Origin of the sequence: Cellulomonas sp. PhB143 (assembly GCF_003752595.1) — a bacterium.
Classification (GTDB): Bacteria; Actinomycetota; Actinomycetes; order Actinomycetales; family Cellulomonadaceae; genus Paraoerskovia.
This window is the reverse complement of sequence record NZ_RKIJ01000001.1, coordinates 1-57,671: the sequence shown is the minus strand read 5'-3', so window position 1 is coordinate 57,671 and position 57,671 is coordinate 1. Positions and strand designations below refer to the sequence as shown.

At 72.2% G+C, this 57,671-nt stretch carries 46 protein-coding genes (1 of these 46 running past the window's edge); 16 read left to right on the top strand and 30 right to left on the bottom strand.

Going from position 1 to position 57,671, the window contains the following annotated elements; genetic code table 11:
• A protein-coding gene (locus EDF32_RS00235) for a ScyD/ScyE family protein (protein ID WP_123306535.1) crosses the window boundary here: on the bottom strand, positions 1-907 show its 5' portion. Its footprint begins 440 nt before the window's first position; the window shows 907 of its 1,347 coding nt (coding positions 1-907); its start codon is at positions 905-907; the stop codon falls past the left edge of the window.
• Between the two features lie 220 nt (positions 908-1,127).
• Between EDF32_RS00235 and EDF32_RS00230 the strand changes: the two genes are divergently transcribed.
• Both EDF32_RS00230 and EDF32_RS00225 read left to right on the top strand, forming a co-directional pair.
• A complete protein-coding gene (locus EDF32_RS00230; protein WP_233565580.1) occupies positions 1,128-2,480 on the top strand; it encodes an NAD(P)/FAD-dependent oxidoreductase in 1,353 nt (450 codons plus the stop codon).
• Between the two features lie 181 nt (positions 2,481-2,661).
• Positions 2,662-3,195, top strand: a complete 534-nt coding sequence (locus tag EDF32_RS00225) for an Hsp20/alpha crystallin family protein (RefSeq protein WP_123306534.1) — start codon at positions 2,662-2,664, stop codon at positions 3,193-3,195.
• A 272-nt stretch (positions 3,196-3,467) separates the two neighbouring features.
• Here the strand turns inward: EDF32_RS00225 and EDF32_RS00220 are convergent, their stop codons facing one another.
• Positions 3,468-4,277: an ABC transporter permease gene (locus tag EDF32_RS00220; protein ID WP_123306533.1), complete on the bottom strand. Its 810-nt coding sequence runs from the start codon at positions 4,275-4,277 to the stop codon at positions 3,468-3,470.
• Positions 4,274-5,239 (bottom strand): ATP-binding cassette domain-containing protein, encoded by a 966-nt coding sequence (locus tag EDF32_RS00215; protein ID WP_123306577.1) that lies wholly within the window; start codon positions 5,237-5,239, stop codon positions 4,274-4,276. The genes EDF32_RS00220 and EDF32_RS00215 overlap by 4 nt, the downstream gene beginning before the upstream one ends.
• Positions 5,240-5,463: 224 nt before the next feature.
• On the opposite strand from EDF32_RS00215, the gene EDF32_RS00210 reads away from it, so the two are divergent.
• Positions 5,464-6,159, top strand: a complete 696-nt coding sequence (locus EDF32_RS00210; protein ID WP_123306532.1) for an NAD(P)-binding oxidoreductase — start codon at positions 5,464-5,466, stop codon at positions 6,157-6,159.
• A gap of 111 nt (positions 6,160-6,270) precedes the next feature.
• On the opposite strand, the gene EDF32_RS00205 is transcribed toward EDF32_RS00210, so the two are convergent.
• The 3 genes from EDF32_RS00205 to EDF32_RS00195 form a co-directional block, all read right to left on the bottom strand.
• Complete coding sequence (locus tag EDF32_RS00205; RefSeq protein WP_123306531.1) at positions 6,271-9,714, bottom strand: GH92 family glycosyl hydrolase; 3,444 nt, start codon at positions 9,712-9,714, stop codon at positions 6,271-6,273.
• A gap of 137 nt (positions 9,715-9,851) precedes the next feature.
• Positions 9,852-11,735 carry a glycoside hydrolase family 2 protein gene (locus tag EDF32_RS00200; RefSeq protein WP_123306530.1) on the bottom strand — a complete coding sequence of 628 codons (1,884 nt, stop codon included), beginning with the start codon at positions 11,733-11,735 and terminating at the stop codon, positions 9,852-9,854.
• Positions 11,736-11,807: 72 nt separating this feature from the next.
• Positions 11,808-12,929 (bottom strand): LacI family DNA-binding transcriptional regulator, encoded by a 1,122-nt coding sequence (locus EDF32_RS00195; protein WP_233565579.1) that lies wholly within the window; start codon positions 12,927-12,929, stop codon positions 11,808-11,810.
• Between the two features lie 126 nt (positions 12,930-13,055).
• On the opposite strand from EDF32_RS00195, the gene EDF32_RS00190 reads away from it, so the two are divergent.
• Genes EDF32_RS00190 through EDF32_RS00180 form a run of 3 tightly spaced genes read left to right on the top strand, consistent with a single transcriptional unit; the run spans position 13,056 to position 16,378 of the window.
• Positions 13,056-14,477 carry an extracellular solute-binding protein gene (locus tag EDF32_RS00190; protein WP_233565577.1) on the top strand — a complete coding sequence of 474 codons (1,422 nt, stop codon included), beginning with the start codon at positions 13,056-13,058 and terminating at the stop codon, positions 14,475-14,477.
• Positions 14,478-14,493: 16 nt separating this feature from the next.
• Positions 14,494-15,465: a carbohydrate ABC transporter permease gene (locus EDF32_RS00185; protein WP_123306528.1), complete on the top strand. Its 972-nt coding sequence runs from the start codon at positions 14,494-14,496 to the stop codon at positions 15,463-15,465.
• Between the two features lies 1 nt (position 15,466).
• Complete coding sequence (locus EDF32_RS00180) at positions 15,467-16,378, top strand: carbohydrate ABC transporter permease (protein ID WP_123306527.1); 912 nt, start codon at positions 15,467-15,469, stop codon at positions 16,376-16,378.
• Between the two features lie 141 nt (positions 16,379-16,519).
• Here the strand turns inward: EDF32_RS00180 and EDF32_RS00175 are convergent, their stop codons facing one another.
• From EDF32_RS00175 to EDF32_RS15000, 4 genes are all read right to left on the bottom strand, one after another.
• Entirely contained in the window at positions 16,520-17,359 is an 840-nt protein-coding gene (locus EDF32_RS00175; RefSeq protein ID WP_123306526.1) for a class I SAM-dependent methyltransferase, read from the bottom strand.
• 187 nt (positions 17,360-17,546) lie between these two features.
• Complete coding sequence (locus EDF32_RS00170) at positions 17,547-18,395, bottom strand: LPXTG cell wall anchor domain-containing protein (protein WP_148061537.1); 849 nt, start codon at positions 18,393-18,395, stop codon at positions 17,547-17,549.
• 200 nt (positions 18,396-18,595) lie between these two features.
• Complete coding sequence (locus EDF32_RS00165) at positions 18,596-21,172, bottom strand: hypothetical protein (protein ID WP_148061536.1); 2,577 nt, start codon at positions 21,170-21,172, stop codon at positions 18,596-18,598.
• Between the two features lie 180 nt (positions 21,173-21,352).
• Positions 21,353-22,639 (bottom strand): DUF1524 domain-containing protein, encoded by a 1,287-nt coding sequence (locus EDF32_RS15000; RefSeq protein ID WP_305037909.1) that lies wholly within the window; start codon positions 22,637-22,639, stop codon positions 21,353-21,355.
• Between the two features lie 116 nt (positions 22,640-22,755).
• Here EDF32_RS15000 and EDF32_RS00155 point away from each other — a divergent pair, with 116 nt between their 5' ends.
• Together EDF32_RS00155 and EDF32_RS00150 are read left to right on the top strand one after the other, a co-directional pair.
• Positions 22,756-23,016 (top strand): toxin-antitoxin system protein, encoded by a 261-nt coding sequence (locus EDF32_RS00155; RefSeq protein WP_123306523.1) that lies wholly within the window; start codon positions 22,756-22,758, stop codon positions 23,014-23,016.
• Positions 23,013-23,387, top strand: a complete 375-nt coding sequence (locus EDF32_RS00150; protein ID WP_123306522.1) for a type II toxin-antitoxin system PemK/MazF family toxin — start codon at positions 23,013-23,015, stop codon at positions 23,385-23,387. The genes EDF32_RS00155 and EDF32_RS00150 overlap by 4 nt, the downstream gene beginning before the upstream one ends.
• A 13-nt stretch (positions 23,388-23,400) precedes the next feature.
• On the opposite strand, the gene EDF32_RS00145 is transcribed toward EDF32_RS00150, so the two are convergent.
• Positions 23,401-24,375: a helix-turn-helix domain-containing protein gene (locus tag EDF32_RS00145; RefSeq protein WP_123306521.1), complete on the bottom strand. Its 975-nt coding sequence runs from the start codon at positions 24,373-24,375 to the stop codon at positions 23,401-23,403.
• Positions 24,376-24,526: 151 nt separating this feature from the next.
• Between EDF32_RS00145 and EDF32_RS00140 the strand changes: the two genes are divergently transcribed.
• On the top strand, positions 24,527-28,669 hold the full coding sequence (locus EDF32_RS00140; RefSeq protein WP_123306520.1) for a S53 family peptidase: 4,143 nt from the start codon (positions 24,527-24,529) through the stop codon (positions 28,667-28,669).
• A gap of 142 nt (positions 28,670-28,811) precedes the next feature.
• Here the strand turns inward: EDF32_RS00140 and manD are convergent, their stop codons facing one another.
• From manD to EDF32_RS00085, 11 genes are all read right to left on the bottom strand, one after another.
• A complete protein-coding gene (gene manD, locus EDF32_RS00135) occupies positions 28,812-30,050 on the bottom strand; it encodes a D-mannonate dehydratase ManD (protein WP_123306519.1) in 1,239 nt (412 codons plus the stop codon).
• A gap of 16 nt (positions 30,051-30,066) precedes the next feature.
• Positions 30,067-32,580 carry a glycoside hydrolase family 2 protein gene (locus tag EDF32_RS00130; protein WP_123306518.1) on the bottom strand — a complete coding sequence of 838 codons (2,514 nt, stop codon included), beginning with the start codon at positions 32,578-32,580 and terminating at the stop codon, positions 30,067-30,069.
• Positions 32,577-33,614, bottom strand: a complete 1,038-nt coding sequence (locus EDF32_RS00125; RefSeq protein WP_123306517.1) for a LacI family DNA-binding transcriptional regulator — start codon at positions 33,612-33,614, stop codon at positions 32,577-32,579. Before EDF32_RS00125 ends, EDF32_RS00130 begins: the two co-directional genes overlap by 4 nt.
• 50 nt (positions 33,615-33,664) lie before the next feature.
• On the bottom strand, positions 33,665-36,139 hold the full coding sequence (locus tag EDF32_RS00120; protein ID WP_123306516.1) for a glycoside hydrolase family 2 protein: 2,475 nt from the start codon (positions 36,137-36,139) through the stop codon (positions 33,665-33,667).
• Between the two features lie 40 nt (positions 36,140-36,179).
• Positions 36,180-37,523 carry a glycoside hydrolase family 28 protein gene (locus EDF32_RS00115; protein WP_123306515.1) on the bottom strand — a complete coding sequence of 448 codons (1,344 nt, stop codon included), beginning with the start codon at positions 37,521-37,523 and terminating at the stop codon, positions 36,180-36,182.
• A 68-nt stretch (positions 37,524-37,591) separates the two neighbouring features.
• Positions 37,592-38,491, bottom strand: coding sequence for a carbohydrate ABC transporter permease (locus EDF32_RS00110; RefSeq protein ID WP_123306514.1), 900 nt, complete (start codon positions 38,489-38,491; stop codon positions 37,592-37,594).
• Between the two features lie 11 nt (positions 38,492-38,502).
• Positions 38,503-39,447 carry a carbohydrate ABC transporter permease gene (locus EDF32_RS00105; protein ID WP_123306513.1) on the bottom strand — a complete coding sequence of 315 codons (945 nt, stop codon included), beginning with the start codon at positions 39,445-39,447 and terminating at the stop codon, positions 38,503-38,505.
• 53 nt (positions 39,448-39,500) lie between these two features.
• A complete protein-coding gene (locus tag EDF32_RS00100) occupies positions 39,501-40,787 on the bottom strand; it encodes an ABC transporter substrate-binding protein (protein ID WP_199734771.1) in 1,287 nt (428 codons plus the stop codon).
• A gap of 132 nt (positions 40,788-40,919) precedes the next feature.
• On the bottom strand, positions 40,920-41,879 hold the full coding sequence (locus tag EDF32_RS00095) for a glycosyl hydrolase (protein WP_158614028.1): 960 nt from the start codon (positions 41,877-41,879) through the stop codon (positions 40,920-40,922).
• Between the two features lie 66 nt (positions 41,880-41,945).
• Entirely contained in the window at positions 41,946-42,734 is a 789-nt protein-coding gene (locus EDF32_RS00090; RefSeq protein WP_123306510.1) for an SDR family oxidoreductase, read from the bottom strand.
• Between the two features lie 10 nt (positions 42,735-42,744).
• Entirely contained in the window at positions 42,745-43,545 is an 801-nt protein-coding gene (locus EDF32_RS00085) for an alpha/beta hydrolase (protein ID WP_123306509.1), read from the bottom strand.
• A gap of 169 nt (positions 43,546-43,714) precedes the next feature.
• Between EDF32_RS00085 and EDF32_RS00080 the strand changes: the two genes are divergently transcribed.
• Together EDF32_RS00080 and EDF32_RS00075 are read left to right on the top strand one after the other, a co-directional pair.
• The gene (locus tag EDF32_RS00080) at positions 43,715-44,668 is read left to right on the top strand and encodes a LysR family transcriptional regulator (RefSeq protein ID WP_233565576.1); all 954 of its coding nucleotides are present in this window, start codon (positions 43,715-43,717) and stop codon (positions 44,666-44,668) included.
• 72 nt (positions 44,669-44,740) lie between these two features.
• On the top strand, positions 44,741-45,676 hold the full coding sequence (locus EDF32_RS00075) for a ribonuclease Z (protein WP_123306507.1): 936 nt from the start codon (positions 44,741-44,743) through the stop codon (positions 45,674-45,676).
• Between the two features lie 31 nt (positions 45,677-45,707).
• Here the strand turns inward: EDF32_RS00075 and EDF32_RS00070 are convergent, their stop codons facing one another.
• Positions 45,708-47,018, bottom strand: a complete 1,311-nt coding sequence (locus EDF32_RS00070; RefSeq protein ID WP_123306506.1) for a PHB depolymerase family esterase — start codon at positions 47,016-47,018, stop codon at positions 45,708-45,710.
• A gap of 136 nt (positions 47,019-47,154) precedes the next feature.
• Between EDF32_RS00070 and EDF32_RS00065 the strand changes: the two genes are divergently transcribed.
• Positions 47,155-48,048, top strand: a complete 894-nt coding sequence (locus tag EDF32_RS00065; RefSeq protein ID WP_158614027.1) for an HNH endonuclease — start codon at positions 47,155-47,157, stop codon at positions 48,046-48,048.
• A gap of 55 nt (positions 48,049-48,103) precedes the next feature.
• Here the strand turns inward: EDF32_RS00065 and EDF32_RS00060 are convergent, their stop codons facing one another.
• From EDF32_RS00060 to EDF32_RS00040, 5 genes are all read right to left on the bottom strand, one after another.
• Positions 48,104-48,652, bottom strand: a complete 549-nt coding sequence (locus EDF32_RS00060; protein WP_123306504.1) for a hypothetical protein — start codon at positions 48,650-48,652, stop codon at positions 48,104-48,106.
• A gap of 47 nt (positions 48,653-48,699) precedes the next feature.
• Positions 48,700-50,349 (bottom strand): nuclease-related domain-containing DEAD/DEAH box helicase, encoded by a 1,650-nt coding sequence (locus EDF32_RS00055; RefSeq protein WP_123306503.1) that lies wholly within the window; start codon positions 50,347-50,349, stop codon positions 48,700-48,702.
• A 62-nt stretch (positions 50,350-50,411) separates the two neighbouring features.
• Positions 50,412-50,984, bottom strand: a complete 573-nt coding sequence (locus tag EDF32_RS00050; RefSeq protein WP_199734768.1) for a hypothetical protein — start codon at positions 50,982-50,984, stop codon at positions 50,412-50,414.
• Positions 50,985-51,028: 44 nt separating this feature from the next.
• Positions 51,029-52,693: a peroxidase family protein gene (locus EDF32_RS00045; RefSeq protein ID WP_123306502.1), complete on the bottom strand. Its 1,665-nt coding sequence runs from the start codon at positions 52,691-52,693 to the stop codon at positions 51,029-51,031.
• A 102-nt stretch (positions 52,694-52,795) separates the two neighbouring features.
• On the bottom strand, positions 52,796-53,335 hold the full coding sequence (locus EDF32_RS00040; protein ID WP_123306501.1) for an O-acetyl-ADP-ribose deacetylase: 540 nt from the start codon (positions 53,333-53,335) through the stop codon (positions 52,796-52,798).
• Between the two features lie 35 nt (positions 53,336-53,370).
• On the opposite strand from EDF32_RS00040, the gene EDF32_RS00035 reads away from it, so the two are divergent.
• A complete protein-coding gene (locus EDF32_RS00035) occupies positions 53,371-53,955 on the top strand; it encodes an NUDIX hydrolase (protein WP_233565575.1) in 585 nt (194 codons plus the stop codon).
• Positions 53,956-53,959: 4 nt separating this feature from the next.
• Here the strand turns inward: EDF32_RS00035 and EDF32_RS00030 are convergent, their stop codons facing one another.
• On the bottom strand, positions 53,960-54,199 hold the full coding sequence (locus EDF32_RS00030; RefSeq protein ID WP_123306500.1) for a DUF2316 family protein: 240 nt from the start codon (positions 54,197-54,199) through the stop codon (positions 53,960-53,962).
• Positions 54,200-54,414: 215 nt separating this feature from the next.
• Here EDF32_RS00030 and EDF32_RS00025 point away from each other — a divergent pair, with 215 nt between their 5' ends.
• The 3 genes from EDF32_RS00025 to EDF32_RS00015 are packed head-to-tail and all read left to right on the top strand — an operon-like array spanning position 54,415 to position 56,369.
• Entirely contained in the window at positions 54,415-55,062 is a 648-nt protein-coding gene (locus EDF32_RS00025; protein WP_123306499.1) for a DUF6318 family protein, read from the top strand.
• Between the two features lie 3 nt (positions 55,063-55,065).
• A complete protein-coding gene (locus EDF32_RS14425; protein WP_148061535.1) occupies positions 55,066-55,929 on the top strand; it encodes a hypothetical protein in 864 nt (287 codons plus the stop codon).
• 47 nt (positions 55,930-55,976) lie between these two features.
• Positions 55,977-56,369, top strand: a complete 393-nt coding sequence (locus EDF32_RS00015; RefSeq protein ID WP_123306497.1) for a VOC family protein — start codon at positions 55,977-55,979, stop codon at positions 56,367-56,369.
• Positions 56,370-56,410: 41 nt separating this feature from the next.
• On the opposite strand, the gene EDF32_RS00010 is transcribed toward EDF32_RS00015, so the two are convergent.
• Entirely contained in the window at positions 56,411-57,355 is a 945-nt protein-coding gene (locus EDF32_RS00010) for a hypothetical protein (RefSeq protein WP_123306496.1), read from the bottom strand.
• Between the last annotated feature and the right edge of the window lie 316 nt (positions 57,356-57,671).

Here is a 57,671-nt window from a genome sequence, read left to right as displayed (position 1 = left end):
GCGCCGTCGCGGACGAGAGGGCGTAGCGCTGCGGCGGCAGCACCGCGAGCGGGGTGACCCTCCCCCGGCCGTCGACGTTCCACAGGACGTTCGCGCCGGCGTCGGCCACGATGGTGCGTCCCGGCAGGACGAGGGACGCGAACGGGTGGGAGTACACCTCCCCCGGCGCGACGAGCGGCCCGAGGCCCGCGGCCTCGAACTGCGCGGCGCACTGCGGCGAGGCGTCCAGGAAGCCGTAGGTGGTGCTCCCGTCCGGGTTGGTGCGGATCTCCGCGGCGCCCAGGTCGGCGACCTGGCTGACCTTGCCCCGCAGGTCCACCTGCTGGAGCGTGGCGCTCCACGGCGGAGCGTCGTCGCCCGCGCCCTCGTCGGTGCCCGGGTCCTGGGCGTCCTCGGCGTCGGCCGGCGGGCCCCCCTCGGCGGCCGCGTAGGACTCCGCGAACACGACCCTCCCGAGCCCGACGGACACGGCGCCGACCTCGCCGCTCATGCCCTCGACCTGCGGCGAGGAGTAGAGCGTCGTGGGCGCCTTCCCGGAGCGGACCTTGAGCAGGCTCGCGGCGAAGTTGTCGGCGACATAGACGCCGTCGAGCCCGACCGCCAGGCTCAGGGGTCCGACCAGGCCGGTCGCGAGCGTCGTCGGCGTGCCGGCCGACGGCGTGCGCGACGGGTGCCCGAACGACCAGCCGTGGGTCCAGGTGCGCGGCGCGTGCCGCGCCCACGAGGAGCGGCCCGGGCTGCCGGGTCCGTCGTCCCAGCCGGACGCGCGCTGGGTGTGCGACAGCTGGGGGGCGGCGGCAGAGTGTGCCGCCGGGGGCGCGGCGGCAGAAGGCGCTGCGGTGGCAGGCGCGGCGACGGCGAGCGACGCGGCGGCGACGACCACGGAGAGCGACAGGCGTCTGTGCATGGTTCACCTCGGGATCTGACCCGTGAGAGGGCACGGTGCCCGCCGCCGTGGGGGCGGCACACCGAGGGAGGGTCGACGGGGTAGGTTCGTGACACAGATCACAGTTTTTCTCCGACGTGACGCACCGGACAGCCCGCCGGACGCCCCTCGCGGGCGCGAGGCCGGCACCGCTCACCTAGCGTGAGCAGGGGCGCACGGCCCCGTCGAGGAGGAGGTATCGGTGAGCGAGCAGGCAGAACCCGGGCTCTCGGAGCCCTTCGCGCAGGAGGATGCAGCAGCGCGGTCCGGCTCCGTCCCGGAGGTGCCCGACGGCGTCCCGCACGTCGTCGTCGTGGGCGGCGGGTTCGCGGGGGTGGCGTGCGTCCGCGCGCTGGCCGACGCGCCCGTGCGGGTCACGCTCGTCGACCGCCGGATCTACAACACCTTCAACCCGCTGCTCTACCAGGTCGCGTCCGGCGGGCTGAACCCGGGCGACGTCACGTACTTCCTGCGCAGCCTGCACCACCGCCAGCCCAACGTCCGCGTGGTGCACGAGCACCTCGTCGGCGTGGACGCGCAGGCGCGGACCATCACGCTGCTCAACGACGAGGTGGTGCACTACGACCACCTCGTGCTCGCCAACGGCGTCACCACGAACTACTTCGACACGCCGGGGGCCAAGGAGCACGCGTTCGCGATGTACTCGCGCTCGCAGGCGCTGAAGATCCGCGACACCCTGTTCGTCCGCCTCGAGGTGGCCGCCTCGACGCCGCGGACGGACGACGGGCTCCGGGTGGTCGTCGTCGGCGGCGGCCCGACGGGGGTCGAGGTCGCGGGGGCGCTCGCGGAGCTGCGCGACCAGGGCCTGCGCCCCGCCTACCCGGAGGTGGACGGCGACGCGTTCTCGGTGACGCTCGTCCAGCGCGGCGACGAGGTGCTCAAGTCGTTCCTGCCCCGCCTGCGCCGCTACGGCGCCGCACAGCTGCGCCGGCGGGACGTCGACCTGCGCCTGGGCGCGGGCGTCGCCGCCGTGCACCCCGACGCCGTCGAGCTCACCGACGGGACGCGCATCCCCTCCGACCTGACCGTGTGGGCGACGGGCGTCCACCCGCACCCCGAGGTCGAGCGCTGGGGCCTGCCGCTGGGCCACGGCGGCCGCATCCGCGTCGACCGCGAGCATCGGGTCGAGGGGGTGGCCGACGTCTACGCGGTGGGCGACGTCTCGATCTCGCCCGACGACCTCCCGCAGCTCGCCCAGCCGGCCATCCAGGCGGGCGGGCATGTCGGCAAGAACATCGCCGCGCTCGTCGCCGGAGGGCGGACGACGCCGCTGCACTACCTCGACAAGGGCACGATGGCGATCATCGGGCGGCGCGCGGCGATCGCCCAGCTCTTCGGGAAGGTGCCCGTGACCAGCGGCATCGCCTGGCTGCTGTGGCTGTTCGTGCACATCATGGGGCTCATGGGCGGGCGCAACCGGCTGACCACGCTCGCGGGGCTCGTCACGCGGTACGGGTTCCCGTTCCACCGGCGCCCGGTGCCGATCGTCGGCGACGTGCCGACGGTGCGCCCGCCGAAGCCCGGCAAGGACTGACCCTCCCCGCCGAGAAGTCGAATTCGGCCCCTGATTCTTCGAATCCAGGGGCCGAATTCGACTTCTCGGCGGGGTCCTCCTGGGCGGGTGGGGCCGTTCTCCCAGGGCGAAGCCGGATCGGAAATTGAGTCGGGTCGGCTCATGTTGTGTCAGACATCAGCACACCACGATGGAGGACACCATGAGCACCACACTCGTCCGTACCCCGTTCGGCGACATCGACCGCCTCGTCCGCGACCTGTGGACGCCCCGCGGCGCCGCCACCTCCGCCCCGCGCGGCCCCGCCTCCCCCGCCGCCGACCTGTACCGCGACGGCGAGGACGTCGTCGTCCGCCTGGACCTGCCCGGGATCGACCCGGCGCGGGACGTGACCGTCGAGGTCGAGGGGCGCCGGCTCGTCGTCCGCGGCGAGCGCAGGGACCTCCTCGCCGAGAAGGCCGCGGGCGCCGAGGGCGACGCACCGGAAGGCACCCCGCACGAGGACGCCGCTCAGGAGGACGAGCAGACCGAGGACCGGTCCGCAAAGGGCTCCGGCCGGCAGGCCCGCGTCCGCGAGGTCCGCTACGGCGCGTTCCGGCGCGTCGTCACCCTGCCGCGCCCGGTCGACGGCGACGCCGTCCGCGCGACCTACGACGCCGGCGTCCTGACGCTGACCGTCGCGGGCGCCTACGCGGGCACGACACCGCAGCGCATCGAGGTCACGACGGCCGCCTGACGCAGGACCTCCTCCCGCCGAGACGGGGGGGGGGGGGCCCGGGGGGGGGGGGGCCGGGGGGGGGGGGGGGGGGGGGGGGGGCGGGGGGGGGGGGGGGGGGGGCCCGCCCGGGCCCTTCCTGCGCGCGCGCGGGGGGGGGGGGGGGGGCGGCCGCCCCCCCCCCCCCCCCCCCCCCCCCCCCCCCCCCCCCCCCCCCCCCCCCCCCCGCCCCCCCGGGCCCCCCCCCCCCGGGGCCCCCCCCCCACGTCTCGGCGGAAGGGCGGGGCAGGTCGTCAGCCGCGACGCGTGCGGCCCCGCAGCGCCCGGAAGGCGACGAAGAAGCTCACCGCACCGAGCCCCACGATCGCGGCGGTGCCCTGCAGCAGGGCGGTGGCGTCCCACCCGGTCATGATGAGCGAGCGCAGGGCCGCCAGCAGGTACGTCACGGGGTTGTAGTCGGCGATCGTCGCCAACCACCCGGTCAGGGCCTCCTGCGGCAGGAACGTCGTCGTGAGGAACGCGAACGGGAAGAAGAGCAGGAAGCTCGAGTTCACCGCCGCAGGGTTACCGGTGCGCAGCGCGATCGCGTACGGGAACCCGGTGAACGCGAGCCCCCAGGCACCGGCCATCAGCAGGAACACCAGCACGCCCGCGATCCCCGTCTCGAACGTCACCCCGAGCAGGAACCCCAGGACCAGCACCGGCACGGACAGCGCGATCACGAGCGCGAGGTCCGCGACCATGAGCCCCAGCAGGAGCGCCGTCCGGTGCACGGGCGAGACGAGCAGCCGGTCGAAGTAGCCGTCGGCGATGTCCGTGACGAGCGCGCTCGCCCGCGAGACCCCCGTGACCGCGAAGACGATGGCGACCGGGATCTGGAACGCCTTGAAGTCCTCGACCCCCGTCGCACCGGCGACGTCGCCGAGCGCGCCGACGTTCACGACGAAGAAGAAGACCGGGATCACCAGCGCCGGGACGATCGCCTCCGGCTCGCGCGGGATCTGCCGCAGCGCGCGCAGCGCCACCGAGCCGAGGTCGCGCCAGAACCCGGCCGGCCGGCCGACGATCCCCGCACCCCGCCGTCCCACGGCCTGTGTGCTCATGACGCCTCCTCCTCGACCTGGATCCGGCGCCCGGTGACGTCGAAGAACACGTCGTCCAGGGTGGGGCGCCGCAACGACAGCTCCTGGACCTCGACGCCGGCCCCCGCGAGGGCCACGGCGATCGGGCTGAGCGACCGCGCGCCGTCCTGGACCGACACCGACAGGCGAGAGCCCTCGACGGCGACGTCGCCCGCGCCGTCGACCCCCGCGAGGGTCGGGCGCGCCCGCTCCACGTCGCCGTCGCGCACCTCGACGACCACCAGGTCGGTCCCGATCGAGCGCTTGAGCTCCGCCGGCGGCCCCTCGGCCACGATCGCGCCGTCGGCGATGATGCCCACCCGGTCGGCAAGCTCGTCCGCCTCCTCGAGGTACTGCGTCGTCAGGAACACCGTCATGCCGAGCTCGGTGTTCAGGCGCCGGACCTCCGCCCACACGTCCGCGCGGCTCATCGGGTCGAGGCCGGTCGTCGGCTCGTCGAGGAAGAGCACCTCGGGGTTGTGCACGAGCGCCATCGCGAGGTCGAGCCGCCGCCGCATGCCGCCCGAGTAGGTGCCCACCCGGCGGTCCAGCGCCGGGCCGATGTCGATCAACCGACGCAGGTCGGCCAGCCGCCGGTCCGTCTCGCGCCGCGTGAGCCCGTAGAACCGGCCCTGGAGGCGCAGCAGCTCCACGCCGGTCTGCTTGTCGTCGAGCGCCGACTCCTGGAGGGCGACGCCGATCCGCAGCCGCACCGCCGTCGGATCCGAGTCGACGTCGTGCCCCGCGACCGTCGCCCGGCCCGACGACGGGGCGAGCAGCGTGCACAGCACGCGCGTCAGCGTCGACTTGCCCGCGCCGTTCGGGCCCAGGAACCCGTAGACCTCTCCCGCGCGCACCTCGAGGTCCACGTCGTCGAGCGCGAGGTTGTCCCCGAACCGCTTGGTGATGCCCTCTGCCCGGATCGCCGGTCCGTCCGTCGCCACCTGCCCACCTCCGCCCTGCCCGGCCGCCTCGCCACCGGGCGCGTCGCCGTGCACCGGGTTCCAGTGTGACGAGCGCCACCGACAACCGCCCCGGTTTCGCTCCGGGCGCACGGCGTGGGCGCCCTGCGGCTGGCGTCGGGGCCTCCAGCGCGGCAGCGTGGAGAGCAGGCGGGGCGCCCGGCAGGCCCGGACGCCCGGCACACCCACGACGCAAGGAGCGCAGCATGGCGAAGATCGCGATCATCGGAGCGCACGGCAAGGTCGGGAGCCTCGTGGTTCCCGTGCTGACGGCGCGCGGGCACGAGGTGAGCGGCGTCGTCCGCTCGCAGGACCAGTTCCAGGACCTGACGGACGCGGGCGCCACGCCCGTGCTGCTGGACGTCGCGACGGCGAGCGAGGACGAGCTCGCCGAGGCGTTCGCAGGGCACGACGTCGTCGTCTGGTCGGCGGGGGCCGGCGGGAAGGGCGGCGCGGAGGCGACCTACGCCGTCGACCGCGACGCCGCGATCCGCTCGATCGACGCCGCGCGGCGCGCGGGCGCGCACCGGTACGTGATGGTCTCGTTCATCAGCGCCGTCCACGACCACGGTGTGCCGGAGGACAGCTCGTTCTTCGCCTACGCCGACGCGAAGGTCACGGCCGACGACCACCTGCGCGCCAGCGACCTCGCGTGGACGATCCTCGGCCCGGGCACGCTGACCGACGAGCCGTCCGGCGGCGGGATAACGATCCTGCGCGACGACGCCCCCGTGCCGGAGGAGTCCGCGACGTCACGGGAGAACGTGGCGCGCGTGATCGCGGAGGTCGTCGGCCGCCCGCGCACCGCGGGGCACTTCCTGCGGTTCACGGACGGGCGCACGGTCGTCGAGGAGGCCGTCCACGAGGCGGAGGGCGAGGACGCGGGGATGCGCCCGCAGTAACGTGACCGCGGCGGCTCGCCCCGCCGCCGCATCTGTCCGCCGAGATGTCGAATTCCGCCCCTCGATTCGACAAATCAGGGGCGGAATTCGACATCTCGGCGGGAGGGCGGGTCAGCCCCGGGCGAGCAGCTCCAGCTGGGCGAGACCCAGCGCACCGTCCCGCGCAGCGCCGTCCCCCGTTGCGCCGTCCCCCGTTGCGCCGCCCCCCGTTGCGCCCGCGGCCGCCTCCGTGACGACCAGCCGATAGCGCGCGAACGCCTGCGGCCCGGCCACTGCGAACGGCCGGGTCTGCCGCGCCCAGCGGAACTGCTCGCCGGAGCGGACGTCGAGCGTCGTCCACGCCGACCCGTCGTCGGACCCCTCGAGCCGCCACGACGCGGGCGCCGCGAGCCCGCTCGCCGACGTCAGCGTGTACATCACGACGACCGGCCGGAGCCCGTCCCCCACCCAGGTGATCGTCGGCGTGCGGGACGCGAGCACCACGGCGGTCGACGACGTGTCGTCGACCAGGCACCCCGCGTCCGGGCGGCCACCGCCGTCGTCCACGACGACCGTCCCGCGCCGGGTGACGTCGGTCGCGGGCGCCGGCGGCTCGTCGCCCGAGGTCAGGGAGGGCAGGGCGTCGCCGGCCCCCGTCCCCCAGGACGACGGCGTCGGGCCCATGACGAGCTCGAGCGTGGCACCGCCCGTGAGCTGCGCGTGGGAGAGCGACGTCGAGCTCCAGGCCTGCCCGTCCACGGCGAGCGACTGCACGTAGACGTTCTCCACGGAGCTGTCGCGGGCGCGGATCACGAGGTCGCCGGCGGGCAGGTGCACGGTGGCCCGGGCGAACAGCGGCGAGCCCACCGCGTAGCGGTCGGCTCCGACCTGCAGCGGGTAGAGGCCGAGCGCGGCGAACAGCCACCACGCCGACATCTCGCCGTTGTCCTCGTCGCCCGGGTAGCCCTGGCCGATCTCGCTGCCCACGAACAGCCGGCGCGTCACCTCGCGGACCGCCGCCTGCGTCTTCGCCGGGGCGCCCACGGCGTCGTACAGCCACGGGATGTGGTGCGACGGCTGGTTGCTGACGCCCCACATGCCCATGCGGACGTCGCGCGCCTCGGTCATCTCGTGGATCACGTCGCCGTACGTGCCCGGCAGGGTGCCGGTCTCGGGGCGGGAGAAGAACTCGTCGAGCTTGGCCTCGAGCCCCGCCCGGCCCCCGTAGAGGTTCGCCAGGCCCTGCGGGTCGTGCGGCACGTGGAACGCGAAGTTCCACCCGTTCGTCTCGGTGAACCCGCCGCCCCAGACGTCCGGGTCGAAGTCCTCGGGGGCGCCGTCGAACATCCCGTCCGCGCGCCGCGGCCGGAAGAACCCGACGGCGGGGTCGAAGAGCGCGCCATAGCGGGTCGCGCGGTCGAGGAGGTACGCCGCCTCGTCGCGCAGCGCGGCGCGGCGCGCGTCCGGCGTGGCCGGGTCCTCGGCGAGCGCCGCCGCCATGGTCCCGATCCCGAAGTCGTTGACGTACCCCTCCAGCCCCCAGGACACCGACTCCTCCGTGGAGGACGGCGTGTATCCCAGGAAGATCGACGGGTCGAGGCCCTTGCGGCCGACGGCGTCGTGCGGCGGGACGACCGTCGCGTTCTTCAGCGCGGCGTCGTAGGCATCGAGGGCGACGCCGGTGGGCAGCGCGCCCTTGACGTACGCGTCGGCGAAGGCGACGTCTGAGCTGGTGCCCGTCATGAGGTCGGCGTAGCCCGGCGAGGACCAGCGCGAGACCCAGCCACCCTCGCGGTACTGCTGGACGAACCCGTCCGCCAGCTCGGCCGCGAGCTCCGGGTACAGCAGGGAGTACGCCGGCCAGGCGGTGCGGTAGGTGTCCCAGAACCCGTGGTTGACGTACATGCACCCGTCCACGACTTGTACACCCGTCGCGTCCGACGCCTCGCCCTCGGGCGCGGCGACCGGGCTCGCGTGGCGCCAGCGCGGCTCGTCGACGGTGCCGGTGTTCTCGTGCTGGGAGTTCGGGTAGAGGTTGAGCCGGTAGAGGTTCGAGTACAGCGTGACGAGCTGGTCCTCCGTGGCGCCCTCGACCTCGACGACGCCGAGGCGCGCGTCCCACGCCTCGCGCGCCGCGCCCTGGACGTCCTCGAAGGAGCGCCCCGTCAGCTCGAGGTCGAGGTTCGCCCGCGCCTGGTCCAGGCCGAGGAACGACGTCGCGACGCGCAGCTCGACGGCACCGCCGCCTGGCACGGCGAACGTCGCGTACCGGGCGGCGTTGCGGTCGCCCGCGGCGGTCCCGGCGCGGACCGGGGCGCGGTCGAAGACTCCCGCGACGAACATCCGCGTGCTCCCGACGGACAGCGGGCTCCCTCCCTCGACCCAGCCGGTGACCTCGCCGGTCCCCGGGTCGACCCGCAACTCCCCCGGCCCGGCGACGGTGTCGATCAGGACGTGCCCGACGTCGTCGGGGTAGCCGAACCGCAGCACCGCACCGTGGTCCGTGGGCGTCGCCGCGAGGGTGGCGCCGCCCGCGAGCGTGACGGCGTAGAGGTCGGGGCGCGCCGTCTCGTCGGCGTGGTCGAAGGCGAGGCCACGGTCGGCCAGCGTGGCCGACGGCGCGCCCGCGGCGGGCCCGGTGGCGAGGTGGAAGACCAGCTGGTTGCGGTCGCCCATCCACGGGCTGGGCTCGTGCGAGATGCCGAACCCCTCCAGGACGGGCAGGTTCGCCGCGCCGTTGCCGCGGTGGTACTCGTAGTGCCAGCGCTGGGAGCCGCCGTCGGTCATCGGCGTCCAGAAGTTGAAGCCGTTCGGCATCGCGGTCGCCGGGACGTTGTTGCCCCGTGAGTACCGGCCCGTGGACATCGTGCCGCGGCGGGTGTCCACGTGGTCCACCGGGCGCGGGCTGTCGATGGTCGCGGGCCCCGCGACGATCGCGACGTCGTCGACCCACCCCGCGAACCGCGTCCCGGCCGCGCCGTGGGGGTTGTCGTAGGCGAGCAGCACCGCGACCACCGTGCGGCCCGCGGCGACCGCGCCCACGTCGACCCGCACCGAGTTCCAGTGGTCGGCGTACAGGATCTTGCCCTCGCCCTGGGCGCGGGCCGAGCAGCCGGTGCCGTGCGCGTCCGTCGCGGGCAGCCCGGACAGGCGGGTGCCGTCGCTGAACGCGAGGTCGACCGCGACGTACGTCGAGGGGTAGGCCAGGTCGCCGAGGAGCTCGGGGTGGACCACGTAGCTCAGACGGGTGCGTGGCCCGACCTCGACGTCGAGGCCGTCGTAGAGCACGTTCATGGCGCGCGCGGGTCCGTCGCCGACGTGCGCGCCGGCGTAGCGCAGCGCGTGCAGGCCCGAGAACCCGACGCCCGGCTTGCTGGCCAGGTCGGTCACCGGCCCGGGCCCGACGGCGGTGACCATGGGCTCCGGGCCGGCGTCCGGTCCGCCGCCGGTGACGTTCTCCTGCCGGGGCGCGCCGTCGAGCAGCGCGGGGGTCGACTCCCGCGGTGCGGGGTCGACCGGCTCGAACGAGCTACGGAAGCTCGTGGCGGTCGGCAAGGCTCTGGCGGTCGGTGCCATGGTCGTCGGACCTCTCTGTCTCGCGCGTGCGTCCGCCGAGACGTCGAATTCCGCCCCTCGATTCGAAGAATCAGGGGCCGAATTCGACGTCTCGGCGGCCGGGGGTCGGGCTCCGGGGTGCTCAGCCGTTCAGGTGCTCAGCCGTTCAGCGGGGCGGACTCGCCCTTCTCGAACGCCGCCGGGCGCGCCTGGACGGCCCGCACCCGGTCGACGTCGAGCTTCTCGCTCCGGTCGAAGCGGTAGACGCCGTTCTCCTCCTGGAACACGTCCGTGAGCTGCGTGTAGCAGTAGCCGAACATCAGCGGGTCCTCGAGGAGGGCGTTCGTCAGCCCCGCGAAGCGCGCGTGGAACTCCTCCTCGTCCGCGACGCGCTGCCCGTAGCCCCAGGACTCGGCGGTGTTCTCCCCCGACGACGCGGCAGCGGCCGCCTCCGGGTTCCACCAGATGCCGCCGTACTCGCTGCAGAAGTAGGGCTGCCCGCGGTACGGCACGGAGATGGGACCGCGCTCGTTGTCGTTCGCGAACGGCTCGTCCTTCGTCAGCCCGGACATGTCCCGCGCGAACGCCTCCGGGTCCTGCTCGTAGTGGTGCGAGTCCCACACGTCGCTCTCGAGCACGCGGTGGGAGTACCCGCTCGCGTCGAGGACCGGGCGCGAGGGGTCGGCAAGCTTGGTCGCGAGGAACATCCCGCGGGTGACGTCGTCGAGCACCGCGATCCGGTCGTGCAGGTCCTGGTGCGTCTCGTTCAGCGGGCACCAGCCGATGATCGACGGGTGGCTGTGGTCGCGCTCGAGCGCCTCGAGCCACTCGGTGACGAACGACGTCGTCGGCCGCTGGTGGTCGCGCGAGGTGCCGAACCCGCCCGAGCCCCAGTCGCCGAACTCGCCCCAGACGAGGTAGCCCAGCCGGTCGGCGTGGAAGAGGAAGCGCTCCTCGAAGACCTTCTGGTGCAGCCGGGCGCCGTTGAAGCCGGCGGCGAGCGAGAGGTCGATGTCGCGCACCAGCGCGGCGTCGGACGGCGCGGTCATCAGCGACTCGGGCCAGTAGCCCTGGTCGAGCACGAGGCGCTGGAAGACGGGCACGCCGTTGATCCGGATGGCCTTGCCCTCGATGGCGACCGACCGCAGTCCCGCGTAGGAGCGCACCAGGTCGACGACGCCGCCCGCGGCGTCGCGGAGCACGACGTCGACCCCGTAGAGGTTCGGCTCGCCCGGGCCCCACAGGCGCACGCGGTCGGCCGGGACCACGACGCGCAGCGACGGCGCGAGGTCGAGGTCGGCGCGCGCCGTCGCGGAGGCGACCTCGCCGTCGTCGTCGGTCACGGTCACGGTCACGGTGTGTCCGAGGCGGTTCGCCGAGAGCGGGACCACGACGTCGAACGCGCTGCTCGCGACCTCGGGCGTGATGCGGGGGCGGCGCAGGTGCGCGGCCGGGACGGGCTCCATCCACACGGTCTGCCAGATGCCCGTGGTGCGGGTGTAGTGGCAGTCCGTGTTGCCGTAGACCGTGGCCTGCTTGCCGCGGGCCTGCGGCGCGTCGCGGGTGTCGCGCGCGCGCACCACGACGGTGACGGTGTCGCCCGGCGCGGCGACACCGGCCAGGTCGGCGGTGAAGGGCGTGAACCCGCCGCGGTGGCGCACGACCTCGGTGCCGTCCACCCAGACCGTCGTGTCGTGGTCGACGGCACCGAAGTGCAGCAGCACGTGGACGTCGTCCCCGACCTCGGCCCAGTCGGCGGGGACGACGACCTCCCGGCGGTACCAGACCACCTCGAGGAAGTCCGTGTCCTCGACCCCGGAGAGCTCGGTCTCCGGGGCGAACGGCACCGTGATGGTGCCGTTCAGGCTCCGCTCGCGCAGCCCGCGCTCGAGGCCGGAGTCGCCGGCGTCGATCTCGAACTCCCACGAGCCGTTGAGGTTGAGCCAGCGGTCGCGCACGACCTGCGGACGCGGGTACTCCGGGCGGGGGACGTCGACGCCCGCCGGGGCGGACGGCGGGGCGAGGCGGTCGAGGACAGACATCGTGTGCTCCGTTGCGTGGATGACAAGGCCGCGATGATTCAACACTCGCGCTCCGAAAAATGCAACGTTGAATCAGACTTCTGCGCCCGCTCCCGCGGAGCCGCCGCTGCTCTCGCGCACCAGGACGCGGTGCGGGACGACGACGTCCTGCGCCGGCGAGGCACCCTCGGCGGCACCCTCGATCTGCCCGACCACGCGGTCCACGGACGTCTCCGCGATCGCCTCGAGGTCGGGTGCGACGGTGGTCAGCGTCGGGTCGGAGTACCGTCCGTCCTCGATGTTGTCCCACCCGGTGACCGCGACGTCCTCCGGGACCCGGACACCGTTCCGGCGGAGCGCGTACAGCGCCCCGAGCGCCAGCTCGTCGTTGGCGCACACCAGCCCGTCGATCCGCCCGATGCGCGGCAGGAGCTCCTCGACCGCGCGCGCACCCGACGGGCGCGAGTACTCCTGCACCGGGACGAGCCACCTCGGGTCCGGCTCGAGCCCGCGCGCCCCGAGGGCATCGACGAACCCCCGGACGCGGAGGTTCTCGAGACGTTCTGGGCCCGGCAGGACGCCGGCGTCGGCCCCGAGGAACGCCAGGCGGGACCGACCCGTCGCCAGGAGGTGCTCGGTCACCTCGCGCGCGGCCAGGACGTTGTCGATGCTCACGTGGTCCGTCCGGCGAGCGCCCGGGCGCCCCGGAAAGTCGCGCTCCCCGAGCAGCACCAGCGGTGTCGCGCCCCGCACCTCGTCGACCTCCGTCGGCCCGATGGCCAGCGACGAGAAGATGGTGCCGTCGATCGCGTGGACCTCGAAGCCCCGCGCGACCTGCAGCTCGGTGGCGCGGTCGGCCCGCGTCTCCTCGATCAGCACCTGGTAGCCGCGGGCACCGGCGGCGTCGATGACGCTGTGGGCGAGCAGGGCGAAGTAGGGGGAGTGCACCCAGGGCACCGCGAGGGCCAGCGTGCTCGTCCGGCCCTGGCGCAGCTGCCGGCCGGCCAGGTTCGGCCGGTAGCCGAGCTCGGCGATCTTCTGCTCGACCCGCGCCCGGGTCGCGTCGCCGACCCGCCCGGTGCCGTTGACCACGTTGGAGACCGTCTTCCACGAGACCCCGGCGGCCGCGGCGACCTCCTTGAGGCTCACCCGTCCCGGACGCCTGCCGCCGGCTCCCGTCCCGGACCCGACCTGGTCCCCGTCGTCCTGCGCCACCGTCGCCGCCTCTCCACCTCCGGAACCGCTCCGGAGAAATTGTTGCCTGCGTCTCACTTGACGCAGCGCGAGGTCTAGTCCATCGTGATCCAACGTTGCAGCGCAACGTTGCACCAAGGAGGGTCGATGATGACCGAGCACGACAAGGGTGTGCCGACAGGACGACGCCGAGCGGGCCGGATGCCCGCCGCACGCCGTGACCCTGCCGGGGGCACCGCATCAGGTCCGGGCAGCCCAGGTCTCAGCCGACGGCGGCTTCTGCAGGCGGCGCTGGTCGGCGCGGGGGGCATCGCGCTCGGCGGGTCGCTGGCGGGGTGCGCGACGGAGCCCGCGGCCGGGAAGGGCAAGACGTCCGTCACGGTCTGGGACCTCTTCACCGGCTCCGACGGCGCGAACATGCAGAAGATGGTCTCGGCGGTCTCGAAGGCGAACACCGACCTCTACGTGGACTCGGTGACCCTCGCCTGGGGTGCGCCGTACTACACGAAGCTGGCCATGGCGTCGTCGGGCGGCGGCAAGCCGCCGGAGGCCGCGATCATGCACATGTCGCGGCTCGCGGGGTACGCACCGGGCGGCCTGCTGGAGCCCTTCGACCTCGATGCGCTCGCCGCGCTCGGGGTGCGCAAGGAGGACTTCACCCCCGCCGTCTGGCAGAAGGCGCAGTTCGACGGTCAGCTCTACGCGCTGCCGCTCGACACGCACCCGTACATCTCGTTCTTCAACCCCGCGGTCGCCGAGGCCGCCGGGCTCACCGTCACCGACGGCAAGCTCGCGATCTCGGGCGCCGACGACTTCCTCGACGCGGGCCGGGCGATGGCGAAGGCCACCGGCGACACCGGGGTGTCCTTCGGCTACCTGCGGGACGCGGCCTCCTGCTGGCGCATGTTCTGGGGCCTGTACAACCAGACGGGCGGCGGCTACGAGCTCACTCCCGGACGGTCGGCACAGCTCGACGAGAAGGCCGCCACCGGCGTCTTCGAGTTCCTCCAGGAGATGCTCGACGGCAAGATCGCCGCCAGGGACCAGGACGGCGGCGCCGCCGAGGGCCGGTTCATGACCAAGCGCACGGGGATGTTCTTCTCGGGCGAGTGGGAGCTGCCGACGTTGCAGAGCGCGCTCCCCGACGTCAGCGCGATGCCCATGCCGACGATCTTCGGCACGCCCGCGACGTACGCGGACTCGCACTCGTTCGTCCTCCCGAAGCAGTCGAGCCCCGACCCGGAGAAGCGGGCCGCCACCTACCGCGTCCTCGCCGGGCTGATCAAGCAGGGGCTGACGTGGGCCCACGCCGGCCACATCCCCGCGTACCAGCCGATCGTCAGCTCCGACGCCTACCAGGACCTGACGCCGCAGAAGATCTACGCGCCTGCCGCCGAGACCGCCGTCTTCGACCCGAACGTCTGGTTCACCGGGGCCGGCAGCGACTTCCAGAACCGGATCGGCGACTCGATGGCAGAGACCCTGTCCGGAAAGGCGACCCCCAAGACGGCCGTCGATCGCATGCTGAGCGAGATGAACCGTTTCCTCTCCCAGCCGAACCCCGCCTGATCGAGTGAGGACGACGATGACCGTCTCGAGCACCTCAACAGCCCCCGCGTCCGCGCGGGCGAACGCCTCCCGCCGCGCCCCGGGCTCCCGCACCGCGGGAGCGGCACGGACCGCCCGTCGCAAGACCATGCGCGAGCGCGACCGGTCCGGCTACGTCTTCGTGGCACCGTTCGCGATCGCCACCGGGCTCTTCCTGCTGTGGCCGACCATCTACGGCCTGTGGATGAGCTTCACCAACCAGAGCCTGACCGGCACCAAGAGCAGCTTCATCGGTCTCGACAACTACATCGAGGCTCTGGGCGACCCCCAGGTCTGGCAGACGCTCTGGCACACCGTCGTCTTCACGCTGCTGAGCGTGATCCCGCTGGTGATCGTCAGCCTCGGGATGGCCCTGCTCGTGCACACCGGGCTCCCCGGCCAGTGGGTCTGGCGCATGTCGTTCTTCGCGCCGTTCCTCCTCACGAGCGCCGTCGTCGCCTCGCTGAGCAGCTGGCTGTTCCAGCCGGAGATCGGGCTGTTCGACGTCTGGCTGTCGAAGGTGAACCTCGGCCCGGTCGGCTGGCTCAGCGACGAGAACGTCGCCATGTACTCCATCGTGCTCGTCACCGTCTGGTGGACGGTCGGGTTCAACTTCCTGCTGTTCCTCGCGGCCCTGCAGGGGATCCCGCACACCCTCTACGAGGCGGCGACGATCGACGGCGCGGGCGGCTGGCGCCGGCTGTTCTCGATCACCATCCCCCAGCTGCGCAACATCACCGCCGTGATCGTCGTGCTGCAGATCCTCGGGTCGCTCAAGGTCTTCGACCAGATCTATCTGCTCACGGGCGGCGGACCGAACGGCAGCACACGGCCGATCCTCGAATACATCTACGACGCGGGCTTCACCAACTACCGCCTCGGGTACGCGTCGGCGATCTCGTACGTGTTCTTCGCGCTGATCCTCGTGTTCACCCTGATCCGGCTGGTGCCGACCCGTAAGGAGTCCTGACGTGTCCATCGCCACACTGGTGGCCGACCGCCGCGCGGAGGCGCAGCGGACCCGGGCCGAGAACCGAGCTCTCACCAACCTGACCATCGGCCCCTCCCCCTGGGTCCGGGCCGGCACGCTGATCGCCCTCGTGGTGCTCGCGGCGCTCTGGCTGCTCCCCGTCGTCTGGGGTGCCGTCACCAGCTTCAAGCACGAGGCCGAGGCGGCGCTCCCCGCGTCGTGGTGGCCGTCGATGGGCTGGACGCTCGACGCCTACCGTTCGGTGCTCGCGAACAGCGACCTGCTCAAGTGGATGGGCAACAGCCTGATCGTCGCGACGCTCGTCACGATCCTCACCGTGATGATCTCCGCGATGGCCGCGTTCGCCTTCTCGCAGACGCTGTTCAAGGGTCGCGGGCTCCTGCAGGCGCTGACCATCGCGTCGATCATGCTGCCCGGTCAGATCCTCATCGTGCCGCTGTTCCGCCAGATGCAGGCCATGGGTCTCGTGGACTCCTACGCCGGCATCATCCTGCCGCAGATCGTCGCACCGGTCATGGTGTTCATCCTCAAGCGGTTCTTCGACGCGATCCCCGGCGAGCTGCTGGACGCCGCACGCATCGACGGCGCCGGGTCGTGGCGGCTCTTCTGGACGATCGTCGTGCCGCTGTCCCGGTCGATCCTCGTGGCGGTGGCGATCTTCGTGTTCATCGGGGCGTGGAACAACTTCCTGTGGCCGTTCATCGTCACGACCGACCCGACGTTCATGACGCTGCCCGTCGGGCTCTCGACCGTGAAGAACGCCTACGGCGTGCAGTATGCGCAGAACATGGCGTCGGCGATCATCGCGGCGCTGCCGCTGCTCGTGGTGTTCATGCTCTTCCAGCGCCGCATCGTCCAGGGCGTCGCGACGACGGGCATGGGCGGCCAGTAGCCCTCTCCCGCACCACCCCCGACCCGCCCGGCACCACCCCGCCGAGAAGTCGAATTCCGCCCCTGATCTGGCCAGATCAGGGGCGGAATTCGACTTCTCGGCGTTCGGGGCCGAGGGCGCAGGGTCCGCCGACCGGGCCAGTCACGCCCGCGTCGCGCGCACCAGCAGGTAGTCCCAGGCCATCGTGCCGTCGTCCTGCAGATGCCGGTCGCCCAGCGCGACCAGGGCCTCGTCGAGCGCCGCGACACGCTCGGGGTCATCGGCGACGAACCGGTAGGCCGCGATCACTGGTCCCAGGAGCTCCTTGAGGAAGTCACGGAGCTCCACGCCGGAGCCGAACCGGTCGACGACGAGAGTGCGGGTCTCGGCCCGGAGGTCCGTCACCGCGTCCCCGAACAGCTCGTGCACATGCGCTTCGCTCCCCCACGCCGACGGTGGCTGCGCCCCCGGCGGCGGCGGGGGCGCGTACGGCCCGATGGTCGCAAACATCTCACCGACCAGGCTGTCCGGCGTCCACGCGATGGTGCCGATCGTCCCCCCGGGGCGCGTGACGCGGAGCAGCTCGTGTGCCGCCAGCCGGTGGAACGGTGCGAACATCACGCCGACGCACGACATCACCACGTCGAACTCGCCGTCCTCGAACGGCAGGGCGTGGGCGTCAGCCTCCGCCCAGTGCAGCGTCGCGCCGCGCTCCGCTGCGCGACGCCGGCCCGCGTCCAGCAGGTCGGGTGCCAGGTCGGAGGCGACGACGTCCGCCCCGGCGAGCGCAGCGGGGATCGCGGCGTTGCCCGCACCGGCCGCGACGTCGAGTACCCGGTCGCCCGGACCGATGCCGCACGCCTCGACGAGGACGGCGCCGAGGGTCGAGATGGTCTGGTCCGCGACGGCCGGGTAGTCGCCGGAGGACCACATCGCGCGGTGCTTGGCGCGGACGGCCTCCAGCACGCCGGCCGGCACCTGTGCTGACACGTCGGGACTCATGGCGCACTCCTTCGTCGGGGCGCCCCCTGCCGTCATCCCAGTATCCGCGTGTGCCCGAGCCCCGTTCCAGTGCCGGAGCGGATGAACTCTCCCCATGTCGCGCCACACGCTGAGAAGTCGAGCTCCGCCCCTCGATCGGAAGAGTCAGGGGCCGAGTTCGACTTCTCGGCGGGTGAGGCCGGCCGTGTCAGCCGTTCGCGCGGCGTCGGACGGCGAGCAGCGTGGTCACGCCGCCACCGACCAGCACGATCGCGGCGACCGCGAACCAGGCGCTGTCGAACCCGGTCTGCGGGAGCTGGTCGCCCGAGACCTCGGCAGCCGCCTCGACTCTCGGGGCGTCCGACGGCGCACCGGTGACCTCCGCGGCGACGGGCGCCGCGATCTCCGTGTCCGTCGAGCTGTCGGAGGCCGCGTCCGACGGCGTGGCGTCGTCCGCCTCCGGCGTCACCACGACCTCCGCCACCGGTGCCCCGGATGCCGCAGCCTCGGCGGGAAGCGTCGGCGTGGACGCGGCGTTCGGGGACTCGGCGGGCACGGTCGGCATGGGCGCCGCGCCCGGGGTCGCGGTCGGTGCGGTCGGCGCGGTCGGCGCGGTCGGCGCGGTCGGCGCGGTCTCAGGCGTGCATGCCCCCGTGAACTCGAACGTGTGGCCCACGTAGATCGAGGTGTCGGCGCTGCGGTTCTCGGCCTCGTTCCACGTCAGGACGTTGCCGAACCCGTCGAGTATCGCCTGGTCCGTCGCGTCGTCGATCCGATAGGTGTCCCGCTGGATCCAGTGGCCGCACTTCGCCGGGGAATCCACGACGCGGTCCTGGGGGAAGATCTCCTTCGCGCCGGCCGGAGGGCTCTGGTCGGCGTCGTCGAACGCGTCGGGCAGGAGCCAGTCGACCTGGACCGTGTACGGGTAGTCGGCGTGCGCCCCGTCCGGCGCGACGACGTCGGTCGCGAAGGCGGGCGCCCCGAGGGCGACGACGCCCGCGGCGAGGGCGGAGGAGAGGAGCGCGGCCATCGCGCGCGGGCGGTGTGCAGTTTTCACGGGAGGTCCCTGGTCTCGGAGCACGGCGTCGGGCGCGACTGAGATTAGGGCACCTGTCCGATATAACCTAATGGCGGCTATCGCGCTGTGGATGACGATTCGTCCGGTCCGCGCTGTGGACGGCCCCGCACGATGCGACGGCCGACGACTGCGGCCCCGCACCCGGGAAGGGGCGCGGGGCCGCGGGCTCGGCCAGGGGATCAGGCGCGGCGGCGCCGCGCGATCACGAGCCCGGCGCCGAGCGCCACCAGAAGCAGCGCGGCGGACCCGATCAGCGCGACGTCGAACCCGGTACTCGCCAGGGCTCCCGTCGCACCGGCGTCGGCCGTCCCGGCCGCGACCTCCGCGGCGTCTGCGTCCGCCGCATCGGTACCCGCACCGGCAGGGGCCCCGGCGACCACGTTCGACGCGGCCTGCGCCCCGGTCACCACGACGTCGCCCCCGTCCGTGGCGTCGGACGACGTCTCGCCCGCGTCGTCCGATACCTGCGGTCCGGCGCCGGCGGGGTACGTGAGGTCGACGGCCAGCTCGGGGTTGACGACGAGCTTCGCGGTGATGTCACCGAGCGTCCAGGCGAAGCCCTCGTCGGTCCGGACCCAGGCGCCGTGGGAGTCCTGCGTCCAGCCGGGCCACGCCGCCGGGGTGCCCTCGGCGGCCTCTGCCGCACCGGGCCACAGGATCCGGCCCTCGAGGTGCCCGTCGACGAGGTCGCCGAGCGTGATGTCTTCCGTGTGCGTGCCGTCGGTCAGCTCGAGGTGGACGGTGTGCGCGGTGGCGCGTGCGCCCGGGTCCGTCAGCGTCACGTCGACGTCGATCCAGGGCAGGCCGTCGACCGTCTCGGTCCGGACCGTGGAGCCGTCGAGAGTCAGGACCGTGCTGTCGTCCGTGTCGCCGGCGTCCGAACCCTCGGATCCCTCGGGCTCCGTCGCGTCCTCAGGCTCCGTCGCGTCCCCAGGGTCGGCCGGGCCGACCGGCGTCGCGGAGGAGACGTCCACCACGACGGGGAACACCGCCGAGGTGCGGTTGCCCGCGGCGTCGACCGACGTGATCTTGACCTGGGTGCGCGCGCCCTCGGTGAGCGTCGAGCTGTCGACCGTGAAGGCGTACTCGTTCACGTCCTCGAAGCGCTGCCCCGTGATCTTCTGCCACTTGTCGTTCGCGCCGATCTGATCGATCTCGACGTACGACCAGCCCGGGTGCTCCTCCACCTGCGAGAGATCGAACGTCGTCTCGCCTGCGCCGGCGATCTGGTCGCCGTCGGGCATGACGATCACCGGCGTGGTGCCGTCGATCGTCAGCGCGACGTCGGCCCCGCCCCAGTTGCCGGCCAGGTCGGTCGCGCCCGTGCGGATCACATAGTCGCCGTCGGCCAGGTCGGCCGGGATGTCCCAGCCGCCCGCCCATGTCGTCCCGCCGATCGCCGTCGTGGCCGACGTCGAGCCGACGGCCCGCAGGAACTCACCGTTCAGGTAGAGGTTCGCGGCCGTCCGGCGCAGCCCCTGCTCGTCCGTCGCGGTGAGCGTGAGCTTGCCGGCCTTCGCGCTCGTGGTGATCCGGTCAGCGGTGGGCGCGTCGATCGCGACGACCGGCCGGGCGGTGTCGAGCGAGAAGTCGACCACGGTCTCGTTCCCCAGGGCGTCGTAGGCGACCAGGGTGTTCTTGCCCTCGACCCCGCCGAACGTCCCCGGCGTGACGCCGTTGACGTCGGACCACTCGTCGTCGGTCAGGTCCTTGAGTACCCCGTTGATCTCGACCTTGTCGACCTTCGCGCCGTCGTGCAGCTTGAAGCTGACCGTGCGGAAGTCGGGGTCCGCGCCGGTCGAGTCGTCCTTGACGGTGACCTCGGGCCCCGTGGTGTCCAGGACGAAGTCGAGCGACGTCACGTTGCCCGCGACGTCGTAGACGTCCAGCGTGTTCGCGCCCTCGACCGCGCCAAAGGCGCCGGGCTTGACGCCGTTGAGGTCCGACCACTGGTTGTCGGTCAGGTCCTTGTCGACGCCGTTGAGCTCGAGCCGGTCGACCTTGCCCGTGTCGGCGAGCTTGAAGGACACGGAGCGGTAGCGCCCGTCGGCGCCGACCGTGCCGTCGCGCTCCGGCTTGACGGTGACCTCGGGGCCCGTGGTGTCGAGGGTGAAGACGAGGGTGGTCTTGTTGCCCAGAGCGTCGTAGGCGACCAGGGTGTTCTTGCCCTCGACCGCGCCGAACGCGCCGGGCTTCACCCCGTTGAGGTCCGACCACTGGTTGTCGTTCAGGTCCTTGGCCACATCGTTGAGCACGATCCGGTCAACCTTCGCGCCGTCGTGCAGCCTGAAGCTCACCGTGCGGAAGACCGGGTCCACGCCCTTCGACTCGTCCTTGACCGTGACCTCGGGCCCCGTGGTGTCCAGGACGAAGTCGAGCGACGTGACGTTGCCCGCGACGTCGTAGACCTTCAGCGTGTTCGTGCCCTCGACCGCGCCGAACGCGCCGGGCTTGACGCCGTTGAGATCCGACCACTGGTTGTCGGCCAGGTCCTTGGCGACCCCGTTGAGCTCGAGCCGGTCGACCTTCCCCGCGTCGTGCAGCTGGAACGACACGGCACGGTAGCGGCCGTCGACGCCGATGGTGCCGCCGGAGGCCGGCTTGACGGTCACGGTCGGGTTCGTGGTGTCCGCGACCGTCCCGCTGCTCGTGGGTGTGTCGTCGGCGAACGCGGGCGTGGCCGCGATCGTTCCGACGAGCGCCAGCGAGGCAACCATGGTGGCGGCCAGCGGCGCGCTGATGGACCTTCTCTTCATCGTGATGGCCTTGTCTCCGCAGGTGGCGCGGGGTTTTTGTGAACCGTCGGGGCTGCGCCAGAGTAGGTCGAACGTCCGACACGAAGGAAGTGCGGTCCATTGCGCTCATCGTTGCAATTTCAACGATCAGCCTCTTCGGGTCCCGCAGACCGCCCAGATTTCACCCGCTCCGCTACCGCACTACTCGCAGCCGACGCCGCCCCCGTCGCGGTCGAGCTTGCTCGAGTACCCCGGGTCGCCCCGGTGGACGGGGGCGGCGCCGGCCGCGCGCGCGGCGTCGCAGTTCTGGTAGGTCACCGAGCCGTCGGAGTCGCCCGAGCCGCCGGACCCATCCCCCGCGGGCGCAGGCTCCGACTCGTCCGCCGCTCCGCCCGCCGGCTCCCCCGCCTCCACCGACGGGTCCTGCTTCGCGTGCGGGTCGGCGTGCCGGGCCGCACCCGCCTCGGTGGGCAGCGGCTCGTCCGGGCACGTCCCGAGCACGCGACGCATCGCCTCGCCCTCCGCCGGCGTCACCCACAGGTGGTAGGCCTGCTTCACGGCGACCTGTCGCGCGACGTACGCGCACCGGAACGCCTTGTTCGGCGGCAGCCACGTCGCGGTGTCGCCGTCGCTCTTGGACATGTTCAGCGGGCCGTCGACGGCGAGCAGGTTCAGCGGGTCGTTGGCCAGCTCCTTGCGCGCGCCCTCGCCGATCTGCTGCGCGCCCGTCTGCCAGGCGTCCGACAGCGCCACGAGGTGGTCGATCTGGACGGCGCTCGACGTCGAGACCCCGCGCCGGAACCCGATGGTGCTGCCGCCGTAGGGGTCCACGAGCACGCCGGTGAGGACGACGCAGTCGTGCGTGCCGTCCTTGTGGGTCACGTCGCCGAGGTCGCGCCCGAGGATGTCGTTGCGGGTGTCGCAGCCGTTGTGGTCAATGTCCGACCACGCCGGGCCGAACTCCTCGCGGTCGTACCCCGTCTTCGGCGCGCGCCCCTTGACGGCGAGCGTGGCGACCGCCGCGAGCGCCGTCCCCGACGCGGCGCCCTTCGCCGTGGTGCCCGACGACGTCGTCGGCTTCGCCTTCGTGGCCGGCTTCGGCTTCGGCTTCGGCGTGGGGGCGGCCGACGACGGTGCAGGCTCGGGCGTCCTCGTCGCCCGGGACGGGCTCGGTGTGGGCGACGACGTCGTTCCGGCCGACGCCGCGGCGTCGGGCACCGTGGCGGAGGGGTCCGCGGAGGCGCCCACGCCCACGGCCGTGCCGACGAGGAGCGCGCCCGCGACGATCCCGGCGACGCCGCGGCGCATCGGCCCCCACCAGGTGCGGGCGAACAGGATCGCGACCGCCGCGGAGACCGCGAGGTAGAGGCCTGCGAAGAGGATCACCCCGGTCTTTCCGCCGGTCGCCCCGAGGAGGATCGCGAGCACGAGGCCGCCGAGCCCGATCCACAGTCCGGGGCGGCGGGTCAGGGGGCGTCGGCTCGGCACCGGCGAATCATGCCACGGGGGCGGGCGCTGCCCTGTGGACGACGCGACGGACCCACAGACCCCCGCCCCTAGGCATACGAGCCGACGGCCACGTATACGCCCGGTATACTCGATCCGTGACGGCGACGACGATCAAGCTCGACAGCGCGCTGCGCGACCGGCTCAACGCCGAGTCCCGCGAGCGAGGCGTGCCCGTCGGGTCGTTCGTCGAGGAGCTCCTGGAGGCGTGGCTGCGCGAGCAGCGCTTCGCCCGGCTGCGGGACGAGATGGCGCGCACCGACCCGACCGAGCGTGCGGCGCACGCGGCCGAGGACGCGGCGTGGGACGCCACCGCGGCCGACGGCCTCGGGGACACCGGTGACGACGCCCGCTCGTGACGGACGTCCCGCCCGCCGGGGCCGCGAAACCGCCGGGCCTCGTGCGTGGCACCGTCTGCTGGGCCGAGCTCGACCCGACGCGCGGCCGTGAGCAGTCCGGGCGCCGGCCCGTGCTCGTCGTCGCCGGCCGGCAGTACCTCGAGACCGTGACCACCCTGGTGATCGTCGTCCCGGTCACCGGTGTCGAGCGCGGCTGGTCCAACCACGTGCGCCTGCACGGCCCGCACGGCCTCGGCCGCCCGAGCTGGGCGATGACCGAGCAGCCGCGCACCCTCTCGCGCGCCCGCCTCGTCGGGGCCGCCGGCCTGGTCGACGCCGCGACGCTGCACGCCGTCGACCGCCGGCTCCGGGACTTCCTGGCCCTCGCCTGACGGCAGACCAGCGCTACTCCTCCGGCAGCCACCCCCGGCGGACCGCCTGCACCCCCGCCTGGAACCGGCTCGTCGCGCCCAGCCGCGCGACGAGGTCGGCCACGCGGCGCCGGACGGTCCGCTCGCTCAGCCCGAGCTGGCGCGCGATCGCCTCGTCCTTGAGCCCCGCCGCGAGCAGCGGGAGCAGGCCGCGCAGGGACTCGTCGAGCCCCTCCGGCCCGGCGGACGCCGGCGCCGCGAACAGCGGCGTGCCCCGCGCCCAGACAGCCTCGAACAGCTCGACGAGCGCGTCGCACAGCCGCGACTGGCGCACCACGATCGCCGTGGACCGCGCCCCCTCGGGGCCAGCGGTCAGGGGCACGACGGCGACCCGGCGGTCGACGACGATCATCTTCAGCGGGACCTCGGGCACCACCCGGGCACGCTCGCCGCGCCGGACGAGCGCGGCGGTCACGGCCACGCGCTCCGGAGAGCCGACCACCTCGGCCGCGTATGCCGCGCGCACCGCGACGCCACGGTCCAGCAGCGCCTCTTCCGCGGCGGCGTCGTCGGGGTCAGGCGTGACGTACGGGGGCGTGTCGAAGGCGAGGACCTCGCTCTCGGCTGCCGCCATCAGCGTCTCGACGACCTCGTTGATGGCGGCCGGCCCCTCGATGACCTCGACCAACCGCCCGGGGTCGGAGACGAGGAGGCGCTCGCGGTACTCCGCGGCGTAGACCTCCACCACCGAGCCGACGCGCTCGAGCGCCGCCTGTCGCGCCCGGACCAGCGCCGGAAGCGCGGCGTGCGGGTCGAGCGGGCGGTACGTGCGGGGGCGGCCGCGGGCGGTCGCGAGGCCGTCGGCGACCAGCCGGTCGAGACGCGAGCGCGCGGCCCGCTCCCCGATGCCGGACGCGCCCGCGAGCGCCGCGACGGTCAGCTCCCCCCGGTTGAGCAGGAGCCGGTAGGCCTCCTCCTCCACCCGCTCGATCCCGATGCCGCCCAGCACGCGCTCACCCCCTCGCCCGGAGCGTAGCCCGCGTCCGTTTCCGGAAGGTGTCCGGTTCCGGCCAGTGATAGCGCTGTCAAACCTGACCGCCGGCTGAGAGGGTGACGTCCACCTGTTTCACCCGTTCCAGCACTGGACAAGGACCCCCTCCATGAGACCCAGACCCCGGAGCCTGCGCTCCGCCGGCGTCGTCGCCACCGCGGCGACCCTGGCGGCGCTGCTGTCCGCCCCGGTCGCCACCGCGGCCCCCGGCGGCGACGGCGACCCCGACGGTGACAGCCCTGACGCGGTGAGCCTGACCCACGAGCAGCTCGACGCGCTCGGCGAGAAGTTCCTCCCCCGCACCGACGGCACGCCCGGCCTGGTGGCCGACGCCGCCGGTGCGGGCTCCGGGTCCAACGGCACCGGCAGCGCGGACGGCACCCCCGAGACGCGTTCCGGCACGCTCGGCGCGAGCGCCGGCGCCACCGACGGCCAGGGCTCCGGCCTCGTCGGCACGTCGGCCTGGGAGACCGTCCGCGGCACCGTCACCCCGCTCGCGCTCGACGGCACCCGGGACTGGGTCGGCATCTCCTCCGGCGGCACGGTCGCCCGCTACGACAAGGACGGCGACCCCGTCTGGCAGCGCACCAGCCGCTCGCTCGTCACGGACTGGGACGCCACGCCCACGAACGCCTACCAGGGCGAGGCGTGGCTCCCGGTCATGTACCAGGGCTACAACCCGTACCAGCCGTCCAGCGTCGGGCGCCACCCGTTCGCGCAGGACGACTTCAACGGCGACGGCGTGAACGACCTCGCCGTCGCCTACGACTTCGGGAACAGCCCGCCGCGGCCGTTCACCACGCCCGGCAGCGACCTGCAGTCCGGCACGTTCGTCACCGTGGTCGACGGCGCCAGCGGGTCGACGCTGTGGCACACGCTGCTGCCGGGGACCGTCGGCTCGATGCACGCGCAGGACGGCACCCTCGTCGTCGCGGACAGCACGGGACCGAGCTGGAACGTCAACCCGGTCGCCGAGCAGGGCGACAGCCGCAGCTCGCTCGTCGCCTACCGCTTCACGACCACGGGGAAGGCCAAGCACGGCGCAGCGCAGGCCGTCAAGGGTCACGAGGCGTGGCGCTACAGCACCAACGCGCCGTTCGCGAGGTTCTCCGACGTCGAGAGCGCGGGCGACCACCAGGTCGTCGTCGGCTGGACGGACACCCCGATCGGGCTGGGCGACGACCGCCCGGCGGCGGGCCACGTCGTCGTCCTCGACGCGCGCGACGGCGACGTCGCCGTCGACACCAAGGTCCCGGGCTACCCGCGGATCGTGCAGGCCGACCCGGTCGCGCACCGCGTGCTCGTCGCCGAGCAGAACGACCCGACCGCGGCCGTCCGCTGGGACCTGACCGCGGTCGACGCGCGCAGCGGCGAGCGCAACGTGATCACCACCCGGGACAGCACCATCCCGGTCGCGCTGGCCGTGAACACCGACGCGCACGGCAACCAGCCGCGCTACGCGGTCGGTGAGATCGGCATCAACGCCGACCTGACGGACGGCGCCAGCACCGTCTCCGCGTGGGACGCCTCCGGGCGCACGCTGTGGAGCCACGCCGCGACCAGCAGCGTCGGCGCGGACGAGAGCCCCGTGCTCGACGTCGCGATCGACACCACGGGCCGCGGCACCGTCGTCGCCGCGGTCGCCGACCCGGTCGCCTCCACGAACGCGCGCCCCGAGGGCCCCACGCACAGCCGGATCCTCGCGTTCGACGCGCCGGGCGGCTCGCCGGCCTGGTCGAACGAGGGCTCCGTCGTCGGCGCCTCGCTCACGAGCTACCAGGGCCAGCTCCTCACCGTCGGCTACGGCCTCACCGCGTGGCGCACGGACATCTCCACGGGCCGCTCGACAGCCCTCCCGCTCCTCGGCGACGCGTACGGCGCGGCGGCCACGGACGTGAACGGCGACGGCGTGGCGGACCTCGTCGTCGGCGGCCAGAGCCAGGGAGTCTTCGCCCTCGACGGGCGCTCGCTGGGCAAGACCGTCCCCGACGTGCTCTGGCGCACCGCGGTCAGCGCGCCCGTGCACGAGGTGCAGGTCGCGCCGGTCGAGGACCGCAAGGGCCACGCCACCACCCGTGTCGTCGTCGCGACGTCGCACGGCTTCGCCGTCCTCGACCCGCGGCGCGGGACGATCGTGTCCGACGTCGACACGGGCGCCTTCCAGCCCGGCGTGCTCGTCACGGACGGGTCGGTCGTCGCGTCCACGGACGCCGCGCTCACGTCGTTCACCGCCGAGGGCCGCACCCGCTGGAGCTACCGGCCGGCGAAGTCGCAGGGCAAGGACCTCGCGTTCTCCGTCGCCGCGACCGACGGGAAGGGGCACGTCTTCGCCGAGGTCGGCGGCATGCGCCCGGTGATCTCGGCGGGGACCAGCGATCCGGCCCCCGCCGCGGTCTCGCTGAACGCGCTCACCGGCGCCGAGCTGTGGTCGCAGCGGCCCGCCGACCCGACGGCGGCGTGGATCCAGCGCAAGGGCGTCTACGCGAGCCCCGACGTCCCCGGCGCCGACGGGCGAGGCGTCGTGTTCGCCTGGGGCGGCGACAAGCCCGCGACGCGGCTGCACCTGGTCCAGGTCGTCGACGGCGGGTCCGGCGAGGTCCTGCGCACGGACCGGTCCCCGGGCTCCGCGACCTTCTACGGCTACACGTCCTCCCCCACCCACGGGCTCGTGGAGGTGCACACCGCGCAGCTCACGGTGTACCCGGCGGACGGCGCGCCCTCCTACCGCGTGCCCACGATCTCCGAGGTCGAGAGCGCGTCGTTCGCCCGGACCACCGGCGGTGACGAGACGTTCGTCGGCGCCGCGGGCGGCATGGTCCAGTACGACCAGCCGTTCCCGGACGAGATCACCAACCACCAGTCCGCGGACAGCCAGCTCTTCTCGCTGTTCGCGGGGGCGGTGCACCCCGTCGACCTCGGGCGCCAGGGCGCCACGGACCTCGTGGGCGTGGCGTTCGACAACACGGCGTTCAACCTCGACCAGCAGGTCGGCGGGTACGCCGCGAACTCCTCCGCGATCGACAACTGGCCGCACGGCGTGACCGTGCAGCACGTCGACCAGGCGGCCACGCCGTCGGGCGAGGTCGCTCCCGGGACGGCGGGCACGGCGTCGTCGGCCTCGCCGGTCGAGGACACGGGCCTGCCCACCGGGCTGGCGTCCGCACCGCACGAGATCCAGCGCTCCACGCCGGTCTCCCCCGCCGCGGCCGACGACCAGGAGGTCACCACGGGCTACACGCCGCAGCAGATCCAGGCGCGCCTGGGCCTGACCGGCGACGGCACCGGCCAGACGGTCGCCGTGAGCATCGCGTACCACTACGCGACGGCGCGCGACGACCTGAACCACTTCGCGAAGCACTTCGACCTTCCGCAGACCTGCGACACGGTCGCCGAGGGGACCGACTGCTTCGACTTCGAGCAGGTGTCGGCCGACGCCGAGCAGCCCGCGGTCGACGCGAGCTGGAACCAGGAGGCCGCGCTCGACATCGAGTGGGTGCACTCCGTGGCGCCGCACGCGAAGATCGTGCTGGTCGAGGCGGCCGACGCCTCGTCGTCCGCGCTCTACCGGGCCGTCGACGTGGCCGCCACCTACGAGCCCGCCGCGATCAACAACAGCTGGGGCATGCGGGAGTTCTCGGAGGAGGCGTACTACGACGGGCACTGCGAGGTCTCGTCCGTGTGCGTCCAGTCCACCGGCGACGCCGGCTACCCGGCCGGGTACTCGTCGACCAACCCGTGGTCGCTCGCCATCGGCGGCACGCACCTCGAGCTGGACGACGCCGGTGCGACCCTCGCGGAGTCCGCGTGGGCCTCGACGGGCGGCGGGCTGAGCTACTTCGAGAAGCGTCCCGCGTACCAGAAGGGCGTCCAGCCCTCGAGGCTGCGCGCGACGCCGGACGTCAGCTTCGTCGCCGACCCCCGTACCGGGGTGGCGGTGTACGTGACGGTCCAGGGCCGGGCGTACTGGATGGAGGTCGGGGGCACGAGCCTCTCGGCCCCCGTCTGGTCGGGCATCCTCGCCGCGACGGACCAGCTGCGGGCCGACGCCGGCAGCGCGCCTCTCGCGGTCGACGGGCGGGGCGGGGACACGGCGCACGCCGCGGTCTACGGCCTCGGCGACGCGCTGTTCGACGTCACCGAGGGGGCCAACGGCCTCTGCGGGACCGAGTGCACCGCCGGGCCCGGGTTCGACACCGTGACGGGGCTCGGCAGCCCGGTCGCGGGGATCGACGCGGCGCTGGCGGCGAAGTGACGGCCGTGGGCCTCGTGACGCGCTGACGCGCGGCCGAGGCGACGACGGAGCCCGTCGGGTCCCCGCAGGGGTGGGACCCGGCGGGCTCTGTCGTGGCGCGGCGGCGGGGCCGGACGACGGGCCGCTCGTCAGGCGAGCAGGATCACCAGTCGTGCACGGTGCCGTCGGCGAGCCGGTTGTACGGCAGGTATGCCCGCTCGTAGGGGTACCTGCCCGCCTCGTCCACGTCCAGGCTCACGCCCAGGCCCGGCTGGTCGCCCGGATGGAGGTAACCGTCCTTCCAGGTGAACGACTGCTGGAACACCTGGTCCGTCCGGGTGCCGTGCAGCATGTACTCCTGGATGCCGAAGTTGTGGATCGCCAGACCGAGATGCAGAGCGGCCGCCATCCCGACCGGTGAGATGTCGGTGGGCCCGTGCATGCCGGACTTGATCTGATACTGAGCGGCATAGTCGAGGGTCTTCTTCAGGGGCGTGATGCCGCCCATGTGGGTCACGGCACCGCGGACGTAGTCGATCAGCTGCTCGCGGATCAGGTCCTTGAAGTCCCACACGGTGTTGAAGACCTCGCCGATGGCGAGCGGCGTCGTGGTGTGCCGACGCACCAGTCGCAGGGCCTCCTGGTTCTCCGCCGGCGTGCAGTCCTCGAGCCAGAACAGGTCGTAGGGCTCCAGGCTCTTGCCGAGCTTCGCGGCCTGGATCGGGGTCATCCGGTGGTGACCGTCGTGCAGCAGCGGGAGTTCGGGGCCGAACTCGTTGCGCACGGCCTCGAACACGCCAGGCAGGTGCCGCAGATACGCCCGTGTGTCCCAGTCCTCTTCTACCGGAAGTCCGCCGCGCCGCGCGGGCTCGTGGTCGTACCGCGCGGCGCCACCACCGGCGTCGGCGGCCTGGGACGCGATCCCGTAGATGGCGCGCAGGCCGGGCACTCCGGTCTGCACACGGATGGACCGGTAGCCCTGATCGAGGTGCGCGCGGATCGAGTCGAAGAGCTCGTCGGTCGTCTTCCCCGACGCGTGGCCGTACGCCATGAGCCCGGTACGGCTCGCGCCACCGAGCAGCTGGTAGACCGGCATGCCGGCCGCCTTGCCCTTGATGTCCCACAGGGCCATGTCGACGGCGGCGCTCGCCGCCATGGTGACCGGCCCGCGGCGCCAGTACGCGCTGCGGTACAGGAACTGCCAGGTGTCCTCGATACGTCCCGCATCTCGTCCGACGAGCAGCGGCACGACGTGCTCGCGCAGATACGCCACGACGGCGAGCTCGCGCCCGTTCAGGGTTGCGTCGCCCAGGCCCACGTGGCCCTCGTCGGTCGTCAGTCGCAGGGTGACGAAGTTGCGGTCGGGGCTCGTGACGACGACCTCGGCCTTCTCGATGATCATGGCGGTGCGCGGCCTCTCAGCGGACGTTCGCGTGCGGACGGGGGGCGGCGGCCCGGACAACGAGATCGTTCGCCGTCCTGACCACGGGTCCGACGAGGTCCGAGGTCGTCACCTGCGAGACGCCGGACAGGCGGAGCTCCGTCGACTCCCCCGGGAAGAGGGTCACCAGCATCTCGTCGACCGTCGCCCCCACCGCGAGCCTGTCGGCGAAGATCACCAGGTCGCGCACGAACGTCCGGGCAGACACCCGGACGACCACGTCGGCGCCGGCCTGAGGGAGGACCTCGATGTCGAGCTCCGCGACCGGATACGCGAAGTCCTTGTCCGGGACGAAGAACCACGTGGCACGCCGGTCCCCGGCGGAGACGACCAGGAGCTCGGCAGCGGGGTCCTCGGGTGTCGCGACGTCCGGGGGGACGACCAGACCGGCCTTGTCGCCGGCCGGCACCGTCAGGTCGACTGTCCAGTGCGCACGCACCGTCCCCGAGAGGTCCAGACGCTGGACGAGGACCTCGGTGGGCCATGGCTCGGTCGCGTCGTTGACCAGGAACACCTCGAGAGACTCGCCACGCGGCTGGACCGTGACCAGGTGGTCGGCATAGACGCGCCGCAGCGTGTACCAGAGCGGCTTCGGCCGTCCGTCGCCGTCGATCGCCGCCCAGGACGTCACCGGCCAGCAGTCGTTGAGCTGCCAGACGATCGAGCCCATGCACCGTCCACGGTGCGAGCGCAGGTGCTCGATCTCGACGGCGATCGCCCGTGACTGGTTGAGCTGGTTCGCAAAGTGCCAGTCCTCCATCGTCACCGGCTCGGGAAAGTGCGGGGCGAGGCCACGGGCGAGCTTGCCGTTCCCGTCCGTCGCCTTCTGGTGGGCGAGCGCCCCCGGCGAGTCAGGAAGCAGCGGGTCGTCGTGCACGGCGCGCGTGAGGGTCGACCAGGCCGGCGGACCCTGCCACCCGAACTCCGAGGCGAACCGGGGCACCCGCGCCCGGTAGTCGTCGTAGCCGGTCGTGTTCCACACGTCCCACACGTGCGAGCACCCGTGGTCGTCGTCGGCGGTGTGCCGGTCCATGGATCCCGAGTACGGGCTGCCCGGCCAGTACGGCCGCGTGCCGTCGACGTCGGCCACGATCGTCGGGAGCAGGTCGAGGTAGTACCCCAGCCCCCACTCCCGGCCGCCGATCCGTTCGGGCCAGCCCCACTCGTGCCACCCCATGAAGTTCTCGTTGTTGCCGTTCCAGAGCGCGAGGCTGGCGTGCGGCATCAGTCGAGCCACGTTCTCGGTCGCCTCGGCGACCACCTCGGACCGGATCGGCTCGGCCTCCGGGTAGGCCGCGCACGCGAAGAGGAAATCCTGCCAGACGAGCACGCCGAGCTCGTCGCACGCGTCGTAGAAGGCGTCGGACTCGTAGATCCCACCGCCCCAGACCCGCAGCAGGTCGATGTTCGCGTCGACCGCCTGCTCCACCCGGCGCCGGTATCGTGCGCGGCTCACACGGGAGGGGAAGCAGTCGTCCGGGATCCAGTTCGCGCCGCGGACGAAGATCTCCCGGCCGTTGACGGCGAGGGCGAAGGAGGTCCCGACGTCGTCGGGCTCGGTACGGAGCTCGACGGTGCGAAACCCGATGCGGCGCTGCCAGGAGCCGAGCTCACGCTCGACGCCGGACCCGCCCCCCGCGGTGAGCGTGACCGTGAGGTCGTAGAGCGGCTGAGCTCCCTGGCCTCGCGGCCACCACAGATCGGGATCGGGCACGACCAGCTCCGCGACCGCTGCGCCGGCGTCCGCGGGGACGAGGACCTCCTGCGAGAGCGCGCCGATGCCCACCCGTACCGTGAGCTCCTCCGGCGTGCGACCGCGCTCGAGGTCGAGCGCGACCCGCACCCGACCGACGTCGCCGTCGACGGTGACGGCCGGGCGCACCTGGTCGAGGCGGGCCACCGACCACGACTCGAGGGCAATGGGACGCCAGATGCCCGCGGTCGTCAGCACCGGGCCCCAGTCCCAACCGAAGCTGCTGGCCATCTTGCGGACGAAGTTGATGGGGTGGACCGAGGCCGTGTTGGGGATCGGCAGCGCACCGAGCCGGTCCCGCTCACGCTCAGCGTGCTCGAGGGCCGAGGCGAAGCGGACGACGACGGTGTTCGTGCCCTCCCGGAGGACGTCCGCGACGTCGAACCGGTACGACCGGTGCATGTTCTGGGTGGACGCGACCCGGGCGCCGTTGAGCTCGACCGTCGCCACCGTGTCGAGGCCGTCGCAGACCAGGTCGACGCGGTCCGCGCCGTCGTCCGTCCACTCCAGCTCCGTCCGGTACTCCCAGGCCGTCCGTGCGATCCACTGGACGTCGCTCTCGTTCTCGTCCAGGTACGGGTCCGGGATGAGTCCGGCCGCGAGCAGATCGGTGTGCACGACCCCCGGCACCTCCCCGGGGACCACGGCGTCGGCGACCCAAGCGGGCGCGTCGCCGGGGATCTGGCCCGGGACGGCGCGCAGCTCCCAGCGGGTGGGCAGCTCGTGACGGATGCTCATGCTTCTCGCTTCTCCTCGTATGACGGTGCGGGCCCGGTGCTACCCCGGACGACGAGCGTCCCGGAGGGCGTCTCGACCCGGCGCCGGGGAGCACCGGCGACGAGCTCGAGCAGGAGGCTCGCCGCCGCCGCGCCGAACTCCGTGAGGTCACGGTGCAGCGCCGTGATCGCCGGGTGGCTGAGCGAGCAGAGGATCGAGTCGTCCCACGCCAGGAGGGAGACCCTGCCGGGGATGTCGACGCCGAGCTCGTGCGCCACCCCGACGGCTGCCAGCGCCATCACGTCGTTGTCGTAGATGATCGCGGTGGGAGGCCGGTCCGAGCTCAGGAGCTCGAACGTCGCGCGCGATCCGGAGTCGACCGAGTAGTCGGTCTTCTTGATCGTGCACTCATCGAGTCCGCGCTCGGTCGTCCACCGGGTGAAGTCCGCATCCCGGAGGACGACGTGGTCGTGCCTCTCGTCACCCGCCACCCGGGCGATCCGTGTGTGGCCGAGACCCAACAGGTGCGTGAGTGCCGCGTCCATCGATCTCGACATGTCGCTCCACACCCCCGCGAAGCCCTCGCTCGTCGGGGGGATCCCGATGAACACCGCGTGGAGGTCGAGCTCGCGCAACGGGGCGAGCCGGTCGTCGTCGGCGTACGGGTCGACGACGAGGACGCCGTCGACCCGACGTTCCGCCGCCCAACGGCGGTAGGTCGCTATCTCCGCCTCGTGGTCCTCGACGACCTGGAACACGAGCGCCAGAGACTCCCTGGCCAGCTCCGACTCGATCCCCGCGATGAGCTGCATGAAGAACGGCTCGACGGCGAGGGTCTTGGCGGGCCGGGCGAAGACCATGCCGATCGCACCGGCTTTCGTGCCGGCGAGGGAGCGCGCCGCCGCGTTCGGCACCCAGCCCAGCTCCGTCGCCACCGCGAGGATCCGGCTGCGGGTGGCGTCGGAGACGCCCGGCCGGTTGTTGAGGGCGAAGGACACCGCCCCCTTCGACACGCCTGCCGCCTGCGCGATGTCGACGATCGTCGGTCGAGCCATGGTTCCACCCCGAACCTTCTCGGGCGCTGGCTGCCCGTCGACGCGCATCATCACACGGCCACCGGAACAGCCGCCCGTACCGTGTCGTTGAGGCAGCGCAGCACGGGCGCCGTGGACCAGCGAGGGTCCGACGCCGCGGCCGTGGTCGAGACGCGGAAGACGTGCTTCTCGCCGGGGAGCAGCGTGACGAGCTGGTCGTCCACCTCCGAGCCTGGGTCGATGCGATCGCTGTTGAGCACGAGCTCGCGCAGGAGCGTCCGCGCGGTGACGGTGACGGCGACCCCGCCGTCCACCGCCTCGACGTCGACGTCGAATCGCGCCGGCTCGAGCGCCGCATCACGGTCCTCGACGAAGAGCGCGACCGAACGGTGCCCGTCGAGACCTGCCACGACGAGCTCACGCGTGGGGTCGCCAGCGGTCGCGACGACCGCCGGCACCGGAACGCTGACGCTGTCCCGCGCGCCGACGGAGACCGGGATCGTCGCCTCGGCCAGCCGCTCGCCCGCGACATCGTGGCGGACGACCGAGAGCTCGCCCTGCCAGGGCGTGGGCCCGTCGTTGACGACGACCACCTGGCGCTGCCCGGAGTCGTCGGTCCGCTGGATGAGGATCCGGTCCGCGTACAGGCGACGCATCGCGTACCAGAGGGGCTTGAGCCGCCCGGCGCCGTCGATCGCCGCCCACGAGGTCACGGGCCAGCAGTCGTTGAGCTGCCAGAGGATGGCCCCCGCGCAGTGCGGCCACAAAGCCCGGTAGTGCTCGACGCCGAACGTGATCGCCTTCGCCTGGTTGAGCTGAGTGAGGTAGTGCCAGTCGTCGGTGTCGACCGGCTCCGGCAGGTGGGCCGCCATACCGCTCGCGAGCTTCCCGTTGCCGTCGACGGCCTTCTGGTGGTGCAGCACACCCGGCGAGTCGAAGAGCACGGGGTCGTCGTCCACCGACGCCGCGAGCGTCGACCATGCGGGCGGTGCCTGATACCCGAACTCCGAGACGAAGCGCGGCCGCTCGTCGGCGTACGCGGTGTAGTCCTCCCGGTTCCAGACCTCCCACGAATGGTGGTTGCCGTAGGCGGGGTCGTTGGGGTGGCGGTCCATCGTGCCGGAGTAGGGCGACCCGGCCCAGTACGGGCGGGAGGGGTCGGTCTCGGCGACGGCCCGGGGCAGCACGTCGAGGTAGTATCCGAGGCCCCAGTCCTTGCCGTCGAGCGGCTCCTTCCAGCCCCAGTCGAAGAATCCCCAGATGTTCTCGTTGTTGCCGTTCCAGAGGGCGAGGCTCGGGTGCGGCATCAGGCGCGCGACGTTCTCCCTGGCCTCCGCGTCGACCTCTGCGACGAGCTCCTCGGTCTCGGGGTAGGCGGAGCAGGCAAACAGGAAGTCCTGCCACACAAGGACGCCCAGCTCGTCGCAGACATCGAACAGCTCGTCCTTCTCGTAGATCCCGCCGCCCCAGATTCGCAGCATGTTGACGTTGGCCTCGGCAGCCCGCGAGATCCGCTCGCGGTAATCGTCGATGCCGACCCGCGAGACGAAGCAGTCGTCCGGGATCCAGTTGACACCCCGCACGAACACCGGCGTGTCGTTGACCGTCACGACGAACGACATCCCCGCGTCGTCGGGCTCGGTCACGAGAGAGACGTTGCGGAAGCCGGTGCGCCTCGTCCACGTGTCCAGGCCTGCACCGTCGGCGCTCAGGCTCACCTCGACGTCGTACAGCGGCTGCTCGCCGTACCCGCGCGGCCACCACACGTCGACTCCCGGCACGGTGACCTGCGTGCGGACCGTGCCGCCGCCGGCCGGTACCGAGGCGGTGCCGACGACGCCGGCGACCTCGACGGTGACCTCGAGGGAGCGCTCGTCGCCGCCGTCCGCCCGAACGTCGATCTCGACCTCGAGCACGCCGTCGCTCCCGTCGACGCGCGCGACCGGCCGGACCGCCGCGAGCCGCGCCGTCTGCCACGACTCCAGGCGCACGCTCTTCCACATGCCCGCGGTGACGAGCGTCGGCCCCCAGTCCCACCCGAAGTTGCAGGCCATCTTGCGCACGTACTGCGACGGCTCCGGGTAGACGTTCGGGCGCTCCCCCGCCTCGGCGACGACGGCGTCCGTGTACTCGCGCACCGGCGCGAAGCCGACCACGAGATCGTTGCCACCGTCGCGCAGCAGGTGGGTCACGTCGAACCGGTACGTCCGGTGCATGTTCGCGGTGTCACCGAGCGTCTCTCCGTTGAGCTCGACGTGCGCGACGGTGTCGAGACCGTCGAACACGAGCTCGTAGGTCCGCCCGGCCTCGGCCACCGCGTCGATCGACGTGCGGTAGGTCCAGGCGGACCGCCCGATCCAGTGCTGTCCGTCCTCGTTCTTGTGGAAGTACGGGTCGGGGATCAGTGCGTGGTCGAGCAGGTCCGTGTGGACGCAGCCGGGCACGGTGGCGGTGACCGGGCTGGTCGGGAAGCCCGCCGGGGCGTCGGCGGCGAGCCGCGTCGGCTCGAGGGTCCAGCCGGTCGTGATCTCGGTGATGTCGCGCATGAGGGTTCTCTCTTCTCGTCGGTCCGGTCGGGAACCGGCGTCAGTGCTGGTGGACGGCGTCGAGGCCGGCGTGCGCCGCCTCGCCGCGCAGGCCCTCGATCACGAGCCCGTCGACGTCGATGACCTCGACCGCGTGGGAGAAGTTCTCCTGGCGGGAGCCCCACACGACCTCGCAGTTGCGGAGCGTGACGTCGGACGCGGTGTCGATGTGGAACCCGGAGGTGGGGTGCTGGTAGAGCTTCTCGCCCTGCTCGAACGGGCGACGGTCGTACTCGCCCCCGGGCCAGCTCGTCCAGCGGTCGAGCTCGATGCGGACGTTCTCGAGCACGACGCCCGAGACCAGTCCCTCCTCGAACCCAGCGATGTAGGCGCCGTTCTCCGAGCGCGCGAGGATGTTGCGGAAGCGGACGTTCGACATCTTGCCGACCTTGTCGTGCCACGGGAAGGCGGTGACGTAGATGGGCTCGCCGTGGCCCCACCAGTCGTCGGAGAAGTGCCGGGTCTCGACGATGCAGTCGGAGAACAAGATGTTCTCGAAGTTCCCCTCCTGGCCGAGGTTGACCGCGAGACCGCGGTGCGAGCCCCGGATCACGCAGTTGGAGACGACGACGTTGCGGATGTCCTCGACCGCGTCGACGCCCACCACGACGGCCGACGACGTCGACTGCAGCGTGCAGTTCGTGATGACGATGTCTTCGGTGATGCCGTACTGCGGGAACTCTTCGCACGTCTTGAGCGAGATGGCGTCGTCGCCGCAGGAGATCTCGCAGTCGCTGATGCGCACCTGGCGGCAGCGGTCGAGGTCGATGCCGTCCGCGTTCGGGTACTTCAGGTCGGCGTCGATGGTGATCGAGTGGATGAGCACGTTCACGCAGCCGGTGAGCCGGACGCACCAGAGCGCGGCGTCGACGAGACGGATGTCGCGCATCGTCACCTGCGTGCAGCCGGTCAGGAAGACCGTGAAGGGACGCCGGTTCGGGCACCGGTAGATGTAGCCGTTGTCCTCCTCGATGAAGTGCCGGCCCGCACCGTCGATCGTCCCGGCTCCGGTGATGGCGACGTTCTGCGCATCACGGGCCCAGACCAGCGCCAGCGCGTGGTCGTTCGCGGGGTTGAGGACACCGGACGACAGCGCGCTGACCTCGATCTCCGTCGTGTAGTCGGCGTCTTCCCCGCTCCCCGCCAGGGTCGCCCCGCGCTCGACGTGCAGCTCGACGTACGAGCGCAGCTCGATCGAACCGGTCATGAACGTCGCGCCCGAGGGGACGACGACGGTGCCGCCGCCGGCGGCGTGGCAGGCGTCGATCGCCGACTGGATCGCCGGGGCGTCGTTGGTCGTGCCGTCGCCGACGGCACCGTGCTCGCGGATGTTGATCGTGGTCATGTCTGGTTCCTTTCGTCGCGCGCGCGGCGCGCGTGGCTGGGGAGCGTTCGGGTGGTCGAGAGAGGGGTTCAGCTCTTCACGGCGCCCTGGAGGAGCGCGTCCTCCATCTGGCGGGAGAGCAGGATGTAAGCGACGTACACGGGCACGAGCGTGACGAGCGTGCCTGCGGCGAGGACGCCGTAGTCGGTGCTGGTCTGCGACACCAAGGTCGGCAGCGCCACCTGCACCGTCCGCACGCTCGGGCTCGGTCCACCGAGGATCAAGGTGAAGAGGTACTCGTTCCAGAAGTTGAGGAGGTTGAGGATCGTCACCGTCGCGATGCCGGGCATCGCGATGGGGAGGTAGATGTGGCGCAGCACCACCCAGCGGCTGGCGCCGTCGAGCGTGGCGGACTCCTCGAGCTCGGGAGGGACGGTCCGCATGAACTGCGTCAGCAGGATCACGGACAGCGGGAGCGCCGTCGCGGGCATGAAGAGGATGACGAAGATCCGCGTCTGGAACAATCCGACCGCGATGGCGAGCAGCACGGTCGGCACCAGCGCTGCGAAGCCGGGAATCAGGAAGCCGAGCGAGAAGAGTCGCTCGACGGCCGTCCCGAGCCTGCCCCGAGCCCGGGCGAGCCCGTAGGCCGCCGGGACGGCCAGCGCGAGCGTGAGGACCGCGGACGTCCCGGTGATGAGCACCGAGTTGGCCAGCGCGGTGCCCAGGTTCGCCCTGGACCACGCCGTGGAGAAGTTGTCGAAGCTGATGCTCGTCGGGAGGGCGAAAGGATGGGCAAAGATGTCGCCGTTCGTCTTGAACGCGGAGACGACCACGTAGTAGAGCGGGATGACGAGCAGCAGCGCGTAGAGCCACGCGAGGACGTGAGCGGGGACCAGTGCTCGACCTCGTCCGGAGTGACGCTGGGTCTTGTTGGTCCGCGCGGCGGGGGGAGCCGCCGGCCGGCGTGCTTCTGTCGTGGTGGTCATGGCAGTCCTCCTCAGTAGCTCGGCCGGAAGGCCCGGCGGATGGTGAGCAGCCCGACGACGCCGACGGCGAAGAGGATGACCCCGACCGCCTGGCTGTAGCCGACCTGCGACTGGACGAACGCCTTCTCGTAGACCAGGAAGGAGAGCGTGGTCGAGGAGTTGCCCGGCCCGCCGTTCGTCAGGAGGAGCACCATGCCCGCGGATGCGAAGACCGTCCACAGGAACTGGAGCATGGTCAGAACACCGAAGTAGTCCTTGATGACGGGGTAGCCGATGCTCCACATGCGCTTCCAGTGACCGCAGCCGTCGAGCTCCGCCGCCTCGTAGATGTCTGTCGAGACCGAGGCCATCCGCGCGGAGAAGAGGATCGCGGTGTAGCCGATGCCCGACCAGAGTCCGACGACGATCACCGTGAAGAGCGCGGTGCTCGGGTTCGCCAGCCAGGGGGTGGCCCAGGAGTCGAGCCCGAGGGTCTCGAGCGCGGAGTTGACCATGCCGGTGGGCTGGAAGATCGCGTAGAAGACCGTGCCCATCGCCGAGAGCGACAGCAGCGCCGGTGTGAAGAGCACGACCCGCAGGAGCCGGTGGAAGCGCGGCTTGAGGGTGACGTAGTACCCGAGCATGAACGCCAGGGGAATCATCACCGGCAGCGAGATAGCGATCTGGACCACGGTGTTGCGTGCCGCCGTCCAGAACACCGGATCGGTGAAGACCCTCCGGTAGTTGTCGAATCCCGCCCAGCTCGGCGTGGCAAGAAATCCGCTCCAGCTGAGCAGGCTGATCACGAAGATCGCGATCATCGGCCCGATCGTGAAGACCACGTACCAGATCACGGATGGCGCGCTGAACGCCGCGACCGTGATGTTGTCCGCGCGCTGCCGCCGAGAGCGACCCGGTCGCGGGTCCGGCACGCCGGTGCCGGGCGCCAGGTCACTCTCGATGAGTGGTGCTGTCATCGTTGACTCCTCGGTCGTGGTGCGGGCCGCCAGGGGCGGCCCGCACCGCTCCACTAGCCGACCGACGCGTAGGCGTCGTCGATGGACTTGCAGATGGACGCCGCGTCGTGCCCCGGCGAGTAGGCCAGCGAGGTGGCACGGATCATCGGGTCGGCGACGGCACCGGGCACCGAGGCGTCCGGCATGACGGCGTAGTCGACGCGCGAGTCGAGGTCGTTGACACCCTGCTCGAGCAACGGGTTGTTGATCTTGGCGTCATCGCCGGTCGTCGCCGCAGGGACGAGGTTCGCGGTGGACACGAAATCCCCGACCGTCTCGCTCGAGTACAGGAGCTTGACGAACTTCTCCGCGAGATCGGCCTTCTTCTCGCCGTTCGGGCTGAGCATGACCCCGACGCCGGTGTACCCGTTGTACGCGGTCGGCTTGTCGTAGGCTCCGCCGTCCGACGGGTCCGGGAACCCGGAGAGCGTCGTCGACGCGGCGAGCTCCGGGGTGAGGTCGTCCGAGCCGAAGGCCCAGGATCCCGCGGACACGATCGCCGCCTTGCCGTTGAAGTACTCGGCGTTCGTCGCGTCGGCGCTGTATCCCTGGGCGTCGTCGACGAAGACGCCACCGTCACGGAGCTTCGTGAAGAGCTTGATGCCCTTCATGATGTCCGGCTGCGCGCAGAAGCCACCCTTGGTGAAGGTCTCGCGGGCGGTGTCGGCGTCCGCGTAGGACTGGGCGATCTGGAGGAACACCTTCTGCCCGGACCAGTCGTTCCCGCCGACAGCCATCGGCTCGATCCCAGCGGCGCGCAGCTTTCCTGCAGCGGCGATGAGGTCGTCGGTCGTCGCCGGGATCCCGTCGACGCCGGCCTTCTTGAGCAGGTCGGTGTTGTACCAGACCGGCCAGAGGAAGCCGGAGAACGGCAGCCCGACGAGCTTGCCGTCGGAGTCCTTCCACTCGTCGACGGCCGACCCCTTGATCGAGTCGCTCAGGCCCCAGTCCTTGAGATAGGAGTCCATCGGCACGACCGCGCCGTTCTTGACCCAGTCGACGGTCTTCTCGGCGTAGTTGCTGAGGACGAGGTCCGCCTCGCTGCCGCCGGCGACCGAGGTCTCGTACACGTCGGAGAGCGACTCCCCGGTGTCGAGCCACTCGACCTTGGCACCGGTCTCGTCGGTGAACTGGTCGATGACCTTGGAGAGCGCGTCTCCCTCGGCCGTCCCCTTGGTCCAGACCGACTGGACCGTGAGGGTGTTGTCGTCGGAGCCACCACCGCCGCTGCCGCATGCGGCGAGCGGGACGACGAGTCCTGTGACGAGTGCTGCGCCGATCATGCTTCGTGTCTTGCGCACGGTTGCCTCCTCGCAACTAAAGCGGTTCAGTGCTCCCGAACCTAAACCGCTCTAGTAGCGAGTGTCAACACCCCGCGACACAGTGGTTCGCACCGGCCGCCACGCCCGTGCAGAGACGACGGCCCGCCGGCGTCAGGCCCGGTGCCGCACCCGCGGGTCGTCGAACAGCGCGCGGACCGCGGACGCCTCGTTGCCCTCGGTGAGGAAGTTGGTCCAGGTCATGAACCACGCCCATCCGGGCTGGCGGTCCAGGACCTGCGACGTCGGCAGCGTCCCGACCTCGCCCAGAGCGATCGGCCGGCCCTCTGCCAGCTCGCGCAGCTGGTCGTGGTGGGACTGGCGATAGTCGTCGTGATAGACGTCCGCCGCGAGCACGTCGACGATGTCGTGTCCTGGGTAGAAATCCGCGTATCCCGCGGCGAAGTCGTCCGGATCCTCCCGAGGCGCGTTCGCGTTCCACACCCAGACCAGGTTGTGCAGGCCGTGCACGTCCACGAGTCGGGTGTGGAGCTGCCGGTACAGAGCCGCGTATCCGCGGCGGCCGCCGCGGCCACCCCACCAGAACCAGTCGCCGTTCATCTCGTGGTACGGGCGCCACAGCACGGGGATGCCCGCGTCACGCAGGCGAGCGAGATACGCAGCGACCACGTCGACCTGGCGGGTCCAGCGCTGATGGACCTCGGTGCCCGGCGTCAGCAGCGCCTCCCAGTCGTCCGCGTCGAGCCTGCCCCGGCAGATGCTGCCGTCGAAGGTGACCGGCTCTTCCTCGGTAGGCCTCACGGCATGCCACATCAGCGTGATGACCGAGCCCGCGGCGTGCTGCTCCAGCGCCTCGTCCACGACCGCCGCGCGGTAGGAGATGCCGTCCTGGTCGCCGTCGGCCGCGAAGCCGAAGTCCTGACCCCACACGGTGGGGTAGCGCCCCGTGATGTCGCGCGCCTGGTCCGAGTAGGACGAGAGCTCACGCGGGGTGTTGTGCTGGCCCGAGAGGATCTCGCCGGCGCGGCTCGTCGCGTAGATCGATGCGAGGAGAGACCGGGCCTCAGTGGTGGCCTTCGGGTCGGCGGGTGGGCGCGGCGTCGCTGTGGGCATGCTGAGGTTCTCCCATGGTGGTGGATGTCCGGGGCATAGGTGCCGGAGCGACATCCTCGCAGGCGCTCACGTCTGCGTCGTCAGACCCCCGTCGATCACGAAGTCGGAGCCCGTGACGTTGCCGCTGGCGCGGTCGCTGGCGAGCAGGACCGCCAGGGTCGCGATCTCGTCCGGACGAGTGAACCGACCGGTGACCGACTGCGCGGCCGCGTCCTGCGCGACCGATCCGGGGTCGCGCCCCGTCGCCTGCCCGACCGCGGCGGCGACGCCGACGTCGCCGAGCCAGAGGTCGGTCGCGACCGGCCCGGGGCTGATGGTGTTCAGGCGCACGCCGTGGGCGCCGACCTCCTTGGAGAGCCCCTTCGAGAAGTTGGTCAGGGCCGCCTTGGCCGCGCCGTAGTCGAGCACCGGGGGGTCCGGCAGAAAGGCGTTGACGGAGCTGATCGTCACGATCGACCCGTGGCCCTCCGCCAGCATGGCCGGGAGCGCCGCCCGGGTCGTCCGCACCGCCGCCATGAGGTTGAGGTTGAGCGATCGCAGCCACTCGTCGTCGGACACCATCAGGAACCCGTTGAGCCGGGGCGAGACCTGGCCGACGTTGTTGACCAGGATGTCCAGCCCCCCGCGGTCGAGGGCGGCTGCGACGAGCTCGTTCGATCCCGCCGCGGTCGACAGGTCCACGGCCACGAGACGGACGCTGCCGGCGGCGGCGAGCTCGTCCAGCTCGGGGCTCGAGCCGCGCGCGCCCGCGAAGACGTGGACGCCCTCCGCGGCGAGAGCACGGGTGACTGCCAGCCCGATGCCCTTGCTCGCGCCCGTGACGACCGCGGTGGTTCCTTCCAGCCCCAGGTCCACGGCGCGGCCCTCAGAGTCCCTGGCTCTTCAGCCAGTCGAGGACGGCACCCGCGACGTCCCGCCAGCCGCTGTCCACGGTGAGCGAGTGCCCCCGGCCCTCGAACTGCCGCAGCTCGGTCACGGCCGTGGAGTCGCGGTACTGCTTGAGCGTGGACCTGGTCACGCTGTCGGGCACCGTGTGGTCCGCGGTCCCGGAGATCAGCAGGAGCGGGCCACGGTCGCTGTTGTCGGTGTCGACCGCGGCCTGCGAGTGCATGACGAAGTTCGCGGCGGCCGCCTGGAACAGCGGACGCGCCGGTGAGGGGATCGCCCATCTCTCGAAGAGCGCGTCGGACTCCTCCTCCGCGACGGCGTTGCCGAACCCGTACCGGAACTCCTTGCGCGTCAACGAGACCGCCTTGTGCAGGTTCGCGGGGTTGCCGAGCGCCGGGAGCCCCGCGCGGAGCTGCGCGAGGGGCAGGGGAAGGACCCCCTTGATCTGTGCCGGGTCGATCGCCACGCCGGCCGCGCCGACGCCCCGACCGAGCAGCTTCTCGGTGATCAGACCGCCGAAGGAGTGCCCGATGATCACGGGGGCGGCGTCGAGGTCGTCGATCAGCGCGGCGTAGTGCGCGACCGCCTCGTCGATGGACGTGTCCGCGACGAGCTCGGGCTCCGCGCGCGCCTCGCTGACCGTGGCCGGCTCGTTCGGCCATCCCGGAGCGACCGGCGCGTACCCCGCGTCGCGGAACAGGTCGAGCCAGGGGCCCCAGCTCGTGGCGTGCAGCCACAGGCCGTGGACGAAGACGATCGGGGTTGCTGCTCCGGTCATGAGGTCTCCTTCGGGGTGCGGGCGTGCCGTCGGGACAACCACACACCGCCGCTCCCGACCGTGTCCAAGACCCAGCCGGTCGCGATCGATAACCGCGGTGGTCCACGCGGGCGGGTGCCGCTACGGTGGCGCTCGGAGAGGCGGGCGATTGGACCTGGACCTACGGCTCGTGAGGTATTTCGTCACGCTCGCCGACGAGCTGCACTTCGGCCGAGCCGCATCGAGGCTGTACGTCAGCCAGCCGGCGCTGTCCAAGCAGATCCGCAAGCTCGAGAACGACGTCGGTGGCCTGCTCCTGGTGCGGGACAGTCGGCACGTCGCCCTCACCCCGCGCGGCGAGCGGTTCCTCGGCGACGCGCGCCGGCTCCTCGCCATCGCCGAGCGGATGCGGCGCACCCCCGATCCCCGGTCCGTCCGCATCGCGCACATCTTCGAGCTCGAGACCTGCCGGCTGGTGGCGGACGCGTTCGCCGGTGACTTCGAGGACGTGCGGCTGGTCGAGCACTCCATGGACAGCGCCCGTCAGCTCGACGCACTCCTCGCCGAGCAGCTCGACGTGGCGATCCTGCGCCTCACACCGCAGATGCTGGCGGAGCACCCGACCGGGTGGCGGCGGCAGCTGCTCCGCCTCGAGCCGATGCTCCTCGTCGGCAGGGCCGGGGACCTGCCCCGCGACTCGGCGTCCCTGCACGAGCGCCCCGTCGAGGTCTTCGCCGACGCGGCGGGCTCGCGCATGTTCAACGTGCACGGGGAGTACCTCGCCGCCTTCGAGCGGCAGACCCTCGTGCCGTTGCGCTGGCTCGGCAACCCGGGCACCTTCCAGCACTGTCTCGCCGGTGTCAGCCGCGGCCGCGAGCCGGCGTTCACGCTCGAGTTCGAGAGCTACGCGCACCGGTACGCCGAGGCCGGGATCCCCGTGCACCGGCCGGCCGAGCTCCAGCCCGTCTATCCGTGGTGGGTCGCCTGGCGCGCAGAGAACCCCTCCCGGGCGACGACGGACTTCGTCGAGACGGCCGTGCAGACCTCCGCGACCCGTGGGTGGCTCCAGCCGGACGCCGTCGGCCGGGCCCCGATGTGGCTCCCGTCGGACGACCCTGCGCTCGTCGAGCAGCGCTCGGCGTAGGACCGCACCGCGTCCGACCGCCGGTGCGTCCGTCCGATGGCCTGGTCCTTCCCGCGGTGTCACCCTGGCGCGGTGTTCCGCCGCGAGCTCGTCGTCCTCGGCACCGCCAGCCAGGTGCCGACGCGCGAGCGCAACCACAACGGCTACGTGCTGATCTGGGACGACGACGCCATCCTCTTCGACCCCGGCGAGGGCACCCAGCGGCAGATGGTCCACGCCGGCGTCTCGGCGACCGACCTCACGCGCATCGCGATCACCCACCTGCACGGCGACCACAGCCTCGGGCTCGCCGGCGTCGTGCAGCGCATCAGCCTCGACCACGTGCCGCACACCGTCCCGATCAGCTTTCCCGCCTCGGGGCAGCGCTGGATCGAGAACCTGATCGACGCGACGTCCTACTACCACCAGGCCGACCTGGCGCTGCAGCCCCTCACGGAGGACGGTGTGGTGCCCGACGTCGCAGGCGCGGGTTCCCGGAGCGGGTTCACCCTGCGGGCGGCGCGGCTCGACCACGGGGTCGAGGCGTTCGGCTACCGGCTCGAGGAGCCGGACGGGCGACGCCTCGTGCCGGAGCGGCTCGCCGCCGTCGGGCTCGCGGGGCCGGTCGTGGGAGAGCTGCAGCGCTCCGGGAGCGTCACCGCGCCGGACGGGCGGACCGTGCACGTCGACGAGGTGAGCGAGCCGAGGCCGGGGCAGTCGTTCGCGCTCGTCATGGACACGCGGCTGTGCGACGGGGTGTCCACGCTCGCCGACGGCGTCGACCTGCTGGTCATCGAGTCGACGTTCCTGGACCGGGACGCGGAGCTCGCGCAGCGGTTCGGGCACCTGACGGCGCGGCAGGCCGCGACCGTCGCGGCGGAGGCGGGGGTGCGCTCGCTCGTGCTCACGCACTTCTCGCAGCGGTACGACGACGCGGGCGAGTTCGAGCGCGAGGCGCGCGAGGTGTTCGACGGGGAGCTGTGCGTGGCGCGGGACCTGGACCGGGTGCGGGTGCCGGGGCGGCGCTGAGCCGCCCCGGCACGGCGGGCGGCCGGCCGGCCTACGAGCGGTGACCACCGCCGTGGCCGCGGGTCCCACCGTCCGCGGGTGCACGATCCTGCCGACTCATCCATTCCCAGACGTGGGTGCCGCGGGCGGTCGCGGGGTCGTCGTGCGCGAGGTAGATCCACGACCAGTGACCCGGATAGGTCTCGCCGGCCCACGTCACCGTGTCGTAGAGCGTGAGCTCCGAGCCCGGGAGCAGGTCGTGCGCCCAGACGCTGGCCTTCTCGAACGGCACCGTCGCGTCGTCACGGGACTGGATGAACCAGGTCGGGGTGTCCGCGAGGCGCACGACCTCGTCCGCCCCGATGAGGTAGTCGCCCGTCCGGAAGAGGTTCAGTGCCGGCGCCGCGGTGACGACCGAGGCGAAGGTCTCCGGGTAAGCGGCTCCGAGCTCGACCGCCATGAGCCCACCGGCGGATGCGCCCGCGACGTGGATCCGGCTCTGATCGATCCGATAGCGGTGAGACAGCTCGGTGATCAGCGCGCGGAGCTTCCCGCGATATCCCGATTCATCGGCATTGTACCAGGTGTCGGGGACCTCCGGCGCGACGACGTACGCGCCGCCGAAGATCCGCTGCGCCTTCGACGTGGCAAAGCCGAGCGCGCCGCGGTTGGCGCGGAGCTGGACCTCGTTGCCGTAGTAGCCCGGAAGTCCCCCCTCGCCGTTTCCGTGCAACCAGACGACGAGCGGTCTGTCGCCCTTGGCCCGAGCCGGCGCATAGAGGCGGTACTTGAGACCGTCGCCGGAAGTCGTGCTGCTGAAGGCGTCGACCTCGGGGTCGACGAGGCCGCGCTGCTCGAACGAGCCCACCGTCACATCACGCCCGTTCCGCAGCGTGATCGGAGCGTTCTGCTGGATCGTGTAGTCCAGGTCGAGCAGGACGTTGCGCCCCTGGTCCCCCAGATAGGTGAGGGTCGAGGCCCCCTCCGCGCCGTTGCCCGACGCCAGGTCGAGCTCGACCTTCCCGCCCGGGAGCGTCCGCACCTTCGTCACCGCGCGTTCGACGTCGAAGGCGACGTCGGACGCGGAGCCGGACGAGGCGCCGTCAGGCACGCGACCTTCCGCGCGGACCGTGAAGGTCGACGGCGTGATCCGCGCCGCCGAGATTCCCGGCACGCGTCGCAGGTCGAGCGTCACCGACGTGACCTGCTCGCCGGCGTCGAGCACGGTGCCGTCGAGCGTGAACGCGACCGTCCCGGTGGTGACCGGCGCGGGATCGTGGCCGTGAGCGCTGCTAGGGATGGCACCGGCAACGGCTAGCGCGACGGCACCGCAGAGCGCGGCCGTCATCCTGAGCTTCCGCATGGAACTTCCTCACCGTTGAGGGATGAACCGGACACGCCGAACTTACTGGGTCGTCAGTAGGGCGCAAGCCAGCACGGACGCCTTTTCACCTCTCCCCTGCGTTGCACCCCTGGCACTCGTCTGGTCAGCTTCGACCGTGGACTCCGCACTCGAAGCAGCGCTTCGCCTTCGCATCATCGACTGGGTCCATCAGCGCGCCGAGGCCAACGGCGGATTCCTGCGGCGCGACGAGCTGCTCGACTTCCACATCGACGGGCAGAAGATTCCCGTCATCGACTACTCGCGGGGAATCCGCAACCCCAGCGCCTTTGCTTCCACCCTCTCGATCGTCAGCACAGCGAACGGACCGTACGACGACACCGAGGCGGACGACGGCCTCCTGCACTACGCATACCGCAGCGGAGACCCGTGGTCCGGCGACAACCGCAAGCTGCGTCATGCGATGACGACCGGTCAACCGCTGATCCTCTTCCGCAAAGAGGTCGCGAACATCTACACACCGGTCGCGCCGGTATATGTCGTCGACGACGAGCCGGAGAACAGCATGTTTCTCATCGCCCTCGACGAGTCGTTCACGTTCGTGCCCGACGTCCGGCATCTCACCCAGCCGCAGCGCGAGTATGCGCTCAGGCTCGCGAAGCAGCGCCTCCACCAGCCGGCGTTCCGCACACGGGTCCTCGTCGCGTACGAGACGCGGTGCGCCATCTGCGAACTGAAGCACGGCGCACTCCTCGACGCGGCGCACATCGTCCCGGATTCCGAGGAGGCTGGGGTCCCGACGACGACCAATGGGCTGGCGCTCTGCAAGATCCACCACAGCGCGTACGACCAGAACATGCTCGGCATCACCGCCGACCACCGGGTGGATATCGCGCTCGACCTGCTCGCGGAGATCGACGGGCCCATGCTCAAGCACGGGCTCCAGGAGATGCATGGGCGGTTCCTGAAACTGCCGCGTAAACGCTCAGACCGGCCCGACCGCGAACTGCTGTCCTGGCGATACGAACGATTCGTCGCCCGGACTCACTAGTATAGATACAGTTAATATAACTGTACTTGTAGCAAAGCGAACAGCGCGCCCGCCCTCACTCCGAGCACTCGCACACGCCACTCGCCGGCAGCGACATGTGGCACTGGGGACAGGTCGCCGTCGGCCTCTCGGCCCGGCCAGCCGCCCCGCCGATTCCACGCCCAGCGAAATTCGGTAGCTCATGTCGCTCGTACGGCGGCGAGAGACTCTCGTCGCGCACGTCGACGAAACCCCGGTTGACGTACGCGGCAGCTGGACGCCCGTCCGTGTACCCGAGTGCGACGTACGAGCCGCCATTCGGGATCCACACCCGAGAGTGCTCGACGTCCCGCACGATCTCGCGCACCCGCGGTCGGTTCTCCACCGCCAGAGGCAGCGCTTCGAGCGCCGCGTCGAGACTCGCAAAGGTTCGACGCCCGACCCCGCGGATCTCGTCGCCACACTCGCTGCACAGCTCGAGGCGGGCGCGATCCTCCGGCGACGCCTCGACCAGCTTGTCCCGGTCCGTCACCTGCAGGTGACTACACCCGGGGATATGTAGGCGTCCCGACGGGCTCACCCGGTACAGCGTCGTCCCGACGACGACCTCGTCCTCAGATTCCACTTGGTCCTCCGGCCGGATCCACGCTTCGATGTGCCAAGGACAACGCCCTACGCACCCGCCAACCTCCGCCGCATGCCCTCGCCGCCGACCTCCTCGACCAGCGCCCGCGGCCCGACCACCACGAGCAGCGACCGGGCCCGCGACATCCCGGTGTAGAGGATCTTGCGGGCCCGCTCGACGTCGTGGAACCCGTTGACCGCCAGCACGACGACGGTCCGCTCGAGCCCCTTGAACCCGAGCACGTGCCCGTAGAACACGTCGTCGCCCGTGAGGAAGTCGTCCCAGTACGCCTGGTACCCGCCGAGCTCGACCTCGTTGACCTGCGCCGGGTGGCGCCGTCCGGTGGCGAGCAGCGCGATGCTGCCCGGCGGCCAGCCCTCGTCCACGAGGATCTCCACGCAGTCGTCGGCGGTGGCGATCGCCGCGTCCTGCGGCACGTCGACCATCCGCACCGGCGGTCCGTCCAGCCCGCGCGGCCGCACCCGGGCGTCGGCCATCGAGGAGAACGTCTGGGCGATCTGCTTCGTCGAGCGCAGGTTCTCGTCGAGCACGAACGGCGGCAGCTCGATGGGCGCGCGGCCGTCGCGCGGGAACACGCGCTGGGCATCGTCCATGAAGACGAACAGGCCGCCCTCGTCGGGGTCGCGCAGGCAGCGCAGCAGGGACGGCCACCAGAGGTCGCCGAAGTCCTGCGCCTCGTCGACCACCACGGAGTCGAACAGCTCGGCGGCCGGGCGCGCCGCGGCGAGCTCCGCGAGCGCCAGCGGCAGCCGGCGCTCCCAGTGGTCCGGGTCGTCGTCGGCCCCGCGCGCCGCGCCCCACTCGACGGGCAGGTCGTGGAAGAGCCCGACGAACACGGGCCGCTCGCGCCGCGGCCAGGTGTCGACCACGCGCTGGAGGTAGCGGCCGAGGCCGCGCGAGTAGCACAGCAGCGCGACGCGCTCCCCCGCCTTCGCACGCCGGCGCGCCTGCTCCAGCGCGAGCCACGTCTTGCCGGAGCCGGCACCGCCGATCACCCGCATCCGCTGCTGCTGCCCCAGGACCTCGAGGATCCGCGCCTGCGCCTCCGTGAGCTGGTCCGAGTGCGACTCGTGCATGGAGGCGGCGACGAGGTTGTCCACCTGGCTGGGGAAGCCCCCGGCGAGCGCCTCGACCAGTTCCTCCACGTCGTCGGGCAGGAGAGGGCGACGTCCCTGGCCGTGCTGCGTGACGGCGTGCCGCACCCGCGAGACGACGCCCGCGCCGCTCTCCACGTCCGCGCGGTCGATGAGCATCGCGCGCGGCAGGTCGATGGTCCCCCACGTGTCCGGGACGGCGACGTGCGGGAACGCGACGAGGTGCACGGTCCGGGCCGCGCCCGCCCCGTACCCGTGGGCGCGCAGGTAGCCCTGCAGGCGGTGCCGCGCGTCCTGGACCTGGTCGACCGGGTCGATGCGGTGCTCACGCTCGCCGCTGCCCTGGCGCCACTCGCCGTCGACGCGGCGGATGTACCCGCCCTTGACCTCGATCGCGGCGATCCCGACCCCCGGCCACGCGACGAGCAGGTCGATCTCCCGCTCGACGTCGCCGTCCTGGAGGTCCACCCCGCTGAGCACGACGACGTCGTCGGGCAGATGGTCGCGCAGCGCCCGCCACACCGAGTGCTCGGCCCCGCCGTCGTCCGGGAAGTGCGGCGCACGCGGGAAGAGACGAGGCATGGGTCCGGTCTACCGGACGGCACCCACGGCGCGACCCGGAACCGCGCGAAAAGGACGACAGTTCACCCGCAGGTGTCGCACACCCCGCTGGCGGGCATGATCACGAAGCAGTTCGGGCACGGGGTCCCGACGGGCACCTCGCGGGTGCGCTGCAGCCGCGCGACCTTCGCCGCGAACTCGGGCGCGAGGGTGGGCACCCCGCCGCCGGGCGGCAGGTCCGCGCCGAAGTACTCGTAGCAGCGCAGCCGCGCCCCGGCGGCGTGCCGCTCGCTCGCGAGGACGTCGTCCAGCACCGGCGCGCCCTCGGTCGCCAGGACCTCCGCGTACGCCTCGCCGACCAGGCCCGTGTCCTTGCGGACGACGAGCGCCGTCAGCGGCGGGACGCCCTCCGCGTGCGCCTCGGCGACGACCCGGCTGAGGACCTTGCCGATCCAGTGGTGCTGCTGGACGGAGGTGCGGATCCCGCTGTCCTCCTGGACGAGCTCCGCGAGCTCGCCGTAGGTGATCAGGCCGCCGTACTCCGTGGCGATCTCCGTCAGGACGCCGTACGCGTCCTGCGCCCAGCGGTCGTGCGCCGTCGCGGCGTCGACCGCGGAACCGTCGGACTCGTTCCAATAACCGCGCTGTTCTGCCATACCTCAGGGTCCCACGCCGCAGAGGCCCCTCGGCGCGCGGGCCGTCACACCACGAACCGCACCAGCTGGCTCATGGTCCGCACCTCCTCGACCGACGCCGGCGCGGGGGCCGTGTACCGCAGCGGTCCGCTCGCCCGGTCCTTGCCGTCCGGCGACAGCGCGGCCCGCTCCGCCTGGATCTCCGCGACGATCGCCACCGTCTCGGCCTCCCGGTCGAACCCGCCCGGCCCGGGCGCCGCGGCGGCGGCCTGCAGCCGGCTCTCGACGATCGAGCCGATGATCGTCTCGGCGACCACCAGGCCGCCGACCGCCCCGAGCTGCGGCCCGCCGCCGAACGCCTCCGACTCCTTGAGCACGTAGTACCAGAGCGGCGTCTGCCACTGCAGGTTCGCCGCGAGGTCCAGCACCTCCGGCCGCGAGCCGAAGACGGGGGCGGGGAAGAGCACGTCGCTGCCGACCTGGGGCACGTACCCGTAGACGGCGGCGAGCTCGGCCGCGGCCTCCTGACCCGTGGGCAGCCCGAAGTCGACGCCGCGGCGCAGGTTGCGCTCGGCGAGGGACACGGGCGGCTCGCCGATCGAGGGCGGCGGGAGGCGGAAGACGGACCGCGGGAGCAGCCCGTCGATGCGCCGCCCGTGCTGCGGCGGCGTGCTCGTGCGGCGGAAGAAGTGCTTCCAGTCCACGTGGAAGTCGAACCCGTCGCTCCCCGGAGAGTTCCCGCGCAGGTCGTGCGGCTCCGTCTCCGTCGCGAACAGCCGCGCGCCGGCCCCCGTGCGCAGCAGGTAGCCGTCGCGCAGCTGCGAGTGACCGAGGCGGAAGACCGCGTGCGAGAACTCGACGGGCATCGCGACCGTGGCGGCCACGACGTCGTCGGGCATCCCGAGACCCGTCAGCGCCGCCCGGCAGCGGGAGTTCATCCGCTGGTAGCAGGTGGTGCGGTCCGCGAGCGCCGCGAGGACAGCGTCGATGTGCCCGCCCTGGACGATCCGCGGCAGGTAGTCGTGCAGCACGATGCGCTGGTAGGCGCCGACGACGGCGTCCCGCGTCTGGCGGAACAGCGGACCGGTGGGCCCGGCCTGCTCGGGAGACGCCCCCGCGTGGGCGGCGTGCAGCTGGTTGTGCAGGTGCTCGAAGAGCAGGTGGATCTGCACGACGAGCTTGTTCTCGTCGTTGCGCGGGTCGGCGACAAGGCGGCCGTTGGCGTGCTGGGGCCCGCGGTGCAGGTCCGGGCCGTTCGGGGTGTCGACGATGCGGAACATCCCGTGCTCGTCGAAGAGGTCGGCCTGCGGGGTGCCGAGCAGCCCGTAGACGGAGTCGAGGTCGAGGCGCCCGGTGCGGCCGTTCGTCGTCGTCATCGAGCGCAGCCCTTCGGGGGCGAGCGGCGTGTCCTCCAGGACGCGCTGGCGCTGGGAGATCGTCGGGTTCTGCTGCATGACGGCGTAGTCCTGCCCGACGACCCGGAACTCCGTGAGGTCGTGGTCGATGAACTGCCCGAGGAAGGTGAACCCGGCGGGGTTCGTCTGCGCCTCCGGCTGCGCCGGCGCGGGCTCGGCCTCCTGCATGGGGCCCAGCGCCCCGGCGAGGAGGGAGAGACAGTAGCTCGTGTACTCGTGGGCGTGGGGCGAGAACAGCCGGCCGAACGGCGAGACGAGCGCCTGAGGGGTGAAGGCGTCGGCCCCGACGACCGGGACCCAACCGTGGTGTGTCATGACAGCTCCTGGGCGACGCGCGGGGCGCCGCCGGCCGGCAGCGTCACCCGGAGGGAGCGCCGCGGGTGCCGTTTTGATGCATCGCTCCCCCCGCCACCGCCCTCAGCCCGCGAGCGCCTCCGCGAACGCCTCCTGGAGCGCGTCGGAGAACAGTACGAAGCGCACCTCGTCGACCGCGTCCGGGTGGGCGCCGACCCACCGGCGGACGGCGTCGACGGCGACCCGGGCGACGGACTCGGGCGCCCACCCGTAGACGCCGGCGCTGACGGCCGGGAAGGCGACGATCAGCGCCCCGACCTCGGCGGCGACGTCGAGGGAGCGAGTGAAGCAGGACGCGAGCAGAGCGGGGTCGGTCTCGCCGCGGTGCCGGTTCGGCCCGACGGTGTGCACCACCCACCGGGCCGGGAGCTCGAACCCGGGCGTCGCGACGGCGTCGCCCACCGCGAGCCCGTCGGGGAGCGAGGTGCGGCGCAGCTCGCGGCACGCCTCCAGCAGGTGCGGGCCGGCAGCGGCGTGGATGGCGCCGTCCACGCCGCCGCCGCCGAGCAGGCTCGAGTTCGCGGCGTTGACTACCGCGTCCACCGCGACCGTGGTGAGGTCGCCGCGCTCGGCGCGGATGCGGGTCTCGTCCGTGGGGGTCATCTCCCGACCGTACGACCGTCGCTAGGCTCACGCCCGTGCCTCTCTCCGCCCGCACCGCCGACCTCGCCGCGACCCTCGAGAAGTGGTCGCCGCTCGACCCGGACCAGGCGGAGCTGTGCGACGAGTACGTCGCGATGCTCCGCGCGTCGGAGGCCGACGCTCCCGGTCAGGACACCGCGCTGCGCCGCGACGGCGGCCCCGAGCACGTCACCGGATCCTGCTTCGTCCTCAGCCCCGACCGCTCCCGCGTCCTGCTCTGCTTCCACCGCAAGGGCCAGTTCTGGGTGCAGCTCGGCGGGCACGTCGAGCGCGACGACGCGTCCGTGGCCGACGGCGCCTTCCGCGAGGCCTGGGAGGAGAGCGGCATCGACGGCCTCGTGCCCTGGAGCCGCGACCCCGCCGACCTGAACCGGCACGCGCTCCCCGGCGCGTTCGGCCGCTGCCGCGTGCACTGGGACGTGGGCTACGTCGTCGTCGCCCCGCACGATGCCGTCCCGGTCGTCAGCGACGAGAGCGAGGACGTCGCGTGGTTCGGCGTGGACGCACTGCCCGACGACGTCCCGCACGACTTCGGCGAGCGCCTCGCCCTGGTCCTCGCGGAGGTCGCGGCGCGGGGCTGAGGGCTCAGAGCACCGTGTACGGCAGCGGGTCGCGGCCCTGCGCGCAGACCTTCTGGTCGAGGTACTCGCGCAGCAGCCAGACCCGCTCGCGTTCGGAAGCGGGCCCGACGTCCAGGGTCTCCTCGACCTCCGACACCGCCAGGCCCAGGTCTCCCGCGAGGTCGTCGGCGCTCAGACCGGACAGGGCAAGGTTGGCGCGCAGCTCGCGGCTGGTCTGCTCGCGCTCCGAGTCGTTGAGGGTCACGGTCGGCCTCCGTCGCCGTCGTCGGGTGCCTGAACGACGCTACGCCCGGGCCGCGCGAGGTGCACTGCGGTCGGCGCGCGTCCACAGGACTGGGCGCCCGGCCTGTCGCGCGGCGCCGGGCGCGGCTATGGTCGGGGCGGTCGACGGCAGGGGGACTCGTGACCAGGACAGCGCACCGCGGCGCATCGCCGCTCGCTCATGCCCGACGACGGGGCGTGGGTCTTCTCGTCGCCGCCACGCTCGCGACGGCAGGGCTCGCCGGATGTTCCGGGGCGGAGCCCTCGCCGGGCGGGGACGCGACGTCGTCGGCGCCCGCGCCGGAGAAGAGCGCGAGCGCGCCCGCCGGCGAGCCGACGCCCACCGGCTCCGCGACGCCCGACGGATCCGACAAGGAAGCCGAAGACGTCGACGCGGCCGACGCCCCGCCGAAGCCCGACCGTCCCGCCGACATGAAGCGCACCGACGAGCGCGGGGCCGCCGCGGCCGCCACCTACTTCCTCGAGCTGTACCCGTACGTCATGGCGACCGGGGACACCAAGGAGTGGGACGCGATGAGCTACGACGACACGTGCGACTTCTGCGTGGACGCGTCAAAGAAGGCAATAAAGCTTAAAGATCGCAATCAGCACTACATTGGCGGCGACGTAGACATTCAGACCGTTGACGTTCTGGACAAGGACACGTTAGTTAAAGGTTATCCGGTTGATCTAAACTACGCTCAAAGCGCTGCGCGGATCACCGACAGCCATGGAGTAAGGGTCGACGGTTCCAATGCCACAAAGGGCCATATTGGCGTCGATGTAGCTTACGCCACGACCATGTGGCGTGTACTCGCGGTCAGCACGGCGGATCGCGACGGCTGAGCGATGCCAACCGTTGCGAACGCAATAGTTGCGATACATCTGCTACTTGTCGGCGCGGTTTCCTTCGACGCTCCGAGCCTTGGCTCGGACGCACGAGACGACTACGTCGCAATTTCAGCCAGCACCGCGGACCGTTCAGGCAATGCCCTCGGAGGCGGAGGCAGCTCCGACCATGCGGCACTCACCGACTATCGCCGCCTTCCCACGGGCGTCTGCTTCCCCACCGCAGAGACCGAGGCGCTCGGCGACGACTGCTCCGGCGCCCTCGCGCTGGACGCGCCCGCCCTCGAGTGCGCCGACGACGAGACGCCTCTCGACCCCCTGTACACGCGCACCCGCGCCACGGCCGACGATCCGTGGACGGCGTGGGAGCTCGCGAACCCCGGCAGCTGCCTGGCGCCCGCCGACCTCGCTCCCGCGGTCCAGCGTGCGTTCCAGCGACTGCCGATCGCTCCCCCGGACCTCGCGGTGGAGCCTCCGAACGGCTGGACCCTCGTGAACTTCGAGACCATCACCTACGCGGACACGGCCGAGACCACCGATCAGGACTTCGACATCGCCCTGCTCGGCGTCGCCGTCGAGGTCCGAGCCCACGCCACGGACTACTCGTTCGACTTCGGCGACGGCAGCGCCCCGGTCAGCAGCGAGGACCCCGGCGCCCCGTGGCCCGACCAGACGATCAGCCACGAGTACACCGACACGGGCACCCGGACGATCGCTCTCACCACGACCTGGACCGGTCAGTTCCGCATCGCCGGGACCGCGCCGTGGACCGACGTCACCGGCACCGCGGCCACCACGACGACGTCCCCGGCCATCGACGTCCTCGAGGCCCACTCACGGCTCGTGGACTCGACGCTCGACTGAGGTGCAGGGGTTATCTTGACGTCGAGACATCTCGAGAGGACTCGCCGATGCGTCTGCACCACGTCCAGGTCGCCTGTCCGGTCGGAGGCGAGACCGTCGCCCGCCGGTTCTGGGCCGGAGCCCTCGGGATGACCGAGGTCGACAAGCCCGCCGTGCTGGCCGCGAAGGGCGGAGCGTGGTTCCGGTCCCACGGGCCCGACGGTGCGATCACCGCCGAGATCCACGTCGGCGTCGAGGATCCGTTCAGCCCCGCCCGCAAAGCGCACCCGGCCCTGCTCCTCGACAGCGTCGCAGAGCTCGAACGCACCGCGACGCGCCTCACGGATGGCGGGTTCGTCGTGGACAGGACCGAGCGGCACACCTTCCCGGGATACGAGCGCCTGCACTGCACCGACGGCCACGGCAACCGCGTCGAGCTGCTAGCCCCGCCGCGACCCTGACCGCTGGTCGGTCGGGGCCGGGCCGAGCCACCGACGACGCGTCAGCCCGCGCGTCGCCGCAGGAGCACCAGCCCGCCGCCGACACCGAGCAGCACCGCAGCAAGGACCCCGGCCTGCGTCGCCGAGAACCCCGTCGCCGCGAGCTCGGGCCCTGCCGCGGCAGCCGCGACCGCGGCTGCACCGGCCGCGTCCACCGGGAGCTCGGCCGGCACCGTCACGACGTCGTGCACCACCGAGGCGCCTCCGGGAGCGGCCCCGGCGCTGTCGTCGGTCGCCTCGCACGTCTCGTCGGTGAACTGGTACTGGAACACGGCGCCGGTCTCGTCCGCGAAGAAGAGGGTCGGGTCTCCGTCGTACTCGTCGTAGATCGCGTCGACGTCGAACACGTAGCCCTCGTCCGTCAGCGTCAGCAGCGCCGAGCCGCCCGTCGTGTCGACCCAGACGCCGCCCACGGAGAAGCCGACCGGCTCCTCGTTCTCCGACCCGACGTACCAGGCGTCGTCGTCCGTGCCGCAGGCGTCCTCCGCCCAGACCCACGGCACGTCGGCCGTCGCGGCGTCGGGCGCCGGCGGGTCGGCGTCCGCGCGGCCCTGGTCGGCGTCGCCGACGGGGTCGTCGGACTCCGTCGTCGGGACGGCAACGGGTGTCTGGCCATCCTCCTCGGGGTCGGCCGCCGGGTCGCCTTCTTCACCGGGCGCCGGGGTCCCCGCGGCGGCCGTCGGCTCGTCGGAGCCCGGCGTCGGCTCGTCGCCCGCGTCGTCCCCGGCGTCCGTCGGGTCGCCGGTCGCGGCACCCGCGGCGTTCTCCGTCGCCACGCCGCCGGGGGTCGGCTGCGTCGTGTCGCCGGACGTCGCGGCGGCCGCACCTGCGTCGGCCGCACCCGTGTCGGCGACCTGCGGGACGGCGTCGTCGGCTACCGCCGCGGATACCGGGCCACCGAGCACGATCAGGCCGGCAGCGACGGCCGCGAGAGCGCGTGTTCGCATCGTTCTTTCCTTCGGAGGCGGTCGCGCACACCGCGCCCGGGGCGAGGTCTCGCGGTGACGATCCGGGGACGCCGTCGGGCGACGCACCCCAGCCGGGACCCGCGGGATGCCGGCCCGTGAGCCTCCGCCGACCCCGTGGTCGCCGTGCGCTCGGGCAGAGCATAGGGCACCCGCGGTCCCCCCGAAAGGCCCATTTCACGAGGGCCGGCACCGCCCGACGACGGGGGGGGGGGGGGGGGGGGGGGGGGGGGGGGGGGGGGGGGGGGGGGGGGGGGGGGGGGGGGGGGGGGGGGGGGGGGGGGGGGGGGGGGGGGGG

What these genes read in the sequence shown, in the direction of transcription:
- EDF32_RS00105 (WP_123306513.1), bottom strand. Translation starts at nt 39,447, where the DNA reads ATGACAGCACCACTCATCGAGAGTGACCTGGCGCCCGGCACCGGCGTG.
- EDF32_RS00050 (WP_199734768.1), bottom strand. Translation starts at nt 50,984, where the DNA reads ATGGCAGAACAGCGCGGTTATTGGAACGAGTCCGACGGTTCCGCGGTC.
- EDF32_RS00200 (WP_123306530.1), bottom strand. Translation starts at nt 11,735, where the DNA reads ATGTCTGTCCTCGACCGCCTCGCCCCGCCGTCCGCCCCGGCGGGCGTC.
- EDF32_RS00185 (WP_123306528.1), top strand. Translation starts at nt 14,494, where the DNA reads ATGACCGTCTCGAGCACCTCAACAGCCCCCGCGTCCGCGCGGGCGAAC.
- EDF32_RS00045 (WP_123306502.1), bottom strand. Translation starts at nt 52,693, where the DNA reads ATGACACACCACGGTTGGGTCCCGGTCGTCGGGGCCGACGCCTTCACC.
- EDF32_RS00140 (WP_123306520.1), top strand. Translation starts at nt 24,527, where the DNA reads ATGAGACCCAGACCCCGGAGCCTGCGCTCCGCCGGCGTCGTCGCCACC.
- EDF32_RS14425 (WP_148061535.1), top strand. Translation starts at nt 55,066, where the DNA reads ATGCCAACCGTTGCGAACGCAATAGTTGCGATACATCTGCTACTTGTC.
- EDF32_RS00055 (WP_123306503.1), bottom strand. Translation starts at nt 50,349, where the DNA reads ATGCCTCGTCTCTTCCCGCGTGCGCCGCACTTCCCGGACGACGGCGGG.
- EDF32_RS00125 (WP_123306517.1), bottom strand. Translation starts at nt 33,614, where the DNA reads ATGGCTCGACCGACGATCGTCGACATCGCGCAGGCGGCAGGCGTGTCG.
- EDF32_RS00165 (WP_148061536.1), bottom strand. Translation starts at nt 21,172, where the DNA reads ATGAAGAGAAGGTCCATCAGCGCGCCGCTGGCCGCCACCATGGTTGCC.
- EDF32_RS00205 (WP_123306531.1), bottom strand. Translation starts at nt 9,714, where the DNA reads ATGGCACCGACCGCCAGAGCCTTGCCGACCGCCACGAGCTTCCGTAGC.
- EDF32_RS00095 (WP_158614028.1), bottom strand. Translation starts at nt 41,879, where the DNA reads ATGCCCACAGCGACGCCGCGCCCACCCGCCGACCCGAAGGCCACCACT.
- EDF32_RS00070 (WP_123306506.1), bottom strand. Translation starts at nt 47,018, where the DNA reads ATGCGGAAGCTCAGGATGACGGCCGCGCTCTGCGGTGCCGTCGCGCTA.
- EDF32_RS00225 (WP_123306534.1), top strand. Translation starts at nt 2,662, where the DNA reads ATGAGCACCACACTCGTCCGTACCCCGTTCGGCGACATCGACCGCCTC.
- EDF32_RS00010 (WP_123306496.1), bottom strand. Translation starts at nt 57,355, where the DNA reads ATGCGAACACGCGCTCTCGCGGCCGTCGCTGCCGGCCTGATCGTGCTC.
- EDF32_RS00040 (WP_123306501.1), bottom strand. Translation starts at nt 53,335, where the DNA reads ATGACCCCCACGGACGAGACCCGCATCCGCGCCGAGCGCGGCGACCTC.
- EDF32_RS00015 (WP_123306497.1), top strand. Translation starts at nt 55,977, where the DNA reads ATGCGTCTGCACCACGTCCAGGTCGCCTGTCCGGTCGGAGGCGAGACC.
- EDF32_RS00190 (WP_233565577.1), top strand. Translation starts at nt 13,056, where the DNA reads ATGATGACCGAGCACGACAAGGGTGTGCCGACAGGACGACGCCGAGCG.
- EDF32_RS00085 (WP_123306509.1), bottom strand. Translation starts at nt 43,545, where the DNA reads ATGACCGGAGCAGCAACCCCGATCGTCTTCGTCCACGGCCTGTGGCTG.
- EDF32_RS00220 (WP_123306533.1), bottom strand. Translation starts at nt 4,277, where the DNA reads ATGAGCACACAGGCCGTGGGACGGCGGGGTGCGGGGATCGTCGGCCGG.
- manD (WP_123306519.1), bottom strand. Translation starts at nt 30,050, where the DNA reads ATGATCATCGAGAAGGCCGAGGTCGTCGTCACGAGCCCCGACCGCAAC.
- EDF32_RS00175 (WP_123306526.1), bottom strand. Translation starts at nt 17,359, where the DNA reads ATGAGTCCCGACGTGTCAGCACAGGTGCCGGCCGGCGTGCTGGAGGCC.
- EDF32_RS00210 (WP_123306532.1), top strand. Translation starts at nt 5,464, where the DNA reads ATGGCGAAGATCGCGATCATCGGAGCGCACGGCAAGGTCGGGAGCCTC.
- EDF32_RS00120 (WP_123306516.1), bottom strand. Translation starts at nt 36,139, where the DNA reads ATGCGCGACATCACCGAGATCACGACCGGCTGGACCCTCGAGCCGACG.
- EDF32_RS00110 (WP_123306514.1), bottom strand. Translation starts at nt 38,491, where the DNA reads ATGACCACCACGACAGAAGCACGCCGGCCGGCGGCTCCCCCCGCCGCG.
- EDF32_RS00130 (WP_123306518.1), bottom strand. Translation starts at nt 32,580, where the DNA reads ATGAGCATCCGTCACGAGCTGCCCACCCGCTGGGAGCTGCGCGCCGTC.
- EDF32_RS00115 (WP_123306515.1), bottom strand. Translation starts at nt 37,523, where the DNA reads ATGACCACGATCAACATCCGCGAGCACGGTGCCGTCGGCGACGGCACG.